The organism is Pseudodesulfovibrio nedwellii (assembly GCF_027923765.1).
Lineage (GTDB): Bacteria > Desulfobacterota > Desulfovibrionia > Desulfovibrionales > Desulfovibrionaceae > Pseudodesulfovibrio > Pseudodesulfovibrio nedwellii.
On the sequence record NZ_AP026709.1, the window covers coordinates 3,430,045 to 3,487,715 of the forward strand.

The window sequence follows — 57,671 nt, forward strand, 5'->3', positions numbered from 1 at the left end:
TAGTCTACTGTTACGCCTTCAGTCGCAAGGAGGGCCTTGTATTGCACGGTCAGTGCGTTTTTGGGCTCGGTCAGAATGCGGTAGAATTCTTCCTTGTGCAGGGAGGATAATTCTTCGCGCAGAGGGAAGCGGCCTTGCAATTCAGGGATGAGATCTGATGGTTTGGCAAAATGGAATGCGCCTGCTGCGATGAACAGGATGTGATCGGTCTTGATCATGCCATACTTGGTATTGACCACACTGCCTTCCACGATAGGGAGCAGGTCACGCTGTACGCCTTCTCGGGAGACATCGGCTGACCCGCCGCCGGTCTGGTCGTGGCGGGATGCTATCTTGTCCATTTCATCCACGAACAGGATGCCGGATTGTTCGACGCGCTCTCGGGCAAGTTCATTGACTGCATCCGGGTCGATGAGTTTATCGGCCTCTTCGTCGATAAGTGTCTGATATGCGTCCTTGATCTTCATCTTGCGTGTCTTACGCTTGCCGGGGAACATGTTGGAGAAGGCATTTTGCAGATTGTTGCCCATGTCTTCCATGCCGGGGATGGCCATGATCTCCACCTGTGCGCCGGACTGGACTGTCACTTCCATTTCCACTTCGCGCTCGTCGAGTTGCCCCTGACGAAACATCTGGCGGAATTTGTCACGGGTGCCGTCGTCTTTTTTGGGCGGCTCAACCGGCTCTATTGCATTGTCCTGATTCCCCGCGAAAAAGCCCATAGGCTCTTGCTGCTTAGGGCCCTGGCCGGGCAAGAGCAGATCAAGGAGACGTTCTTCAGCGTTCTTTTCTGCTTTGATGCGTACCTTTTCGGTTTCTTCTTTGCGGACCATGGCCACGCCGATTTCCATAAGGTCACGGATCATGGATTCCACATCGCGTCCTACGTAGCCGACCTCGGTGAATTTGGTGGCTTCGACCTTGAAGAACGGGCAGTTGGTCAACCGCGCCAGACGGCGGGCAATTTCTGTCTTGCCGACGCCGGTGGGTCCCATGAGAATGATGTTCTTGGGGGCAATTTCGTCCCGAAGTTCCGGTTCGATCTGTTGCCTGCGCCACCTGTTACGCATGGCGATAGCCACCATCCGCTTGGCGTCGTTTTGGCCGATAATATATCTGTCGAGTTCAGAGACAATTTCTCTCGGTGTCAGATTACTCATTTACTTATCCTGTGATTCCAGAGTGATGTGGTTGTTCGTGTACACGCAAATATCAGCTGCGATTTCCATGGCCTTGCGGGCGATGACCTCAGCTGGCAGGTCGGTGTTTTGTTGCAGGGCCCGGGCTGCTGCCAGGGCATAGGACCCGCCGGAGCCGATGGCAGCAACTCCGTCGTCAGGCTCGATGACGTCTCCGGTACCGGAGATGATCAGAATGTGTTCGCCGTCAGCGGCTAACAACATGGCTTCGAGTTTACGTAAATACTTATCAGTACGCCAATCTTTGGCCAGCTCCACAGCTGCCCTGAGCAGGTTGCCGGAGTAAGTCTCCAGCTTGGTCTCGAATCGTTCGGACAGGGTGAAGGCATCGGCGGTAGCTCCTGCGAATCCGATGGTGACTTTGTCCTTGAAGATGCGCCGCACCTTGCGGGCGGTATGTTTCATGGCAATGGCCTGTCCCAGGGTGACCTGACCGTCACCGGCAACAGCAGTACCGTTGTCGTCTTTGACCGCAATGATGGTTGTTCCTCTGAGTTCCACTTTTTGCTCCTTGTGTGAGGCGTTACAGCACTTCTTCGGCGATGGCGATCCATGTATCATAGGCCGCGTCGTCGTGCAGGACCATGCTTATTTCTCTGACCATGTTTGCTTCCAGTCCTTGTTTCAGGGTTGATAATGCAATACGTGCAGCGTCTTCGACTGGATAGCCGTATGCGCCGCAGGAGATGGCAGGGAATGCGATGGTTCCAATAGCATGTGCTTGGGCGAGCTTCAGACTGTGTGCATATGCACTGCCGAGCTTCGCAGGTTCGTCGTTTTTGCCGTCGCGCCAAATAGGTCCGACGGTGTGAATGATAGAGTGTGATGGCAGGCCGAAACCGGGGGTGATGACCGCCATGCCTGTTGGCAGTGTGCCGTTTTTTTTGATGATGTTCTGACAGGCTGTTTGAAGTTCAACAATCCCTGCGGTTTGATGGATGGCCCCGTCCACACCACCGCCTCCGGCCAACCGGGTATTGGCGGCATTGACGATGGCATCGAAGGCAAGAGTGGTTATGTCACCTTGACGAATAACAAGTCGCCCGGTGGAAATGTTCCAGGTCTGCATGATAGTTCGAAAGATAAGACCGCAAGCGGCAAAGGCAAGGCCATCCATGCGGATTGTCTGGTGATGATTTCGATCTGTTGGATTTTGTCACATCGAATCACTTTCGGCCTATCAAAAGGCATGGTACAGATAACATTATGTCTCACCGTGAAAAAATACTGATTGTTGACGATCAACCAGAGAATATCGACATAATGGTTGAGGCTTTGCAATCGACGTATGACCTGATGGCGGCTACAAACGGAGAATCCGCTTTGGAGCGCGCACGAGGGGAAGCTCCCCCGGATCTTGTCCTGTTGGATGTGATGATGCCCGGCATGGATGGGTATGAGGTTTGTCGTCAGTTGAAAGATGGTCGAACAACACGCGATATTCCCGTGATTTTTGTTACGGCACTGGATGACCCGGACAAGGAAGCCAAGGGGCTTGATCTTGGGGCTGTTGATTATATTACCAAGCCAATAAGTCCGCCTGTCGTCATGGCGCGTGTCCGGGCGCATTTGCAATTGATTCATGCAAGACGAGTCCTGATGCGCCAGAATGATGTTCTTGAACAGCGAGTCAAGGAACGAACCGCCGAAGTGGTTCGTTCGCAGGTGGAGCGGGTAGCGGGACTGAATAATTTTGCCAATGCCATGGCTCATCAGATACGTAATCCGGTCATGGCCCTTGGCGGCATGTCCGGACTACTGCTCAAGAAGGTTCCAACGAATAGTCCTTTGTCAGAATATGCTGTCGCGGTTCGAGAGAATAGTTTGCGGTTGGAACATCTAGTTGGTGTTATCAGTGATTATGTTTCCCTGACGGCAGGAAAGCCTGAGGCCTTCCCGGTACGAACTCTCGTGGAAGATGCCATAAAGCGAGCCCGTGAAATTGCGACTGATCTTGGGAAGGAATTGGACTGCACGGCAGAGCTGGCAGACAGTGATGTTGTGGTGGATGCGGAGTTGGCTGTGCTGGCTTTGGTTGAAATTATGCAGAATGCGATTGAATTTTGTGAGCGCAACACGATTGTTCTGTCAATTCTGGGCGGTCCGGATGTCTTTCCCCATGAGGTGACAGCCTCGGAACGGTTTTATGCGGCAGACAGGTGGTATGGAGTCCGTATTACCGACAATGGTCCGGGTATCCCCGATGAAAATTTGGCGTTTGCCACCGATCCTTTTTTTACGACAAAGGCATCTGGTGTGGGCCTTGGGTTGACACGTGCGAATCGTATTCTGCACGACGAATTGGGCGGTGAGCTCTTTGTAGAGTCGCCGCCGGATAAGGGCGTGTCAGTGACCGTGAGTTTTTTGTTAGGATTTGAGTTGGACTAGTCGCTTTCTGCTTCGTTTTTTATCTCTGCAATGGCTTCTGCATAGGCTTGGAATACGTCATCGCGGTTGATCAATCCGATAATTTCGCTGGTGTTGGTCTTGGCTACCACTGGAATCTGCCCGTAGTCGGTGTTCACAAATCGAAGCAGGGCCTGATAGAGATCGTAATCCGGTCGGACGTAGACAGGGCGCGACATGAGATCTCGGACAACCACCAGATCATGCAGTTCCTCTTCAAACATCCAGTTGCGGACGTTATGGATGGAGATCATGCCACAATATTCTCCGCCATCTGCTCGGCGTACCGGAAAATACAGTTGGTCCGAGTTGGCGATAATGTCCGTCATCGCCTTGAGCGTGGTGCCTTCTTCCAGAACGATCACGTCACCAGGATCATAGAAATCCGAGACATGCATTTGTTCCAATACATTGATGGTAGCGTCTTCGGCATGGGCTGGTGAGTCGAATTTATTTTCCACCTGATGCTCATAGAGCGAGTAATTGCGACCAAGTACAATGCATAAAGCTGACGCAAGCATAAGCGGAGCAAGCAGGCCGTAACCTTGAGTTAACTCCGTGACCATGATGAGCGGTCCGATAGGTGCGTTGGCCACTCCTGCGAAGAATGCGGCCATACCCACGAGGATGTAGGCTCCGGGTTGGGTGACGATGTCGGGGAAATAGTGATGACCGACCTTGCCCACAAGGCCGCCTGACATGCCGCCTACGAACAAGGCTGGTGCGAACATGCCGCCTGACATGCCGGAGCCGATGGTGATGGATGTGGCAACGGTCTTACCGATGATGATGTAGCACATGCCGAGCGCTGGAATTTGACCGAGAATGGCAAGCTCCAACCAACCATATCCACCGGACAGGATGCCACCTGTGACCAGTCCGTCAGTCGCTGTGTAAGGATAGGCTATGCCAAGCAGGCCCATGGCGAGACCGCCGATTCCCATGGACCAGATAATGCCAATTTTTTCTCGAAGTGGAAAAAATATATGATATTTGATGACGTGGAATGTTTTGATATACATCCAGCCAACTGCGGCGCAGACAAAAGCGAGCAGGGCATAAAAAATGAGTTCTCGCGGGTCATGAAAAGAAAAACGCGGGATGCCGAAAATTGGTTCTGTGCCGTAGAAAAATGTGAAAATCGAATAGGAGACAACGGAACTCATGACCGAAGGCAGGATGGCTTCGGCCTCAAAGTCTTCGCGGTAAATGACTTCCACTGCTGTGAGTGCGCCGCCAAGAGGAGCGCGGAAAATAGCACCCAGACCACCTGCCGCACCTGAAAGCAGGAGCAGCCGACGTTCTTTGGCTGAAAGATTGAAAATTTTGGCAAGCCATGCGCCTACGCCTGCGCCCATTTGCGTGATGGGGCCTTCTCGGCCTGCAGAACCACCTGAAGCAATGGTCAGGACGGAGCACAGCCCTTTGATGATGGCTACACGTGCCTTGATGATCCCGCCATGATTATGAAAAGCGTTGATGGTGGCATCCGTGCCATCTGTTCCGCCGTCCATGGTTTCCGGGATGAATCGTTGCACTAACCAGCCGGTGAGAAGGGCGGTTCCGGTGGTAAAAACAGGAATAACCCAGGGGCGAAATTCACCGGTATGACCGTGGAAGATGCCTTCACCGGCAGGTTCCACAGCAGCGATACCTGCCAGATTATTTTGAATGATGAATTTGCCGAGTTCTACGAGCCAGAAAAAGCCCACAGCCACCAAGCCGGACATGACGCCGACCAAAACGCCGATGGTCAACCACCTGAATGAGGTGACCATACGGTAGGATTTGACGAAATCGGTCCAGTAATTGATTATTCTGGTTATTACTTGCAGAGACATGGGTTATCCGTTGGTAAGGCCCAAGTCGGGTCGGGTCAGTTTGATGGCCGCTTCAGGTTGGGACAGGAGCTGGCGACCCAGGTCTATGTCTTTGGCTATGCGGTCTTTGAGTTCGTCTATCCCATTGAATTTCTTTTCGTCACGGATGCGCTGTACAAAATGTACGCGGATATCTGCACCATAAATATCGCCGGAAAAATCAAGGATATGTGCTTCTACAGACAGGGCATCATTACCGAAAGTCGGATTTTTTCCGATATTCGCGACGCCCATGTGGACGACGTTGTCCACTTCCACCCAGATGGCGTAGACACCGGGTTTGGGAAAAAGTTCATCGACCAGTTTGAGATTCGCAGTGGGGAAGCCGAGCAGCTTGCCGCCTCTGTTCATGCCATGCACAACTTCGCCTTTGATCTGATAGAAACGGCCAAGCAATGGTCGTGCAGGCCAGACAGTTCCGGCTTGGACCAGATCGCGAATGCGGGTTGAACTGACCACGGCATTGTCGATGGAGACAGGGTCGAGGCGATCCACGGAAAATCCGTGTTTTTCGCCGAGTTTCGTCAGGATTTCAAAATTACCAGCTCTGGCTTTGCCTAGATGGTAGTCATACCCGATAATCATTTCCTTCATGCCCAGTCCGTTCACAAGGTATTTTTTGACGAATTCCTCGGGAGAGAGCTTGGCCATTTCCATGGAAAATTCCAGGAGCAGGCAGACTTGTGGGCCATGCTGGGAGATGAGATCAAGCTTTTGTTCTGTCAGCGTGATAAAGGGGGGAGTTTTGTCATCCCGCAGAACCCGTAGTGGATGGGGGTCAAATGTAACGACCACACTGACGAGGCCTTGAGACTTAGCACGTAAACATGCCAACTCGATGAGTTTTTGGTGGCCTTTATGAACGCCGTCGAAATTTCCGATAGTCACGCATGACTCGCCGACGACGTCCTGAAGTTCCTCTATGGTCCTTGCGACGATCATAATATTCAATGTCCCTGTTTGAAAAAAAAGCAACCTACGCCAAAAAGGCCCGGTTCACAAGGCTTTGCTACTTCTTGAGCTTGGCCCGTTCCTTGATGAGTGCATCCAGTTTTTTTATTTCTTCCTGCTGCGCGTCGGTCTTGGCGAGTGCCTTGGCTTTTTGTGCATGCAAGGTGGCTTTGCGTAAATTCATGGAATAAACCCCTGCGTAGGCAAGGTGCAGATTTCCGCCGAAGGTGTCCCCGGATTCACCCAGAATCATTCCGAGATGATGATGAACTTCCCAGTCCTCGGGAACCAATTTTTCGACTTTTTGCATATTTGCAATAGCTTGCCGATATTGTTTGGCCTCGCTTTGGAGTCGTGCGAGATAGAATAATCCAATGGCATCCCTTGAGTTTTGGATGGTCGCTTTTTGCAGCAGGGTGAATGCTTTTTCGGCGCGGCCTGTTTTGAAATAGAAAATGCCTGCTTCCCGAGATATGAGCGGATCGTTACCGTCCTGTTCAAGCGCTATTTCATACGCCTTTTCGGCTTCGTCCATTTTTTTGAGACGAGTAAGAGCTATTCCGCGTCCGGCATGTTCCATAGGAGTGAGGCCGTTGGCCTTTTTGTCATCCCAATAGGCCAAGGCCGTGTTGGCCGGTGACATTTTGGCGCGTACCAGAACCTGCACCCTGTGCAACCGTGTGTTGTCGTCGGTACGTTGAGAGAATTCCTTGGGCATTCGGGCAATGCGGTCATTAAGATAGGTGATACGATCCGCGGTTCCGGGGTGAGTGGAAAGGTAGGCTGGCATTTGAGAACCAGAGTCGAACCATTTGTTTTTTCGCATGATTTCGAACATCTGAGGCATGCCTTGAGGATTGTATCCTGCTTTGACCAACGCATTGAGTCCTACGTGGTCAGCTTCATTTTCATCATCACGCGAATAATTGAGCATGGCCTGGGTGGCAGCGCCGGAGCTACCGAGGGCAAGAGCTGTCCCTACGGCTGCTCCGTCACCACTACCGGAGGCAATGCCGAGCAGCAGTCCGGTCAGAACTCCTACCGTGGAGAGCAGTCCGATTTTTTTCTGTTTTTCGATGCGCTGGACTACATGGCGTTGGGAAACGTGTGCAAGTTCGTGTGAGATAACGCCAGCCAGTTGGCATTCGGATGTAACTTCCTGAATCAACCCTGTGAAAATATAGATGAAACCACCGGGGATAGCGAAGGCGTTCATAAGAGGGTTGGCGATAACTGCGCTTTTGATTTTGAAGGGCATAGGTCGCTTTCCGTCTTCAATACGTTTAACGACATCGGTGACGAAATCCGTGATATATGTGTCGCCAACCATGCCCATCTGGCTGCGGATGACCTGATCGAATTCACGCCCCATTTTGTTCTCATCGCGTAGGGTTAATTTGTCGCCCAACAACGAGTTGGCGTGGGCTTCGCTCAGAGGAGTGAAAGTCAAAAGCAAAGCCGCAAAAAAAGCGGGCAATGTAGCGATCAGGCTTCGTATCATATTCCTTCCATTGGTTGCGTCTGACACATTGTAATCATTTGAAGGGCCAACGCAACCATGTGCAACGGGAGCGAATAAAAAAGGCGCGGCCACTGATGGTCGCGCCTTTGTAATGTCAGTGCCTGCGTTTTATCTGGCCATTGAATCCAGAAAGTCGCGGTTGTTCTTGGTGTTTTTCATCTTGCCGCGCAGGAATTCCATGGAATCGATGGAGTTCATGGGGGAGAGAAGCTTTCTGAGAATCCAGACGCGGTTAAGCACATCGTCTTCCAGCAGCAATTCTTCTTTGCGGGTGCCGGAACGGTTGATATCGATGGCTGGGTACACGCGTTTGTCGGAGAGATGACGATCGAGGTACAGCTCCATGTTGCCGGTACCCTTGAATTCTTCAAAGATGACTTCGTCCATACGGGAACCGGTGTCGATGAGTGCGGTGGATATGATGGTCAGGGAACCACCTTCTTCAATATTGCGGGCTGCACCGAAGAAACGCTTGGGACGTTGCAGGGCATTGGCGTCAATACCACCAGAAAGGACACGACCGCTTGAGGGGGTCACGGCGTTGTACGCGCGGCCAAGGCGGGTGATGGAATCCAAAAGGATGACCACGTCGCGTTTGCGCTCGACCAGACGTTTGGCTTTTTCAATTACCATGTCCGCTACCTGAACGTGGCGCTGCGGCGGTTCGTCAAAAGTGGAGCTGACGACTTCGGCTTTGACCGTGCGTTGCATGTCCGTCACTTCCTCGGGCCGCTCGTCAATGAGCAGGACAATGAGGTCCACTTCGGGGTGGTTAGCGTTGATGGAGTTGGCAATGGTCTGGAGCATGATGGTCTTACCGGTGCGGGGCGGGGCCACTATGACGCCGCGTTGCCCTTTGCCGATAGGAGCCAACAGGTCGATAATCCGTGCAGAATAATTTTTATCCCCGTTTTCAAGCTTGAACTGTTCTTCGGGATAGAGGGGAGTCAGGTTGTCAAAGAGAACGAGGTTTTTGGAGTGTTTTGGGTCTTCGAATCCGATTTCGGAAACGCGAAGCAGGGCGAAGTACCGTTCTCCTTCCTTGGGAGGCCGAATTTGGCCGGAAACTACGTCACCTTTGCGGAGACCAAACCTGCGGATTTGAGAGGGGGAGACGTAAATGTCGTCCGGTCCAGCCATGTAGCTGTACATGGGAGAACGTAGAAATCCGAAACCATCAGGCAGAATTTCAAGGACGCCTTCTCCAAAAATTTGTCCATCGCGAGAAGCACACTCCTGCAACAGGGAGAAGATTAACTCCTGCTTGCGCATGGTACTTGGATTCTCGACACCGAACTCCATGGACAGTTCGGTTAGATCTTGCATGGATTTGAGCTTGAGCTCGGTTAGGTTCAGGCTACCGCCGTTTCCATTACCGTTGCCGTTACCGTCGTTTCTTTTGTCGGATTTGGGCGCGGCTTTTCTGCCTCGGGGACTTCTTTTGGGAGCGGGAGCCTTGCCTTTGCCATCATTGCCAGGTTTTGTGTTGGCCATAATCGAAAAATTGGTGTTGAGGTTGAATGAATATTAAAAAATCTATTAACTATACTAAACTGTATTGTATGAAAAAAAAGAGAAGGGGATTGGTCGAATGCTGTATATGAACCGCTGAGTGAATCGGTTCATATGGTAATACTATAAAGCATACCTCACGTTGAAGTTGCGCTAACAGCTTTCGGAGTCTTTAAAGGAACTTTTAATGATAGTGGGAAAATAGCTACGTCGCGAAGCGACATCTGAATTAGGACGTACATGAAACGGTTGGCCTTGACAAGCCCCGTTAGTCGTCTTTCTCCTGTGCGGCGATGACATCAGCGAACATTTCGTTGATATCTTCCTTAATATTTTCCTGATCCCGGCCCAACGAGTAGGCCAGTTCCATAGACACCAGTCCCATAGCTTGTTCCAGCAGGCGACGTTCTCCAAAAGAGAGTTCTTTGTCACGGCCAATCAGAAACAGCTCTTTGAGGACATACGCAACATCCGCAAGGTCACCACTCTTTAATTTTTCAGAGTATTCGCGGTAGCGACGGTTCCAGTTTTGCCCCGTGTATCCGGTAAAACCAGTTCGGTCATTGAGGGATTCGAAAATTTCTTGCCCCAGACGCTTGCAGCATACGGATCTGAGTCCAACATTTTCGGCATTAGCCACGGGAACCATGAGGGTCACGTTGTTGCTCAGGATGCGGACTATGTAAAAATCGGCTTTAACGCCGCCGATCTCCTGAGATTCTATACGCTCGACGCGACCGACTCCCTGAGATGGGTACACAACCAATTCATTAACCTTGAACACTGGGACCTAAGCTCCTTGAAAAATGCTTTATTACACACGACAGAAGGACATCATATCGAAAATCCGTGGAGGAGTCCACGGTTACTGTATTTACTCTTCCTTCAGGGAAAAAGAGTTTATATGCTGGGTCGCAAATCCCATACCGCGCCGATAGAATATGTCTAATCCTTTGGCTGCATGGGTGATTATCCCTGGAATATGTTCGACATTTTCTTTTTCGAATGGTTCCAGAACCCAGTCACTGATCGGTTTGAATCGATCCTCCGGGCGCCCTACACCGAGTCGAAGACGGAAAAAATCGGAAGAACCGAGTCTTTCCTGAACCGATTCCAATCCGTTGTGACCGTTGTTGCCGCCACCCTTTTTGAACTTCATCCGTCCAACGGGAAGATCCAGTTCATCGTGAACCACGAGGATTTTTTCAGGGGAGAGGCCGTGTCGGCCGCAGATTTTGGAAACGGCTTTGCCGCTGAGGTTCATGAAAGTCATTGGTTTGGCAAGCAGCCGGTATGCTCCGGCAAATTTTGCATGCCACAATTCATAATCACCAGATTCATCGATTTGTTCCAGACGCATAGCTTTGCGGTCTGCTCCAAGTCGCAAAAGATGGTCTACGAGCATGAACCCGATGTTGTGTCGGGTTTTCTCGTACTGTGAGCCGGGGTTGCCCAAACCGATGATTGCGCTTTTGTAATCCATGATCCGGTTGTGTCTGAAATTTATATGGTCGGTGACAGACTGGAGTCTATCAGCCTCTTTGAGCGGAGGCAAAAATAATCCCGGAGCGTGAAATCACGCTCCGGGAAGTCTGTGTATTGTAAAGGGTGAGATTATTCGGATTCGTCCTCACCGACGACTTCAGTGACGATGGCTTCGTCTTCGTCGCCACCGATCTCTTCTTCTTCCTCACGTGCAGGCTGGACTGCAACAACGGCGTAGTTCTCATCAAATACCGGGGTGACGCCTTCGGGGAATTCCACGTTTTCGATGTGGATGGAATCCATGATATCCAATTCGGTGATATCGATAACAATGGAGCTGGGAATTTCAAGAGGCTTACAGATGACTTCGATGGAGTCACGGTAGAGTTCCATAACACCACCGAGCTTGACGCCCTTGGAATCTCCAGTGATCTCGAAGTGGACGGAAACCTTGATTTCGCTGTCCAAATCTACACCAAAGAAATCTACGTGCTCGGGTACACCTTTAACTGGCTCGTTGCGGACGCGCCACAACAGAGAAGGAATGGTTTCAGTCTTGCCTTCTTTTTCCAGAACCAGGTCAAAGACCTGTGCGCTACCCAGAGCGGAATATGCTTTCTGCAAGGGGACCATCGCTACTTTGACGGGGATGTTTGCGCCCTTGGCATCATAGTAGATGCCGGGGACCATACCAGTGGTACGGAGGCGGCGGTTCGGGCCCTTGCCCATTTCTGTGCGTTCCTGAACGTTAAGTTTCAGCAGGTCAGCCATGATGTTTCTCCTGTTACGCCCTGGCCGTTCACTATGAACGGACGCTCGCGCTTCAATTGGTTTACGGGATGATTCCCTTATACGAAGAGTACGGACACGGATGATTCCGTGTGTACATTATTAATGGCTTTTGCCAACAGGGAAGCCACAGAGCGCTGCTTGATCTTGCTGCAGGTCTGAGCTTCTTCGTTGAGCGGGATGGTGTCGGTGACAACCACCTCGGAAAATGCGGAGTCTTCCAGTCGCTTGATGGCCGGACCGGACAGAACCGGGTGTGTGGCACAAGCCAACACGTCCTTGGCACCGTTTTCCATGATGACATTCGCAGCGGCACACATGGTACCTGCGGTATCGATCATGTCGTCGATGACCACGGCGACCTTGTCTTTTACATCACCGATGATGTGCATGGCCTTGGCCTGGTTCGGGGCGTCGCGGCGTTTGTCCACGATAGCCAGAGATGCACCGAGGCGTTTGGCGTAAGCACGGGCACGTTCTACGCCACCGGCATCGGGAGAAATAATGACGAAATCTTCATCATTGCGTTCGCGCAGGTGTTCAAGCAGGGCAGGAGCGGCAAACAGGTTGTCTACCGGACAGTTGAAGAAGCCCTGAATCTGACCAGCGTGCAAATCAATGGTTACCAGACGCTGCATGCCTGCCGTGGAGAGCAGGTCGGCAACCATCTTGGCGGAAATCGGTGCGCGGGGCACGACCTTGCGATCCTGACGAGCGTATCCGAAATACGGTACCACTGCTGTGACGCGAGATGCGCTGGCACGCTTGAGTGCGTCCAGCATAAGACAGAGTTCCATAAGGTGAAAGTTGACAGGGGAACAGGTGGGTTGGACTACGAAGACATCGTCGCCGCGAACGTTCTCACCGATTTCGATGCGGATTTCTCCGTCGGAGAAACGCTCACGCAGAACCGGGGAAGCTTTTGTCCCCAGATGTTCGCAGATAGCGTCGGCCAGTTTCGGACTTGCGGACCCACTGATGATTTTCAGTTCACCGTGCATGATGACAATTACCTCATGGTTATAAAAAAAAGTGGCTGGGGCGGGAGGACTCGAACCCCCGAATACCAGGACCAAAACCTGGTGTCTTACCACTTGACGACGCCCCAACGAAATTTGCCGATAAGCGGTCGATTGCTTCGTTGCTGCGCGAAATTCCGATCCTTGCGTATGAGAATACGCGGCGGCCTTGAATTTCGCTTGCGCCTCGCACTCGACCATTTCTCGGCAAATTCCGTCCCAATTTATCGGGAGGTTGCCGTGGGCGTCTGCGGAGCAGACTGCCGTCGTCGATGAGACGCATTCGCTGTGTGAGCGATACGACCTTTATCTTTGATGGAAAATCTATCGACAATCCATCGTGAAAATTTCAATTCCGTCTTTTTCGAGAGCTTTTGCAGCAATCATTGCTGTGTCTCTGTTTTGGTAAAGGCCAAACAAAGAAGCTCCAGACCCGCTCATCGCGGCTGTTTCTGCCCCTGAGGTCATGATTTTTTCCTTTATTTCCTGTAGTCTTGGATGTTTTTCGAAGACAACAGGTTCAAAGTCGTTTGTCATTTCTCTGGGCGAAACGGGAGATGGAGTCTTAGTATCAGATTCTCGGGTTGTCAAGGATTGGTGAACCTTTGTTGCGTTGTTTTTTTTATCCCAAGCCGAGAATGCCCATGGAGTGGAAACTTCAATGTCGGGGCAAGCTATTAGGAGCGTCATTCCTGATAAAGTTACGGACGCTGGTTCGAGCTTGTCCCCGATGCCTGTGGCCCAGGCCGGACCATCCATGAGAAAGAAAGGAACGTCTGCCCCCAGCGATGCAGCCAGCGAGAGCATGGCTTCTTGTGAAAGCCCTTTGTCTCCTGCTTCGGTGTTGAGCCATGTGAGCATGGCTGCGGCATCGGAGCTGCCGCCACCAAGTCCGCCGCCCATGGGGATATTTTTTGTCAGTGTGACGAAAATACCGGGATGAAACCCAGTAGCTTCGCCGAACCGTTTCCATGCCGTATACATGAGATTTGAAGTCGTCTCGAGTTCCGGTTTTTCCGGGCAGCGAATGTAAAAATGTTCGTCATGGCCAGGTTCGATCTTGATAAGATCACACGGTGTATCCACAGGAAAGAACAGAGTACGCAGTTCGTGATAACCGTCTTCACGCAGCCCAATGATTTCCAGATGCAGGTTGATTTTGGCCGAAGCTACGAGTGTGGCAGGATTCAATAGTCTATTCCTCATAGAAGAAGGGGGCTCCATGTGGAGCCCCCTTTGATTTTACTTGTCGAGCGGCAGTGCCACGAAACTGTTCTGGCCCTGTCGTTTGATGAGGAGCATGACCGCGCCACGCTTCTTGTCGCGTTTAATGACGCTTTTTAGCTCTGCCACGGTGTTTACATCTTTCTGGTTGGCCTGAATGATGACGTCGCCTTGGCGGATACCTTCCTCTCCGGCTGCAGTGTTGCGGTCAACCGTGACCACAACCAGTCCCTGAGTTTTGTCCAGACCGAGAGCCTGTGCTTCTTGGTCGGTGACGGACTTCAGCTGCATGCCAAGAACTTCGGCAGTCTTAGTCGGTCCCTGACCTTTGGGGGTCATGGCGGCCAGAGATTTGTCATTGCGTTGGCCTAGGGTAACGTTTTTGGTCACCTTTTTGCCTTTACTCCATAGACCGAGTCGAGCCTTGTCTCCCGGTGCCAGGCCTGCGATTTGTTTGAGCAGATCATTATTGTCTTCGACTTTTTTGCCGTTGACTTCAAGGATGACATCGCCTTGCTTGACTCCACCCTTGTCGGCCGGAGAACCTTTGCCCACAGAGGCAATCAATGCACCAGTCGGTTCGGACAGGCCGAGAGCCTTGGCTTGGGTTTCACCCACGCGCTGGATGGTTACGCCAAGCCAGCCGCGTTGCACTATCTTGCCTTGCTGGAGCTGGCGGATGATTTTCTCAGCCTGGGTGCTTGGGATGGCAAAGCCAATGTTGTCGGCAGCAGCGTTGATGGCTGTGTTGATGCCGATTACTTCACCGCGCATGTTGAGCAACGGACCACCGGAGTTACCGGGGTTGATGGATGCATCGGTCTGAAGGAAGTTGTCGAACGGTCCGGCCCCGATGATACGGTGTTTTGCTGAAATAATGCCAGCTGTGACGGTATTATCCAAGCCGAAGGGGTTGCCGATGGCCAGAACCCATTCGCCGACCTGAATGGCGTCGGAATTGCCAAGAGGTAAGGTGGACAGTGTTTTGTCAGCCTTGATCTTGATGACAGCCAGATCGGTCTCGCGGTCTGCGCCGACAACTTTGGCTTCATATATTTTTTTATTGTCCTGAAAACGGACGGTCACTTTGTCTGCGCCTTCGATGACGTGATTGTTGGTCACGATCAGGCCGTCGCTGGTGATGACGAAGCCGGAACCCTGCCCCAACTGTTTGCGGGGTTGCCCCTGTTGTTGGCCGAAGAACTGGTCGAATCGGTCGAAAAATTCGTGGAACGGGTGTCCTTCCGGGACCTGTTGACGGAATTGCTGTCCGTGTCCGGGCGCGGCAGTTTTTTCTGTTGAAATGAAAACAACAGCCTTACCTGCCTTGGCGGCCAGCTCCGTGAACACGGGTAGTCCGTTGGCTTGTGCAATGAGCGGCACAGCCATGATAAAGGCAAAAGCGAGAGTGAGTGTTTTGAATTTGCGAATCATAAAGCCTCCGAAAAAATAATGCGAAAAACAGGATGGCGGTATTTAGCCGCTTTTTGGAACTATAGGCCTTTTTTATCAGTTGTAAACAGTGTGAATGAATTTGCACGCAACAAAATGTGCATTGCACAGTCTTGAAGACGAAACACTTGCCTTTTTATCAGCGGTCGGATAGGAGAAATTCCCCGTGCCCCCATAGCTCAGGTGGATAGAGCACAGGATTCCTAATCCTGGTGCCGCGTGTTCGAATCGCGCTGGGGGCACCATGTGGAAATAGAGCCCGTTCTCCTTGGAGAGCGGGCTTTTTTCTGTTTAATGATTGCGTGTACGCCGCAGTTGTTGCAATTATCTATATAATCCTGTTATTTTATTATGAATAGTAAATAGATGATGAGTGGGGAGTTTGCGGAAGTTGTTTTTGCCGAAGACGTTTGAATCGGAATGGAGTGGATAGTCGTATGAGAAACAGAGATTGGTTTTTGGGGAAAAAAAGTGTGCCAGCTTTATGCATGGCGGTAGCCGTGTTCCTGATGGTCGGTTGTTCCTCTTCTTCCAAGGGGGAAGCCATTGATCTTATGCCTGCTCCCGCCATTTATTCCGAGTTTGTCAATCCCTTTGAAAAGGACGTGCTTCCTCCTAGTACTATTTATTATGCCACCAACCGTGCGCCTGCTGTCGAAGGAGAGCTTGCTTATAGCTCGCTTCGAGGGGGCGTTCTTCGGTTTGGTGCCGCCAGTATCAAGATGGGAGAGGGGGATTTTAGTTGGGAGGAAGCCAAACGTATTTCTTTGCTCAAAAATCGAACGGACAAATATCCTCTCAAAGTGGAAAGCGTCAATGAATATGGTGTACTTGGTTCAAGTTTGAACGGATTTGTTGCAAAGGATTTTAATGAGGTCGGAGTGGAAACGACCGGTAAGGAATTTGCTCGGCATATCGATGAAAAATTGAGTCGGTCAAAACGGAAAGATGTTTTTGTGTATGTCCATGGATACAAAGTTGACTTTAATAATCCTATTTTGGTTACGGCTGAATTGTGGCATTTCCTTGGATACGATGGTGCTTTCATTGCCTATTCATGGCCGTCCACGCCGAGAACGTTGGCATATTTGTCAGATCTTGAGACTGCGGAGCTTTCATCATATCAGTTCCGGGCATTTTTGGAATTCCTTGCAAAAAAGACGGACGCTGAGCGAATTCATATCGTTGGTTACAGTGCTGGGACTCGGATTGTGGATAAGGCGCTTTTCCAGCTGACCCTTGCCAACAGGCACGTTTCAAAGGAAGGTTTGAAGGAGTTAAAGCTCGGCCATGTGATGCTTATCGGCAGTGATATGGATGGCGCTATTTTTGCGGCGAATATTCGGGAAGGTATGCTCGATATCGTCGAAGATCTTTCTGTTTATGTGTCAGATTCTGACAGTGCTGTGGCTGTGGCGGAATGGCTTTTTGATTGGGGAAGGCTTGGTCAAGTCTCGCGTGAGATGTCTGTGCCGGTGAAGAGTTTTCTTGAGGCCAATCCCAAGCTCCGCGTTATTGATGTGACAGGGGCAGCGGATGCAGATGCCGGAAATGGGCATGGATATTTCCGTGATAGTCCCTGGGTCAGTAGTGATATACTCATGACCTTGATGTACGACCTGCCACCTGAAGAAAGAGGATTGGCCAAAGATGTCGATATGCCCATATGGGAATTCCCGGAGGATTATCAACAGCGGCTTTTGGAAAAACTGCAAGTTAAATTAAAGCCCCAGTAAGAGCAGCCCTTGTGGGCGGAGGGCTTTTGTGGCGTAGCTTCGATACATTTTAGGCTTCCACTCATTACTTGATTTCTTGATCCTTGAGCGATAGTGCATCGCCACGACGTTATCTTGTATTGGAGCCATATAATGACACAGAATTCCTTTTCCGATCTTTCTTTTTCTCTTGATATGCCCAAATGGGCCGTTTCAACCCTTGAATCATTACCAACGCATATGCCGACGCCGGAAGAGCGCATGGCGGCTGTTATCGAGTTTTCGCGACAGAATTTCCTGAGGAATACTGGTGGGCCTTTTGCTGCTGGAGTGTTTGAACGGGATTCCGGGCGGTTGGTCGTTATCGGCGTGAACCGCGTTATGCCGTACAATTGTTCGTCGGCGCATGCCGAGATCATGGCCTTGTCATTGGCTCAGAAGATGCTCGGGACCTATGACCTTGGCGCTGAGGGGCTTCCAGCCCATGAGTTGGTAGTCAACTGGCGGCCTTGTGCAATGTGTTTCGGAGCAGTGATATGGTCCGGGGTGCGTTCGTTGGTTATTGCAGGGTCCGGGCCGGAGTTGGAAGAAATTACCGGGTTTGACGAAGGGCCGGTCAGTGAGAATTGGCGGGTTGAATTGGATCGACGCGGTATTTCCCTGACTAATGATGTCCTGCGGGATGAAGCTATTGCCGCCTATCGTGAATTCGCGGCTTCACAGAACACCGTTTATAATGCGCGGCAGGGGAATTAATGACGTCTACTTCTCGTGCCGTCATTTTACGGCACGAGAAGTAGACGGTTAAAGAATTGTTATTCGCTTTTCAATGAAGCAATCAAAGCCTTGAGCTGCACCGACTGTGCGGCAAGGTCCATGATGGCTTCCGTCGCCTGTCCCATGCCTTCAGCTGTTTCAGTGGAGATGCTGTTTATTTCATCAGCAGCCCGATTTATTTCCTCACTTGCGGCGGATTGTTCTTCACTTGCTGTTGCGATGGAGCGCACACGATCAGAACTGTCGTTCACTAGCTCGACGATATCCTGCAATTCTTGACCAGCTTTTTTGGCCAATCCGGTAGTCATCGATACGACCTCGTTGGTGTCGTTCATGTGGTTAATGTTACTTTCGGTGAGTTTTTGAATCGAGCCGATGGTACTTTCAACTTCCTTTGTGGCGGACATGGTTTTTTCAGCCAGTTTCCTGACTTCATCTGCCACGACCGAGAATCCTCTCCCGGCTTCTCCTGCACGGGCAGCCTCAATGGCGGCATTCAGAGCCAGCAGGTTTGTTTGGTCTGCAATATCATTGATGACATTGATTATTTCACCAATGCCAAGGGCGCGTTCTCCCAAAGAATGCAGGCTCTCCCGCATGGCCTTAGTCCTGTCTGACACGGTGCCTATGGCTGTGATGACTTCTTCAACAACAGTCAGGCCGGATTCTGCCACGGTTTTGGCGTTGTCAGTCTTTTCGGCTGCAGTGGAAGCATTTGAAGCGACTTCAAATACCGTTGCGTTCATTTCTTCCATTGCTGCTGCGGTTTCGAGCGTCCTTAGCTTTTGAGTCTCGGCACCCTGTGCGACCTGTTGTACCTGAGCGGCAAGCTGCTCACTGGCTATGGAAAGATGGTGCGATGAGTCTTCTAATGTAACCGCTGCCTCATGGCGGGCAGTAATTCCGGCCTGCTCTGCGTGAGTTTGCGCTTCTTCAGCTGTTCTTTTTGCTTGCATGGCCTGTTGTTCATGCTCTTTTGCCGTCTCGATTTGTTTGACAAGATTTTTGTTTAGTTCTTCAATTTCCTGCATACCCTTGTTTATTTCGGCATGGAGAAACATTTTTTCATCTTTGGCGTTTTTCCATGACGCCCAGAGAATGGGGATGAGAAGAAGAAGGAGTGCGAACCCTTTGCCGATGGACATGAGTGCGCGGGAGAACAACATGTCGTGGATGTCGTTCATTCTGATATCGGCTCCGGTGACATATCGGGTGCCATCCGGGGCCGTGAATGGAACCAGTATGCAATGAAAGTTTCCATCGCTGTTTTCATAATCTTTAAATACCGTCTTGTTGGAAGAAAATATGTTTTTTAGCGTCGCACTTGCATCCACACAGGGGGCCATGAATTTAATGTAGTCTCTCGCTGCAATGTCGTCGCGAGAAGCATTGGAGCTGGTATAAAACACGTCGCCGTTTTTCTTGATCATCGAGTAGAGGTTGACGATGTTCGTGTCTTTTATGGCGTCATTCAAATCTGAAAGTATGCTGGTGTATGTTTGCACATCAGATTGTTTTGCAGCAATACCAACATGGTAGTCCTTTCCGATGATTGCAGGGATGACATGTGCGGCATTTTTGAGTTGTTCATCTGTTGCATGCAGCACCTGATTCTTGGTGGAAAGGTATTCGTATCCAGAGAAAAGGAAAACGCCGAGTATATAAACGGCAAAAGCAATAGTCAGTCTAAGTACATTCTTTTTCATGAGAGGTTCTATCTTTTTTTTGTGGTGAATATATTGTCGCAGAATGGACGATGACTGACAGTCATCGTCTATTGTTTGGCACACGTAACCGATTGACTTCATAGTGAAAGTTGCAGTTTGGAAACGTCGAAGCCTGCGTCATCAGTGTGGAAAGTCAGGGAGAAAGATCGTGGACTATCGAGTGCATGTACATCCAGCTATTCATTGAGTATCTTTTTCGAGACAATTCTGATGAAATAGTCTGTAAATACAAAGTCTTGTACCAATACTTATATGCATTATATTGAGTCCACATGATGTGAAATCGATCCATAGGCCATCACTAGGGAGTCGTCAACATCAATGCATCCCTTCAAGTGTGAAGAAAGATCATCTGTTGGATGTGTGTATGGGAGCATGGAACAGAAAAAGTTTTTCCAAAGAGACAAGACGCATTGGTTTTTCAACATTGCTTGGAGAATGATAATTGATGACAGGGGATTAATTTTTGGCGTAGCTTTTTGACGACCAATTCTTTTTTTTACGAAGTCATGGTGGAGGAGGCGAATGAACCTCGTTATTGTGCTCGCATCGATGGTTCTTCAGTTTGCGGCTGGGTTTCTAGCCTTGCGACTTATCATTGATACTGATCGCAGTTGGGCCTGGATCCTTCTGGCTGCGGGGATTTTTGCTATGGCGTTTCGCCGTGTTCATACTTTGTACGCGATGTATTCAAAGGGCGTTGACCCCTCGCTGCTCTATGAAGGCCTTGGATTGGCTGTCTCCATTCTTCTTTTTTTTGGTGTTTTTATGGTTGCCCCGATGATACGGGATATGCGCAAAGCGACGGCTCGTTTGGCGCGAAGTGAAGAACGGTACAGGACTGTTGCCGAATTTACACACGACTGGGAGTATTGGCTCGCACCTAACGATACGTATCAGTATGTTTCTCCGGCCTGTGAAAGAATCACCGGGTACGGCCCGGATGAGTTCTTCCTTGATCCTGAATTATTTGAACGATTGATCCATCCCGATGATCGTGAAGTGGTGTTGAGTCAGATTTCTTCGGTTGAAAAGATGCACCAGCGCATGCGGTTTGATTGTCGGATAATCGCCAGGGATGGACGTATTCATTGGGTCGCGTACAACAGCATGCCTGTGTATTCTCCAGATGGGCTTTATCTTGGCGTTCGTGCGTCGGTGAGAGAAATTGAACATCGCAAACGGTTGGAGGTCGAACTACGTGAAAGCCGTGCTTTATATCAGGGATTGATCCAAGATTCCCGGTCCATGATATTTCGGCTTGATCCTTCGGGGCTGGTGACATTTGTAAACAATCAAGTCCTCGGCTGTTGGGGATGTGTCGAGTCTGATTTCCTTGGAAAGTCGATTAAGGATATCCTTTTGGGCGATGGTGCTGGTTCTGATGGAGCTTACCAAATGGATGATTTTTTGACTTCTGGCGGACGGTTTGAACTGGAAACGACAGTGAAAATGTTCTGCGGAAGTACCATCTGGTGTCAGTGGGGTGGCAGTGTACTTCGGGATATTGAAGGCGGGATTAGTGGTTTTGTTCTTGTTGGGCTCGATGTTTCCAATCGTAAGGCTTTGGATAAGTTGAAGGAGAATGTGACACGGGTTGTTCGACATGATCTCAAGTCTCCGCTTTCCGGTATTATCGGCATCCCGCGCCTGCTTCGGAAGGACAACAATATCACTCCACGACAGGCTGATTTGCTTAAAGCTGTTGAAGATGCTGGAAGCCTTATGCTCGAACTTCTCAATCAATCCATTAACTTATATAAGCTGGAAACTGGGACTTATCGATTCAATATTGAGGAATTTGATCTTGTTGAATTGCTCGGTATTATTGTGAAATCCATTCAGGTCAGTCAGGAACGACCAGCAAGTGTTGTGGTGACGATGGACGGAAATTCTGTGGGGAATGAAGGGCAATTCTTGATTTGTGCTGAGCAGCCGCTTGTTTTTTCACTTTTTAGCAATCTGTTGCGAAACGCTTTTGAAGCCAGCGAGAAAGAGCCGATCAGCGTGGATTTGCGAAATGATGGCGGGTGTGTGGTTCGTATTCATAACGCCGGGGTGGTTCCTGAATCCATACGAGCGTCTTTTTTTGAGAAGTACGTCACCGAAGGAAAGCCCGGTGGCACGGGACTGGGAACCTTTAGTGCGAAGCTTATCGCACAGTCCCATGGAGGTGATATTACAATGGATTCGTCAGCAGGAAGCGGGACGATCGTTACAGTCTGGCTCCCCCTGAAAACGGAGTGCTTTTCCTGTTAATCCTTTATTCCTCGATCAGCCCTTAAAAAATATCGAGTCATATCAGCCCGACTATTGTGGAATCATGGCCACCGTGGAGATCAAAATCAGGGGCGAGAGTCTAAAAGGGGCATCGCCGTTTAAGCCTGTGAAGGGATGACTTTTACGCAGTACATTTGGTTTTTGTCCCTGGAACCGGCGGAATTGAAAAGGAGAAGCAACTGCCTTTTCCAAAAGTCGATTCAACCCAAATCGCCCCGCCGTAGTGCTCCACGATTTCTTTACAAATGGTAAGGCCAAGTCCGGTTCCTCTATCTGCTATGCGAATGGTGTCACCCAAGGGCGATTTGTGGAATTTTTCGAACAGGTGAGGCAATTCTTCGTCGGGGATTCCTGGTCCTGTGTCAATGATAGACAGGATCAAGCTCTCGCCGTTGTCCCGCAGGGAAACAGTTACGGTTCCATGTGGAGTGAATTTGTAAGCGTTATTGAGCAGATTGATAAGCACCTGATGCATTTTATCGGGGTCGGCGTGAATGAGACGTGAGGTCGACGGTAAATCGGTTTTGAGTTGCACCCCGGTTTTGGCGGCAAAGCTGCCAGAGGCCGTAGTGGTCGCTTTGGTGATGATATCGCAGGGATTAAGAAGGGAGTCGTGCCAGGCCGCTTTGCCTGATTCAATACGATTGATATCCAGGAAATCATTGATAAGGCGTGTGAGGCGTTCGCCTTCTGTGTCGATAATTCCGAGATTATCCCGAATGCGTTCGCCCTTTCCTTTAAGTTGCTTGTTCTCCGTGAGAGGGTGGAAATATCGCGTGAAATCACGGGCGCAGAGTTTGGCAAACCCACGTATGGATGTCAGCGGTGTGCGGAGTTCATGAGAAACTGAAGAAACAAGAGCTGACTTGATTTCATCCAATTTGCGAAGTCGTTTGTTGGCATTTTCGAGTTCAGCAGTCTGTGTCTTGAGTTCTGCGGTTCGTTGATCGACTTTTGATTCCAACTTTTCGTTGAGTCGGGTCAGGGACTCTTCGTTGGCTTTGCGTTCAATGGCCATGGCCACCTGCTCGGAAACGGCTATCATGAAAGTGACGTCTGTTTTTGAGTATTGCAGGGGGTTGGAATAATCCTGTACGACCATGACGCCCATGACCTTGCCGTTCAGTCTGAGTGGAACACCGAGCCATGCTGCAGGGGGGGTACCGATGATGCCAATTTTTTTGGTCATGGCAATATCGTTTGGACGAGCCGAGGAAAAACGGAAAGGGTTGCCTGTCCTATATACATTGATGGACAGGCTGTTTTGGTTTGGATCGCTGATGCCACTGATGTCGATATAGTCATCTTTTTCATCGCGAAAATAAACGAATCGCATCGTGTCTGTTATTTCATCGACCTGTGCAATGAAGAAATTTTTGGCGTGAATCACATCAGCAATAATGGCGTGAATGGCACAGTAGAGTTCGGAAAGGTCGCGAGTGATGGTTATGGCCGCAGAAATGGCATAGAGAGCTTTTGTCGTGCTTTCATTGAATCGACGCGTAGTGATGTCCTGAAGAAATCCCTCGTAATACTCAATGTCTCCATTATCGTTATAAATTGCACGGGCATTTTCGGATATCCATATTCTGGATCCGTCTTTGCGTTTGATGTGCTGCTCGTAGTTTTGCAGCGTGCCGTTTTTAGCGAGTTCTTGTAGAAAAACTTGCCGATCATTTGGGTTGACCCACATCTGTTGACAGATGTTGTTGATGGTATTGATCATTTCCGTAGGACTGTCGTATCCCATATAGCGGGCCATGGCAGTGTTGACCGTCAGGAATTGTCCGTCCAGAGTGCATTGGTAGATGCCATCTGTCGCATTTTCGAAAATGGTTCTGTAGCGTTCCTCGCTGTCGCGTAGGGCGTTTTCAGCCTGTTTGCGTTTGGTGATGTCGGTATGCGTTCCCGAAAGACGATACACTGTGCCGTTTTCATCTTTGGTGCTGCCGCCTCGACCGAGTATCCAACGGATCGAGCCATCCTTGTGGAACATGCGAAATTCTACTTGAAATTGATCAATCTTGCCGTCGACGCATTCCCTGTTGGCGGCTATGCACCGTTTCGCATCATTGGGATGGACTGCGTTTTCCCATGAACTGATCTGGTTAGGGAATTCTTCATCGGTATATCCGAGAATTTCCTTGTATCGTGGAGAATAATATACGGAATTGGTTGTCAAATCCCAATCCCAAAGACCGTCGTTGGCTCCCCATGTCATGAGTTCGTATCGCTCTTCGCTTTTGCGTAAAGCTTGCAGAGCCTCTTTTCTTTCCGTGACATCAATGAGAGAGCAGACCCGATCATTGGTATCTGGAATAACGCCTACAAAAACGTGAACCTGTTTATGAATTCCGTTGCGGGCAAGGAAAATGAATTCATAATTGTCGGGAGCCGAGTTGGTTTTGAGCGTACGGGTGGCATGGTAGGCTTGCATTCGTTCCAGTTCTTCGGGGGGAACAAAATCCGACCAACACATCTTTCCTTCAATCTCTTGGGTTGAGTAACCGGAAAGTCTTTCATATTGTGAGTTGCAACTGCGGATAACGCTATTGGTGTCGATGATGGTCATGGCCGTACCCGTGTTTTCGAACAGCGTACGGTAGTAAGTTTCACTTTTGAGAAGAGCCCTTTCAACGAGCTTCATGTCAGAGATGTCGACGATAATGCCGCGTATGCCTGCCGTACGGTTGTTTTCGACTATCCGTTGGGAATAGACCTTGATGGGAAAGGTGGATTTGTCTTTGCGAAGAGCAATGTATTCTTCGCCCTGAATGATTTCACCCTTGAGGATAGAAGCGACGCTGTTTTGGGCTTGGCTGACTGAATCCGGGTGAATGATGTCTGCCAAGTGAAGGCCGTCTATGACGTCCTTTGGGGAGTATCCGTAGCTTTTGAGGGCATATTCGTTGGTGTACCGTAAGTTCCCCGCGGTATCGAGTTCAAAGACGAATTGAGGTAGGCCTTCAACTATATTGCGGTATTTTTCATTATCTGTGCCCGCCACAGCAAAGCGGAGCTTGTTCAGCTCCGCTATAAGCTCCGCTTTTGACTTTTCGTGATCTTCTCTCATTGCTTCCTCGTATGTTTTGTCTAGCAAAAACAAAGGAAGTTCGGCAATGATAAAGAACCCGGAAAGGCTGCGAGTTCCGTTCGAAAACGGTTTGTTTAATCTTTTTTCTTGCCCCGAGTCATGTAAGGTCGTTTACCGGGACGTTGTCCACCTTTCTTGTGGAAGTCACGACGGTAGGATGGTTTCTTTTTGAATTCGCCTTGTGTGATGAGCGGTTTGCCATCTCTGCTGTTGACCTTGTTCATGACCTTGTCGGCTTCATGATTGGGGACAGTGAACGTGGTTTTGTTGCCTTGCACGCGAACATGCTGAATGGACCAAGGTTTGATATGAGCGGACTGGGCAACAAATTCAACGAATTCTTTTGGACCCATGCCGTGAGCGCGACCTAGTGCGCAGACGAGATCAACTCGTCCGGACTGACCACGAGAACCTGAACCAGGGCCGGCAAGATCGATTTCGCGATAGCTTGAGGCGATCAGTTCGTCTCCGAAGGTGTTTTTGAGCAGGGCGGCCACGACTTCGGCGGCATCTTTTTCAGCCATCAGTTCGCGGGCCATGTCCAAGTAGTTGCTATGGCCTTCAGCTTCCATGATTGCGTTCAGTTCGGAAACCACGCGGCTCTTCTTGGAATATATTACATCTTCGATGCGCGGCAATTTTTCTTTTTTGATCTCAATGCCGGAGCTTTTGGAGATGAACATGAGGCGACGGAATTCATTAGGCGCGATCAGAGTGATGGCAACGCCTTGTTTCCCTGCTCGGCCTGTACGTCCGGTGCGGTGTACATATGTCTGTGGGTCCTGAGGCAGGGCAAAGTTGACCACGTGTGTCAGGTCCGGCACGTCAATACCACGTGCTGCAACATCTGTTGCCACAAGGATGGTTGCCTTTTTCTTACGGAAACTCGCCAGAATTTTTTCACGCTGGCCCTGCGAAAGATCACCATGGATCGGTTCGGAAGGATACCCACGCTGGGTCAGTCGGGCAGCTACCCGATCTGCATCAGCACGTGTGCGTGTGAAGACCAGACCGTAGAAGTCCGGCTGGGCGTCGATAACTCTGCAAAGAGCCTCAAAACGGTCTGAGTCGGCCATCTCATGGAAAATCTGTCGAGTGAGCGGAATGTCGCTTTTTTCAGGCTTCACGGAGACGACTTCGAAGTCGCCCATGAATTCCTTGGCAATGCGCATAACCTCTCGAGGCATGGTGGCCGAAAAGAGCAGGGTCCGACGATCTTCGTTGGCGGAAGCGAGAATTTCGCGGACATCTTCCACGAAGCCCATGTTGCACATCTCATCCGCTTCATCAAGAATGAAGAAATCGAGATTGTCGATATGCAGGGTGCGGCGCTTAAGATGATCCATGATGCGACCAGGTGTGCCAACAACAACGTCAACGCCTTGTTTCAAGGCTTTCAGTTGCATGTGAATAGCCTGTCCACCGTAAACGGGCAGAACCCGGATGCGTTTTTGTCCTTTGAGTGAATTGATTTCCTCAGCCACCTGAATAGCGAGTTCGCGGGTGGGGGTCAGGATGAGCGACTGGACGTGGCGTACCTTTTCCTGGGCGGCTTCAATAACGGGAAGGCCGAAAGCGGCGGTCTTGCCGGTTCCGGTCTGGGCCTGGCCCACGATATCCACAGAGCCGTCGAGCAGCATGGGGATGGTCAGGGCCTGAATGGGGGTGGGGTTCGTAAACCCTTTAGATTCCAGAGCGGTCAGCGTGGCAGCCGACAGCCCCAGTTCCTTGAAACTGGACATAAAAATTCCTTTTAAAAAAATATCGTGTAACCCAACACTGGGACAATAGCATAGATAACCGCAAACGCACAGACGCGCGATGCGCATTCTTTATGGTTTGAGGAAGGAGAGAAAAGGTGAAGGGTTTGGGGGAAGAGGAGAAAGCGGAACCCATCTTTTGAGTTCTCCCTCTTTCCTCTTCCCCCAACCGCCGAAACCGACTTACCGAGGGCGGAAGGTGATTCTGCCGCGGGTGAGGTCGTACGGGGAAAGTTCCACGGTGACAGTGTCGCCAGGCATAACGCGGATGCGGAATTTGCGCATTTTTCCAGAAATATGTGCCAGCACGGTGTGACCGTTTTCAAGTTCAACGCGGAACATAGCGTTGGGCAAGGCTTCTTCAACGGTGCCTTGAACGACGATTCCTTCTTCTTTAGCCATCTATTGCTTCCTCTTGTTTTTTGGAGACGGGAAAAGCCCGCCCTTTTTTGGACAGGGCGGGCTTGTTGTGTCGTAAATTGATGAGAGTGTCAACGTCTACCAACGCGGACGTTCGGGGCGTGGGCGAGCCTCGTTGACTTTGATATTGCGCCCGCCCATGTCGGAGCCGTCCAGACTTTCGATAGCTTCCAGAGCGCCATTGTCTTCCATTTCCACGAAACCAAAGCCGCGGGGGCGACCGGTTTCACGGTCATTGATCAATTTGACGGAGACAACTTCACCGTATGTTTCAAAAGCTGCGCGTACATCCTCTTCCGTGGAACTCCAGGGCAGATTGCCCACATAAATATTCTTAGCCATTGTGTACCCAACTCCAAAAAAATATAAAGAATAATGAATAGAGCGATCGTTCGCCCGGTGAAATAAGCGAGAGGAAATTAAAGCGCGCGAGCCCTTCACAACCAATAATCATTTCACCCATTGTCAGTGAAATCCGTTGATATACCGGACGCATCCCCATGAACGCCACTGACCCCTATGGTAAATTGACTTACGCTTTGAGGTAGTAGTCGTCAAGAAAAAAAGGCAACAAAGTATAGAATGTCTTAGATTTATATTTAGAGTATGAATTTCATATCGTTGAAAATTTTGTCTGCATCATAGAGCCCTGGATATTTTGCTGCAATGGAATCCATTGTCGAATAATAATTGTCCCATCCAGCGGCTTCGGCAACCTTCTTTTTATCCACGAAAATTTTGAAGGTGGTACCTCTTGGGCATTTTGTCAGATTGATTTCAAGTACACCATTGGGTGTCATTTCGGTCCAGAAGGCGGACCATGCAGTCCGATCTCCTTCCGTTTTTTTGTATTTTTCGAAATAGGCCTCGAAAATGTGTTCGATATCCGCTCGTTCCATGGTGTACCTCCCGTTTTCAGTCCGTAGTGAAGTCGTCCAGTGTGAACCATGTCCCTGCGATGTGGCTCGAATGGAGCGGCTCATATTCTGCCTTGGTTCCGCCACCGTGATGGTAAGCGCAGAAAAAAGTTCCGTCTTTGAGCCTTGTCCAGCCGGAATATCCGAAATCCGGTGCTGCTGCGTGTCGATCATTGCGCAATTCAAGGACATGGTCGCGTACCCAGTGGTCAGGCAGTCCGTTTTCAGCCTTCCAGTGCCAAGTATATTTTCTTTCGTACGCAGGTTCCATGATATTTAGGTTCACACGTCGCCATATGCAGTCCACACCGTTGTCCTCAAAAGGATAGGGAGCACCGAACATGATGGGCCGCGTTTCAGCGTGGTCCGGGTCAACGGAAATAGCCGCTGCTTTTGTGTCGTTGACGTGCAGGGTCACGACCCCATCGGCGTAATGAAAGCGGATACGGTTGAATTGTCCCGTTGGAAGAGGGGTGGAAAAAGATTCTTTCGCGTCCGGGGTTATGTTTCCTGGTGTGAGCCGCCACCATGTTCCAAAGCGAATGCCGCATCCATTAGTGTCAGCCGTGTCGACTCTGACTTCGGCTTCCAGTGTTGCAGTGGCCGTGCGTGGATCAGTCATGGGACGGAGTGCATAGCGAACAACGGACTCGCTGCCCGGTGTGTTGTGGATACGCATGCCGTCCTGCGTGAATGTTGGGTTGTTTAGATCTGCTGCAAGTCCGTGGACCCTGAAGCCGGACATTAGTTCATTCACGGTACCGCTCCATGCTGAGGTTCCCCAGTCCGGTCCTACATTTCGGTAGGTGACGAGGAGTCGTCCATCAGGAAGCAGTCCCATGGTCGGTCGATGTCCCATCAGTGGAGTGTCTACCGGGGCGGACCATGACGCGCCGTTATCCGTACTGATTGAACAGTACATCGGTTCGAATACGAAACTGTTTTCTCGCATGAGAGCGAGGATACACCCATTTGGCAATCTGGTCATGGATGCTTCACATAGGACCAGATTACGATGCTCGGCAAGGATGGAATGTGTGGCCCAATTCAGGCCGTGATCTTTAGAGCGGAAGATCATCTGTTGTGTGGGAGGCTGACGAATGGCGGGATGCTCTTCGCTGCCGAGATGACGATGGCCGGTGGTTAGTAAAACATTATTGTCGAGGCTCATGATTCGGTCATGCATGTCGTGAGTCAGACCGGTTGTCGGGAATGGGATCCATGAACGCCCGTTGTTGAGGCTGCGATGAAAAATGCGGGAGCTGTCCGAAATAATCAGTTCGTTGTCTGATGCCATGTAGAGGCGAGGACAATGGCTTGTTGGCGAATCCAGATAAATCGGTTCAGACCATGTTTTCCCGTTGTCCCGACTTGTTTTAACGACAAGGACGCGACTGGTGGGCCTGACATGTTTGTCTGCTTCGTTGTATGCAACTACCAACGATTCTTTGCCAGTGCGGATCACATCAGGAAAGGCAATATATCGGCCCGGCCTGCGGTCGATGACCACATGGCGGGTGGGATCGTCGGACAGACTGGGCATGTTTTGTAGTCTGCCTTATTCTTCGCCGCGTTCGTCCTGTACGCGCTTTGTCTTGGCAAAACTGCGCGGCAGTTCTCCCGGATTTAAAATACGGACATCACTACGCACCAGAATGTGTTTGCGAATTTCAGTGGATAACTTTTGGGCGAGGTGTTCATTGTCCGAGACATTCGCTTCGGGTGTCCGTTCTACATCCACGGCCATATGGTCCAGTCCGTCGCGACGGGTCAGGGAAATCTTGTATTCTGCGGAAAGGTCGTTGAATTCTTCCAGCACTGAACCAATTTGGCCGGGGTAGATATTTACGCCACGGAAGATGAACATGTCGTCGGAGCGCCCCATGATCTTGTCGATACGCGGCATGGTTACACCGCAGGCACAATCGCCGGCAATTTTTCTGGTCAGGTCGTGGGTACGGTATCGGATGAGCGGAGAGGCTTCCTTTTGCAGGGAGGTCACGACCATTTCACCGACTTCGCCGGGGGCTACCGGCTCTAGGGTCTCCGGGTCCAATATCTCCATGATGTAGCGGTCTGCCCAATAGTGGATGCCGTCATGGGCCTGACATTCCAGACCGGTTCCTGGACCGTAGAGTTCGGTCATGCCGATGATGTCGAAGCTGTCTTCCAGTCCGAGGGCTTCTTCGAACTGACGGCGCATTTTGGGAGTATGAGTTTCAGAGCCGAATATCGCTTTTTTCAGGGCTATTTGTTCGAAGATCCCTTGTTTCTGGACTTCTTCGCCCATGAGAAGGGCCATTGATGCCGTAGAGCAAAGGCAAGTGGATTTTAGATCAGTGAGCATCTGGAGTTGAATTTCCAGCAGACCGGGACCAACAGGCAGTGCCATGGCACCAAAACGTTCGCAACCGAGCTGGAAGCCTGCTCCGGCGGTCCACAAACCATATCCTACACAAATCTGGATACGATCTTCGATGGTCAGTCCGGCCAGTTCGTAGCATCGGGCAAACATATCCCGCCAGATATCGAGGTCTTTTTGGGTATAGGCAAGAATCTTTCGTTTGCCTGTGGTTCCGCTGGAGCCGTGGATACGGACAACATCTGATTCTGGTACGGAGAGCAAGGGCATGGGATAGCCGTTTTTCAGATCGTCCGCCGTGGTGAACGGAAGTTTTTGGAGGTCATCCAAAGATGTAATGTCACCGGGTTTCATCCCGACGTCATTCAATCGAGCCTGATAAAATGGGCTATTGGCGTAAGCGTGGGCCGTGGTCCATTTTAGTCCTTCAAGTTGGATGTCGGCGATCTGTTCTTCTGTCAGATGTGGAATAAAACGATGGTCCATGCGCGGCTCCCTTAATGCGTTCTGTCTGCCATCCTCTTGTGTCGGGTTGTGAAATCCGATAGTTCATAGGATGTTGCTCTCGCGGTATTCATGCAGTAAAAACGGCAACTCTTCAAGTGCCGAGGGGCATTATGGACGCTATTCCCACATGGATTTTTTATCTGGCTGCCGGAGTCATCGGTCTGGAACTCGGTAGCCTGACCACCATATTCATTCAACGGTGGATCGATGAGGTACCCATTCTCAAGCCGGGCGGATCCCGTTGTCCTTCGTGTGAACATAAACTCGGGATGCTTGATACCATTCCACTTTTGAGTTTTATTGTGCTCAAAGGACGGTGTCGCCATTGCGACGAGTTCATTGGCGGCCAGTACATGCTGGTCGAGCTTTCCTGCATGGCGTGGGCTTTGGCCTCGGCTTACCGTTTCGGTCTGTCCCCGGAGTGGGGTGTATACTTGATTCTTGGTGTCATGCTTATTGCCGGAAGTTTTATCGATTTTGAAACGTTCCTTTTACCTGATCGTATTACACTGGGTGGAACCTGCATAGTTTTCGTAGCCAGTTTTTTTCTTGAGAACGGCGTGGGATGGCAAAGTACTTTTCTTGGGGCAGTGGCCGGTGCCGGTGCCTTTTGGGTTTTGCAACAGGGGTATCGACTGTTGCGCAAAGAGGAAGGACTGGGCACAGGCGACGTCAAACTCATGGCTATGATCGGCGGAATGACCGGATTGGCGGGATTACCTCTGACCATTTTTGTTGGTTCGGTGTCCGGTATGATTGGCAGTCTTTATTATACGATTCGTCCCGGCACGGATGGCATACGCGGGAAGGTGCCATACGGTCCGTTTCTTAGCCTCGGGTGTATGGTGTATCTTTTGTATGGCAAAGAAATCATGGCTTGGTGGAATGTATGATCAGACATGCTGCGTTGTACCTTGTTATGATTATGAGTTGTCTATTCTGTTTTCAACCTGCTTGTGCTGCAGAGACTTTTTTGCTTGATCAATGGGACTGGACCAGTGGCGGCGAGGTATCAGAGGATAGTTGGCTTAAAATGTCCGCGGCCTCAACTCCAGTCAAGAAACCTGAATATTTTCCTATAGACGACCCGTATGAGGAAGATCACAAACCCGTGGAGCCGTCCACTCGGCTGTTGCCCATATGGGGGGATGAAGCTCGGGCCAAGGGGTATGAACTTCCTCTGCCTTTCGGGTTGAGTATTACCAGTCTGGTACAGCGGCAGGAACCGAAGATTGAAAATCTCAAGTTTGGATTCGGTGATCCCACAGCGAGACCGGGGATTGATCTTGAGGGGTCCGAAGTGATCAGCGCGACCATGCTGGGCAGAGCCGATGTCTGGTTATTCCCTTTTCTCAATGTGTATGGTTTCGCCGGAGTTATCGCAGGGCATGCGGATATCCGTGTGAACGTGGCCGGGTTTACACTTGGGGGTACTGTCATTGATGATTTTCAGTTGGATATTGACAGCGACTACACGGGGTATACCGGTGGGCTCGGTTTGACTCTTGCCGGTGGCTACAAACAATATTTTGGGTCACTAGATATGAATATGGCTAGAACCGAGCTTGATTTTCTCCATGGAGAAATCGAAACATATACCGTCACTCCGAGGATTGGTATTCTTGTGGATTCTGAACGGTACGGAAAGGGAAGTTTCTGGGCTGGTGTCATGTATCTTGATTTGGAAGAACGATTACACGGTTCTATTGAAACCAATATTCTTCCTGGTCCTGGATCCCGTAAGCTTAATTATGATCTTATTTTTACCACCGAGAATCCATATTCAGCCCTGATGGGCGGCATGTGGGAATTTTCCAAGAGAATGCAGGCGTTGGTTGAGGTGAGCTATGGTGGGCGGACTAGTTTGACCGGGCAATTCTCGTATCGTTTTTAGGTTTGGGACGTAAGAAAGCCGCCCGAGGATGACAGGCGGTTTCCTTTGCAGTCACCGAAAAGTGGCCGTGGGCGGGGTTAACGCCCCCGATCCGGGTTGGAGACGACCAGTATTGGTGCTACTATTTGTTTTTTTGTGGCGACAGGGCGAGAACGTTTGCTCTTGGGTTTTTTCTTAGGCGGTGGGGCAATAGTTTTATCGGGTGAAGGCGTGAGGCCTGCCACCATGATGTGCGGTTCCGGTCCTGCGTTTTCCTGATGATAAAGATAAGAGACAACCCGGTCGATGCCATCCACGCTGAGAGCGTGTGACATGATCCGATCACGTTCCTCTTTTCCCTTGATGACTCCGAGCAGAATCATGTCTCCATGGACAATTTCGACTTCAATGGGTGTACTTGTTACTTCGAAATCGGCCATGAGTTGTGTTTGAAGGTCCGCATACTTGGCCTGCTCATGGAAATATTCGTTTTCTTCCATGTCCTTGCGGAGATAAAGACAACTGATGATAGCCCGCTTCCCTTTCACGTTGTCAGCGCATTCATAGATATACCTGAGTTGTTCTTGGGAATCGTATTCCCCGACAAGGTAAAGCTTCCCGAAATAACTGTATGTGGTGATTTGTCCGGCCCTGACTTCTTTGCTTTTGTACAGTTCCGCTTGAGCGTGGCCTGCTATGATGGCATCCATCATCTGCTGTTCAGTTGTTCGTTCATCCACGGCAGTGGCATACATGGACTGGCTGCCACCCACGAGTGATGAGACGTATGCTGGTGCACCGGGGATGAGCCCGATGCCAAACGGCACCGCGGCACACCCCGGTGAAAGGAAGATTACGAGTATGAGAATTGCTTTTTTCACGATGAGTCTTTGCGCCTTTTCCCGTGGGTATGAACTGGTTCCACCTGCTTCCAACGAAGCAAGAATCTTGCCATAGGGGAACCCTTTTGAATAAAAGGCCAAAAGACTTAGAGTCTCAAAGGTTTTGCAATAATTGTCTTTTTGTTGATTAAAACAAGTACTCCATAAAAAATAGACTTCATCTACTCACGGGAGCGGGCGAAGTCTATTTTTTATGGAGTACTTGTAGAAACTCTAATATTTCCCGAGTCCGAGTTGCGGCCAGTATCCGTTGTACCCTTTACAGATGATCAGGGTAAATTTTCTGGCTGGCTGACCATTGAAGCTCGACTCGTAGAAAATGGGTTCACTCACGGAGTCGAACATTTTTTCAAGCTCTGCGATACGGCCTTTTTGAAAGCGTTTGCGCACCATAATTCCGTCCCACCCGAGCTGGCCGTTGGCTTCCGGGTTGGGCCAGAGGTCATACTGATTCATGCGTCGGTTATCAGTCCATGGGCAGTAGGTGATGGGTTGGCCCGGAATATAGAAGGCGAGTTCCGAGGTAAAACCGTAGTTGTCGCTCATGGCAAAGACTTTGGCGGGGTCGTTAAATTCTGTTTGGGTCAGTTGTTCGATTTTTGTGCCGAGATCTTCCCATCCTTTGAGTCGGTGGGTGGGGTTCAAATTGTCTGGGACCGGCAGAATTGGTGCAACGTAGATCAAGCCCGTTACAGCGATTGCGGTTGTGACAAGTATAAATTTGCCGCGCATTTTGCGATTGGGAGCGTGCCACCATGCGTGTAGCCCCATGCCACCGAGCAGGGCGCCAGCCATGAAAGCCACCGCAGTCCAGTTGGCTTCTACTTTTGAGAAAAGCGCTTTGAAAGTAATAATCGCCCAGAGTGGCCAGAAAAACAGGACCGATTGGAGGTCGCGTCTGTATTTTGCATCGAACGCGCCGACTGGGCCGACAAAGGATTTACCCAATGCTTTTTTACTGCCCATCAGGATGAAGATGAACCACCAAGGAGCGAGCAGGCCAATCTGTGCGCCGAGCATTTCAAGAAATGGCATGAAGCGAACGGAAAATTCTCTGCCAACGCCTGTGGAGAGTTTGGCCACATGTTTATAGGCCACCCAGTCGTTGTGCATATTCCATAATATGATGGGAGCAAGGCCGACAATCGTACCGATGAGAGAGGCCAGGAAAAAGCGTCTCCAAAAGCGGGATGGCATTTGGCCGCGCAGTTGCAAAATCAGGGCGTAGATAATGCCTAGGCCTAGAAAGCTGAGCATCATATATTTAGCCAGAATGCCTATGGCTACACAGAATCCCAGGATGAAGAAAGGCCAGTTGGATGGCGTGGAGTCCGGGGTGTTTCGTGTGGCTGCCGCCAGAGCAAAGAAGGCGACCGTCCAGCAGAAAATCAAAGGGTTGTCTGTTGTGGCAAGGATACCCAATCCGTTCAGAAGCGGCATGGTCACGGCAACCAACAGGACAAATATGGCCATGGAATATTCCCGCCATATTCTGGACACACCTATGTATAGGGCGGCTTGAATACCTGTCATGCCGATGATTGAGCCGAACCTGACACCCAGTTCTGTATTGCCGAACACCTCGGTCCAAGCGGCGATCATCCATGCGATGAGCGGTCCCTTGGAATAATAGGATAACTGTGGGCGACGAATCCAATCCCAGTACTGAGCCTCATCTTGTACCAGATTGAGCTGGCCGGAATCGACGAACCAGTAGCGGACGGCAAAGGACAGGGCAATGATCACAAGTGCGATCAGGTCCCGTGTGGGAGAATATGTATTTTTAGGCGAAGTCATGATGAGGACAGGTATATTATATATACCCGCCTTGGCAAGAAGGAAGCAGAGGAGCCTCCCCGTGCACCCCTATCTCCCTTCCTAAACTTTTTGGGTGCGCTTAGCGCAAGGGACCTTTGTGTAGGGGATAGTTTTTATTATGAATTACACCATCAAATTGCGAATATTCCGCCAAAGGCGGCACTAAAAAGTTCTGGAAGGGGAGTCCAGAGGGGAAACCTCTTTCAAGAGGTTTCCCCTCTGGCCGCCGGAGGCATTCTTAATTCTTTATTTCCACGGCTCCATGAATTCATCACTCGACTTGCCGGATTCGACGTGAGTGATGAGTGCGGAACCGAAAACGGCGGCATCCATCAACCCGTCGAACTCGTCGAGCTGATCGGGATGCTTGATGCCGAAACCGAGGGCGATGGGGATGTCGAAGACTTCCTTGGCCTCGGCCAGTTTTTCTTTGATACGAGTGGGTAGGGCTTTACGTTGGCCTGTGGTGCCGAGTACGGACACGAAATAACAGAATCCGGACGCATTTTTGGCGTACAGCTTCATGCGTTCCTTGCTCGTGTTCAGTCCGACAAGGGGGACCAGCGCTACGCCGTGTGGCTCAATGGCATCCTTGACGAACTGGGATTCTTCATGGGGTATGTCTGCGATGATCAGCCCGGATACGCCTGCGGCCTCACAATCTTCGCCGAATTTATCCAGTCCGTATTGGTAGACAGGATTCAGGTAGCCCATGAGCAGTAGGGCGGCATTGAACTGGCCCTTGCGTGCCTTGAGTTCCGCGAGAATCCACTCGAGGTTGATGCCGTCTTCCAGACATTTCAGCGAGGCCTTTTCCACGACGGGGCCATCGGCCACGGGATCGGAAAAGGGCATACCTATCTCAATGACAGAGGCGCCGGCCTTGTCCAGTTCTTCCATTTCCTTCCAGAATTGTTCCCGATTGGGAAATCCTGCCGGGAGGAATGGAATGAGACTGACCTTGCCTTGCGCGGTGGCCTCTTCAATTTTTATTTGCATTGGATTCATGAATATCTCCAAATTCTATTCTCACAGTAATGATTCACTCCAACTTTTTGTTACTAACGCGAAGCGCGCCAAAAAGTTTTGGAGATTCCTAAGAACCTTTTTCAAAAGGTTCTTAGGCCGCCGGAGGCATCCTAAAGGATCTGGTCGAGGATGCCGAGGTCCTTGTCACCGCGTCCTGACAGGCAAACGAGTACGGATTTCCCATGCAGTTTGTCTTTGTTTTCAATGGCGTAGGCCACGGCGTGAGAAGATTCCAACGCCGGGATAATGCCTTCGCGGCGTGATAATACTTTGAACGCGTTCAAGGCTTGCTTATCATTGATTGTCACGTACTCGGCGCGACCGATGTCCTGCAAATGGGCATGCTCGGGACCGACTCCGGGATAATCTAGACCGGGAGCTACTGAATGGGACGGGAGAATCTGTCCTTCATCCGTTTGTAACAGCTTGGTTTTCATGCCGTGCAATACGCCATCCGTTCCGAGATTGAGCGGTGCGGAATTGTCGCAGCCCGGTTCTCCGGTGCCCGCAGCCTCCACGCCGACGAGCTTGACGGATTCGTCAGGCACGAAATGATGGAACATGCCGATGGCGTTAGACCCACCGCCCACACAAGCAGTGACTATGTCCGGCAGATTGCCGTCATTGCGATCCATATACTGCTGACGGGCTTCTTTGGAGATGATTTGTTGGAATTCACGCACCAAATCAGGGAAGGGGTGCGGTCCGGCAGCCGTGCCGAAACAGTAATGGGTGTTTTCCTGATCGGCCAACCAGCGTCGTAAAGCCTCGTTGATGGCGTCCTTGAGTGTCTTTGTGCCGGATTCGACAGGGATGATTTCCGCCCCCATGAGTCGCATCCTGTTGACATTAGGAGCCTGACGTACCACGTCGGCGGCGCCCATGTAGATGACGGCCTTCATGTCGAGCATGGCAGCGGCGACAGTTGTTGCTACACCGTGCATACCTGCGCCTGTTTCGGCCAGCAGTACTTCCTTGCCCATCATTTTGGCGAGGAGTCCCTGCCCAAGCGTGTTGTTGATTTTGTGTGCGCCTGAATGGTTCAGGTCTTCACGTTTGAGCCATAGGTCCAGACCAAGGTCCTTGGACATGTGTTGGCAGTATGTCATGGCCGAAGGACGGCCCACGTTTTCCTTGAGCATTTGAATAAAGCGCGTCTGAAATTTCTCCGAGGGGAGAATGGTTTTCATGGCTTCTTCAAGCTCGATAAGCGGCGGCATGAGCAGTTCTGGAATGAACTGTCCGCCAAAATCGCCGAAATAACCCTTTTTCATTATTCTTCCTCCGCGAGAATCCTGAAGACTTCCCGCAGCTTTGATGCATCCTTGACACCTGGTTCGAGTTCCACCCCTGAATTGATGTCCAATCCTGGAGGATTTATGGCCAGAGCTTTCTTGGTGTTGTGTGGCCCAAGGCCGCCAGCAAGAAACCAAGGTGTAAGTATTTCGATATCTTGTAATGTGGCAAAATCAATGGTCGTCCCCGTTCCACCCTGACCTTTGGTCCCTGCATCCAGCAGGAAATGACCACAGGCTTCAGAGTAGTTTTCCATGTCTCGGAGTAATGCTGAAGCAGAGGAATAGGTGTTTGGCCAGAAAACTCGAATGACCCTATCGGGTCCGATTTTCCAGCATGCATCCATATCCTGTCCACCATGGAGTTGGGCTGCGTGCAGTCCGCACCGATCCATGGTCTCAATGATTTCTTCAGCGGTCTGGTCGACAAAAATGCCAACTTTGGTGACCTTGCCAGTTTTGACCGAGGCCACGAAGTCGGGATCGGCCAACCGAGGACTTTTGGGGTGAAAGATGAATCCAAGCAGATCAACGCCGAGATCGACGCACAGCTTAACATCTTCCATGCGGGTCATGCCGCACACTTTGACCAGAGGTCGTGCCACTACTTTGCTCCTGTCAACTCGGCCAGTTTTTCGCCGGGGTTGTCCGCTTCCATCAGGCAGGTTCCGACCAGCACGGCGTCGAAACCGAGGCCGGCCATTTCTTCTACCTGTGCACGTTTGGATATGCCGCTGGCACAAATCCAAAGTTCGCCTTCCTGCTTTTGTTTGATGAAGTTGCGGCTTTGATCCAGTGACGTCTCAAGGGTGTCGAGATTTCGGTTGTTGACCTGAATAATGTCGGCTCCGGCTGCACGGGCCATGTCAAGGTCTGCTTGGTCGAAGATTTCAACTACCGGGCTTAGGCCGGGCATGCGGGCCAGCTCCACCATCTGTGCAAGGTGTGTCACGTCGTCACACATACGGGCGACCAGCAGCACGGCGGCTGCCGGGCTGGATGCGGTCATGGCGACCTGAAGCGGGTCGAGGATGAAATCCTTGCGCAACAAAGGAATACCGGGTTGGCTCATCATGAACAAAAAGTCCGGGGTGCCGCCAAAGTATTGGTGCTCCGTGAGAACGGAGATGGCAGCCGCTCCATTGTTGGCATATATATCTGCAAAATCCAGCGGGTTTGCGTTTTCGCGCAGAACACCTTTGCTCGGGCTGGCAGGTTTGAATTCGGCAATGACAGCTCCGGGGCCTTTGGTTTTGATGGCGTCAACGAATGACGGGCGATCGCCACGGTAAACGGCAGGCAAATGTCCTTCCATGAAGCTTTTACGGAGGGAATCGATTTCAAGTTGCTTTGCTTCTCTGAATTTATTCAACATATGGAATTCCTTTCTTCAGTCCTGTGTATACTGTGTCTCGGGCCAGTTCAGCGCATTCGGCCATGGGTCCCTTGTCCAAAAGATGCAGGCACCCTGCCAGATTCAGGGCCACCATGTCCATCATGGCGCGGGGGCCATCTCCAGCGAGAATCTCCTTGAGTTTGACCACGGCATCTTCTTTGCTGGTCACAACAACTTCTTTGGGATCATGCGCTTTAAAGCCGAGTTGCTGAGGGTTGACCGTGGTTTTTTCCATCACGCCGTCATGGATGATGTACCCCCGGTTAACGCCCCATGTGGTTAGTTCATCGAATCCTCCTGCTCCGGAGAAAAGGAGTGCGCGGTTAACGCCGGTCAGAAGTAGGGTTTCGCCCATGAGTTCCAGTCGTTCCGGGTCGCCTACGCCCAAGAGTTGGTGGGATGGACGGGCCGGGTTGAGCAACGGTCCCATGAAGTTGAACAGGGTACGGATACCGAGTTGCTGGCGAACGGGCATGACGTGTTTGAAGGCCGGGTGGTAAGCTGGCGCGAACAGAAAGGCGAAGTTGTGTTTCTTTAAACCTTCAGCGGCTTTTTCTGGGGCCATGTCCAACGGGATGCCGAGGGCTTCCAGAGCATCGGCTGATCCGCATGAAGAAGACAAGGCGCGGTTGCCGTGTTTGGCAACGGTGTATCCCATGTCCGCGAGAAACAGGGAGACTGCCGTGGAGTTGTTGAAGCTGCATTGGCCGTCACCACCTGTGCCGCAGGTGTCGATGACCGGTTCCTTTCGGGTGCCGTCAAAGCCGGGGATCTTGATGGCGTGGGCTACTCCGGCACGGACTCCGGCGGCCAGATCCGTGGAGTCTTCACCCTTGACGCGTAGCCCCATGAGGAAGGCTCCGGTTTGGGATTCGGTCATTTTCCCGTCCATGAGTTCGGTGAACATAAAGTCCGCCTGCATGTCGGTGAGTGGCTTTCGCTGTGCAATGATTTCAAGTATTTCAGGTATGGTCATATCATTATCCTTGTATATTCAGAAAGTTCTGGAGTAATTTCGGGCCGTCCGGTGTGAGGATGGATTCCGGGTGGAACTGGACGCCATGCCATGGCCGGTCCTTGTACTGGATACCCATGATTTCGCCCTGTCGGGTTCGGGCCGTGACATCGAGTGTGTCTGCCGCTTTCTCAGCCGGAACAATGAGCGAGTGGTATCTGCACACCTCGAAGGGTGAGTCGAGACCGGCAAAAATGCCTTGCCCACCGTGGATTACCTGCGAGGTCTTGCCGTGCATGATACGTTCGGCGCGTTCTACAGGTGCTCCGGCAAAGTGCCCAAGGGTCTGATGCCCCAGACATACGCCGAATACCGGAATCGCTTTAGGCAGTCGGCTGAGGAATTCCAGACAAAAACCGGCATTTTCCGGGTTGCTTGGTCCGGGTGAAAGACAAACTCGTTCAAGCGTGCCGCTTTGTGCTAGATCCAGTACTGTTTCACGGTCGTTGCGGATGACCACGGGGTCGGCTCCAAGTTGTTGGAAGGCCTGTACCAGATTGAAGGTGAAGGAATCGAAATTATCTATCAGCAAAAACATCGGTTCCCCCCTTGCCTGTGATGACTTCCAGAATAACTCGTGCCTTGTTGTGACATTCGTTCCACTCGGATTCAGCGTCCGAGTCGTACACGATGCCAGCTCCGGCCTGCCAGTGGCAGATGCCGTTTCGAATCCACATGGACCGGATGGTAATGCCCGTGTCGAGGGAGATAACGCCGTCGTCCAGCCCCATCCAGCCTATGCAGCCGCCATAAGGGCCGCGTTCCTGTGGTTCCAGATCGGCGATAATTTCCATGGCCCGAATTTTCGGTGCGCCGGATAATGTTCCCGCCGGGAAGGTGGATTGAAGAACATCCACGCCATCCAGTCCGTCTTTTAGCTCGCCTTCCACATAGGAAGTGAGGTGCATGACATGGGAGAAGCGTTCAACGTTCATGAATTTTTCGACGGTGACTGTGCCGGGTTTGGAAATACGACCCAGATCGTTTCGCCCGAGGTCGACCAGCATGACATGCTCGGCCCGTTCTTTGGGGTCGGCCAACAGTTCTTTTTCCAGACGCATATCTTCTTTCTCGGTTTCGCCTCTCCAGCGAGTTCCGGCGATGGGACGTACTTCCAGATGTCCGGCCGAGCTTCTGACCATCATTTCCGGGGATGATCCGAGCAGGGTGGTGCCACAGGTTTTGCCCATGGACGAGCAGTCCGGGAATTTCATGTAGAACATGAATGGTGAAGGGTTGGCCTGTCTGAGGCGGCGATAAATCTTGAAAGGTTCATCCGGCAAAGGCACGGTGAATCGGGTGGACAACACCACTTGAATGCATTCGCCTTCGGCAATGAGTTCCTTGCACCGCTCTACGCCGCGCATGTATTCTTCCTTACCGGGATGGACCGTGGGTGTCCCGACCTCGGGAGCAGTCAGGTCCGCGCCCCATTGAATGGGGGCAGGCATGGGGGTCGCGCCTTTATCAAGGCTGAGATAGCAGCAGGAGTGGCGCAGGTGATCGAAAAGGACCATTTGTCCGGGCAGGACTAAACACGCCTCGGCATCGGCTGGTTTGCAGCATTCGGTCAGCTTGCGTTCGAACATGCCAGCTACGCCATATCCGAAGTAGCCGTACAGACCGCGAGTCAGACCGGGGAGGCCGTCACGCGCGTTGCCACCGGTGGTTTCCTGCGTGATTGAGAGTAGTTTCACGGCCTTTTTAATGCCGGTGAGATACTCCATACCTTCCAGCTCTTTGAGCTGGGCGAGTCTATCGTCTGAAACTTCTACCACCAGCTTGCCATCCACAGGGTGGAGCATGAGTCGATAGTCCCAGGCGATCAAACTGTATCGACCAAGGCGACCATCCACCTCTGCCGATTCCAGCAAAATGCCGGGTTGGTCTCCCACCAGTCCCATATAGAGGGATATGGTGGTCTGGACGTCAGCCGGGAGCCACTTCCCGTGCTGCGTCAGTGAAATCTTTTCCATTATTTTTCCTTGTAGGTTCAGTCTCGTTAGTTGAGCGGGCGAGGTATAACCTCCCACCCTTTTACCTTTTTTCGGTTTTCATATGACTTTCACGTCCCTTTCATTGTGTGCTCCTTATAAAAAAGGCCGTACCCTTTCTGGGGGTGCGGCCTTGGTTCACGTTTGATTCCAAGTAACGGCATGAGCCGCACCATTTATGAAGTTTCGTTACGCCACCACCACTGTGCCCGATCTGCGAGCAGATCGAGATCACCGCCTGCGGCCAGGCTGAGGTAGGACATGAATTTGCGGTTGACTTCCTGAAGAAATGGATTCGATTCAGAGATGATCTCGAAGAGTTCCGTATCCTGTGTGAGCATTTTACGGGCAGAGTCCAATCTGCGTTTGAACGAGGGGGTGATGAAGTTATCAATACCTTCCACATCTCTGGCTGCAGCTAAAAAAGCCACGGTGGACGTGAAATTCAATCCCTGAACAAAGGCCATGGATCGGTCGTGATCTTCAGCTGTTGTCGAGAAACAGTCGTAGCCACATGCCTGCATGAGGCTGGTGACTTTGTTTGCGGCATCTGTATCGGTCTCGCGTCCCGGCGCGACAGCAATCTTGGGTGTAAAATCTTCCGGGATGACTGGTCCGAAAAGCGGATGCGTACCGACCACTGGACCGTCATAACTTTCTGTCATTGCTTTCATGGGGAGCATTTTGACTGAGCCAACATCGCACAGGATCGTGGTGCCGTTCAGGTACGGCACCACCTGGTCCAAGACGGATTTCATGGCCGTTACCGGCACACTGAGCAGCAACATGTCGCAGTCGGTGAGAGCCTCGCGGAGTGTATCCTCGGTGTATGGAAGGTCCAAAGCAATGACAGTGCGTCCGAGATCGGCAAAGGCTTTGAAAAAAAGCCCGCCCATCTGACCGCTTGCGCCCGCGATGGCGATTGTATGTATATCTGCCTCAGTCATTGCCTTATCCGATGATTTTTTCCCATTCGTCCCAGAAGCCGGGGAATGATTTGTTGACACAGGTCGGATTGTCGAGAGTGACGTCGATACCCGCCAATTGAAACAGGGACATGGACATAGCCATGCGATGGTCGCCGTATGTCGTGAAATCTATTGCATGTCCGTTGGGCAGCCTGCCGGGGCGGATGATGAGTGTGTCTTCAACGATTTCGGTTTCGGCCTGAGTGCGGGATACTTCCAGAGCACAGGCTTCCAGTCTGTCGGTTTCTTTGATGCGCAGATGGGCCACATTGGTGATGGTGGTCGGTGAGGTGGCGAATGCTGCGGCGGCGGAAACTGTCGGGACCAGATCCGGGCAACGGCCCATGTCCACGGTTATACCATGCAAGGTGCTCGGTTCAATGAGGATGCCGTCAAAGGTGACTTTGATCGATGCGCCCATCTGGCTGAGAATATCCATGATGGCCCGGTCGCCTTGAAGCGAATCAGCTGCCAGTCCCTTGATGAGTACGGGGCGTCTGCCAACAGCTCCGGCGGCCAGAAAGTAACTGGCGTTGGACCAGTCGCCTTCCACTCGATAATGTGTCGGATCATAGCCGGTCGGTTTGACAATGAACCGAATTTTGCCAGGGCTGACGACCTTGATGGAGCGCCACGGTACGGCTTCCCATTTCTTGCCGTTTTTGATTTCGACTTCGAACCCTGCCTTGAAATCTTCCATGATGCGTAAGGTCAGAGCCACATACGGCCAGGAAACAGCTTTTTTTCCCGTGACCGTGATTGTGGTTTCATGGTCAGTCAAAGGCGCACCTAGGAGCAGACCGGAGAGGTATTGGCTGCTTTCTTCCAGGGTGATTTCCACCTTTTTCGAGGTGTAGCCTTTGCTGGTCATGATAAAGGGGAGGAATTCCTCTTTTTCAGCAAATTCGAATGTGGAGCCGAGTTTTTGCAAGGCTGTCACCAGTTCGGCCATGGGCCGTTCATGCATGCGCTGGGCGCCGTGTACTTTGAAGGAACCGTATCCGGCAGCGGCCACGGCGGTCATCAGACGGCAGGTGGTCCCGGATTCGTGCATGAATAATTCGTGCGGTTCTTCATCCTTGTGCTTGCCGTCAGCATTGCCGCCCTTGGGTCCGGACTCCATGCCTGTAACGATGAGTTTCCCGTCCTTTTCATCGATTTTTGCTCCGCAGGCGGTCAGACAACCGCGTGTGCGGGTGATGTCGTCTGAATCGAGGATAGATGATACTTCGGAGACGCCGTTGGCCAATGCTGCCGCGATGAGTGTGCGGTGGGAAAGCGACTTGCTGGCCGGTGCATTGATGATAATCGGTTCCTTGGTCATGATCGATTCTCCTGAGTGGGGTAGGTGCCGAGGACTCGCAGCGTATGGCACTGCTGACGAATGTCCTCAAGGACGTCTTGGTAACGGTCGCCGCCCAAATCACATTCGAGGTCGGTGAAGAAAACATATTTCCATTTTTCACCTCGGAATGGACGGGATTCAAGCTTCGTCATATTGATGCCTTGATGGCCCAGAGTGGTCAACACGCGGGCCAGTGCACCCGGTTTGTCGGGCAAAGTGAAAAGTATGGTTGTCTTGTCGCGTCGGTCTTCTTGTGAAGGAGCTGCGCCGATGATGAGGAATCGTGTCCAGTTGTCGGGCAGGTCCTCAATTGATTGGGACAGCACGTTCATGGCGTGCATGTCAGCCAGCTTGATATGACCGATAACGGCAGCAGCTTTTTTGCCTGCTACTACTTCGGCAGCCTCAGCTGTTGATTCCATGGGGATGGTCGGTACATCCGGCAGATGGGTGCGCAACCAATCACGGCATTGGCCCAATGGTTGAGGGTGGGAGTATATGACCTCCACATCCTTAAGGGATTCGGCTTTGGACATGATCGAGTGGCTGATGCGACTGAAAACCTCGGCCTGAATGTAGACCTTGTATTTCATGAACAAGTCCACGACCTGCCCCACGGTGCCTTCAATCGTGTTTTCCATTGGTATAACGCCGAGTTCGGCTCCTTCCTCGGCCACGGCCCGGAATATTTCTTCAAAATTTCCCTTGGGAGTCAGGGATGCGGCACTGCCCATGTGTTCGATGGCAGCAAAATAGGAGAAGGTCCCTTCAGGGCCAAGATAGACCACACGCTCGGGGCGTTGCAGATGGCGCGAGGAGCTCATGATCTCGCGGTAGATGGTGCGCAGGTGTTTGTCCGGCAACGGGCCGGGACTGGAACCCGCGATCTTGTTCATGACTTCCTGCTCGCGGAAGGGTTTGTAGATGGCTTCGCCCTTGGACGCTTTGTATCGGCCTACACCGAGGCTCAGATTTGCCCGTTGATTGAGCAGGTCCACGATTCGACGATCCACGGAGTCGATGGACTCGCGCAGTTCGCCGAGATCGGGAATATCGTTGTGGTCTTTATCTGCCATGACGTTCTCCGAAGCCTAAGCTTCCTTGATTTCTTCTTTGATGCGCATGCCGAAGTGTCGACCAGCTTCATCGGTTTTGACCATGATTTTATCACCAACCTTGAGGGTCACGACGGACACTGGTTCACCTTTGTCCGAGACAACGCGGATGGTTTCGGCGTTTTGCAGGAAAATTTGACCTTCGGTGGTGGCTTCTTTGGTTTTGATTGCGGCCTTAATGAGCAACATGGGCCGAACTTCCACTTTGACGCGGCCTACGGTGGCTATACTGGTGTCACCATTTGCACCCACGATGAGCACGTCGTCGCCAGCACCTAACTCATCCAGATAGGTCGTTTTGTCACCGGGCATTTGGGCATAGGCGTGAACTGCTCCCGCATTGATACGGAAGGGGCGTGCAGCCACATACGGATTGGATTCGGTCTCTGCATGGACAAGGAAGGAGAAGGCGGAGGAGTTGCCGATGAGCATGCCTTGGCCTTTTTTCAGGACGGAAATGGTGTCGACACAAACGCGGTGTCCCAACCCGGTGGATTCGATCTCGGTAACTTCGGCGGTTTGGAGGTCCATGGTTCCCTGCGAGAGTTTGAGTTCGGAGACGATCTGCTTGAGGTCGGATGCGCCTTCGGGCAATACGACCACGGTGTCACAACCGCGTTCCAGAATTCCTGCGGCCAACACAGCCCGGTCCAGCGATTCACATTCAAGAGCAAGAGAATCCACCTGCGCAAGGATGTTTTCTACTGGAATGATTTCCCATCCCTTTTTGAGTACGACATCCTTGCCGTCACGAATGCCTTTGATGGCAATGTCTTCATCGGCTTTCTTGGTCAACTCGACCACGGGCATATCGTCTGGAGTGATGACCGTGACTCGACCGAGAGATTTGACTGCCTTGGCCTGATCTTTCTCGACCATCACAGCGTCTACACCGGACTCAAGAGCCAGAGTGACGAGGTTCTTGTCAAAGGGGATGGACTTGAAGATGACTTTTTTCATTGTATGGTACCGTTATCCATTGAGGTGATTGAGAGCGGTTTCCACAGATTCGTCAGCGTGGACCACCATGTTGAGCGCTTCGACCAGACGGGTCGGATTTTCATGTTGGAATACGTTGCGGCCCACGGACAATCCTGCGCCACCGGCTTCCAGAGAATCATGTACCATCTGAAGAAATGCTTCTGTGCTGTCAAGTTTGGGACCACCAGCTATGACAACAGGAATACAACAGGAATCGCACACATGGGCAAAGGTGTCTATGTTGCCAGTGTACGGGACTTTCACAACGTCCGCACCGAGTTCTGTGCCAACACGGGCGCAATGGGCCACGACTTTTGCGTCGTATTCGTCAGAAATTTTGGAACCGCGAGCGTAGACCATGGCCAGCAACGGGATGCCCCATCTGGCTGCGTCAGAAGAAATTTTGCCGAAGTCGTTGAGCATGGCAGCCTCGGTTTCGTCGCCGAGGTTACAATGGATGGAAACGGCGTCTGCGCCGAGACGGACGGCATCTTCCACACTTGCGACCAGTGTTTTGGCATTGGGGAAGGGAGACAAGGAAGTGGAAGCTGACAGATGGACGATCAGCCCGATGTCCTTGCCCTGGGCTCGGTGTCCACAACGAACCAGTCCTTTGTGCTCGATGACTGCGTTGGCACCGCCGTCAACAACTTTGCCGACGGCCTCGCGCATATCGACCAGCCCATCGATAGGGCCGACGGTTACGCCGTGATCCATGGGAACTACGATAGTTCGGCCGGTATTCCGATTGAAGATTCTTTCCAGTCTGATGGCTTTACCTATGTGCATTTTATTCTCCTTGAGGTTGTCCCTTCACTGAGTGAGCATCCAACCGACGAGCCACAAAAAACAAGGGCCGCCGGCTTTCGCCCGCGGCCCTTGAAGAGGTTTTGTTCAGTTTGTATCCACCAGTTGGCTACAATGCACCTCTCCCAAGACCACGAGCGTGGCAATACCAATACCAGAAGGTAAAGTTGGAAAAGGATACGTTGGAGACGGTTGTGGAGTTCATGGCTTTATTAGCTACACAGCCCCGGTCGATCTGTCAACAAAAAAAGTTACAGCGATTTCAGTGTGATACTATATATAGTAATATACTGTGTGACCGACGGTCACTTCTTTAGCGTGTTTTGGCCCTGAAATATGACATTTCTTATGAGGGTGAGTTTTGAGGAAATGGCTTCTTTTTGATTAAAATCGTGTTTGTCGTTCTCAAATATTTTTTTGTAACGTTTGTTAGCATGAATTCTCCAAATGCGCTGGGGGCGCTTTTCGTTATTTGACATTTTTTGTGAAAATATATGGAATAAAAATGAATAAAATCACAAAAAAGTAAAAAATATAGATTTTAAAAAATACAAAAAACTGTGTTTTTACATAAATCGCAATGGTAAACCATTTTGGCACGACTCTTGATATAGGAGGGACAGGTTAGAAACGCATTTTATTCAAAGAGGAGTTCCCTATGTTTTTAAGAAAGTCCCCGAACCATGTTTTCAGGAGGCTCGTTACAGGCGCAGTAGTCTTGACGGCAGCTCTTGCCCCTACCTTTGCCTATGCAGAAGAGGTGGAATATTTGACGCAGTCCAACGCCAATATTTTGTGGACGTTGATCGCAGCATGTTTGGTCATGCTCATGCAGGCCGGTTTTGGCTGCGTTGAGGCCGGTTTCACTCGCGCTAAATCCGCAGGCAATATCATGATGAAGAACTTTCTGGATTTTTCCGTCGGTTCGGTCATTTTTTTCCTGTTTGGCTTTGCGTTGATGTTTGGTCTGGATGCAGGTGGGTTCATCGGTACTTCCGGCTACGGTCTGACTGGTGTTGGTGAGAGCGACATGATGTGGACGTACACTTTCTGGTTCTTTCAGTCCGTGTTTGCCGCTACTGCCGCGACCATCGTTTCCGGTGGTATGGCCGAGCGCACCAAGTTCTCCAGTTACATTATAGTCTCCATCGTGGTTACCGGCGTGATTTATCCCATTTCAGGCCATTGGGCATGGGGGTCGTTGTGGCTGGGTGATGACGGAGCCGGTTGGTTGGAAGGTCTCGGTTTCTGTGATTTCGCCGGGTCCTCTGTTGTCCATTCTGTTGGTGGCTGGATTGCTTTAGCCGGTGCCATGGTGCTTGGTCCCCGTATCGGCAAGTATACTGAAGATGGCAAAGCCAAGGCTATTCCCGGTCACAACATTCCGCTTGCTGGTTTGGGTGTGTTCATCCTTTGGTTCGGTTGGTTCGGTTTCAATCCCGGTTCTACGACGACAGCCGACAATACTATTGGTTTGATTGCCATGAATACTTCTTTGGCAGCCGCAGCAGGTGTTCTTGGTGCCATGGTTGTTTCCTGGTTTCGTTATGGCAAGCCTGACATTTCCATGACCTTCAACGGTGCTCTCGCAGGTTTGGTCGGCATCACTGCCGGATGTGCCACGGTTACTCCGAGTTCTTCCATGGTTATCGGTTTGGTCGCAGGCGTGTTGGTTGTCTTGTCTATTGAATTTATCGATAAGGTTCTCAAGATTGATGATCCGGTCGGTGCTTCTTCTGTCCATGGCGTGTGTGGCGCCTGGGGTACTATCGCTTGTGGTCTGTTTAATGCTGATGGCGGGTTGTTTTTTGGTGGCGGTGCATCGCAGCTTGGAGTTCAGCTTCTTGGTGTCGGTACGTTCTTTGTCTGGGCATTCGGTGGAGGTTTTATTCTCATGACTGCAGTTAAAGCTCTTTTCGGTCTTCGTGCTGAAAAAGATGAAGAACTCAAGGGATTGGATATCGCCGAACACGGTTCTGAGTCCTACAATGGATTTCAGCTCTTTTCCAACGAATAAGTTGAATCCGTTTACAAGAAGCAATGAATCAGACGTATTTATTAGGAGAATAAGAAAATGAAGCTCATTATAGCATATATCAGGCCCGAAAAGCTCAATGACGTGAAGCAGGCTTTGTACGCCAAGGAGATTTACTCCCTGTCCGTGTCCAATATTCTTGGTTCCGGTCGTCAGAAAGGGTTTACTGAAACCTATCGTGGTGTGCAGATGGAAGTTAATTTGCTCAAGAAGGTTCGTCTTGAAATCGGTGTGAACAATGATTTCGAACCGTTGGCTATTGAAGCTATTCAGTCTGCCGGTCAGACTGGTACCGAAGGAGATGGTGTGATCTTTGTTCAGGAGCTTGCCAAGGCCATGCGTATTCGGACCGCTGAGGACGGTATTCTTTAGAAGCCGGTCAATTAATATGGACTGCCGGGGCAACAAGATTTGTTGTTCCGGTGAGTTCTTCCCATTTAATTTTTAAAAAGATCAATACGACATACCTCCACCCCCTGACCTTCGGCCTTGTCCGAGGCATGATTTTGACTCATCATGCCTCGGACTGGCCGAAAATATTATAAGAATTGCAATTCGGAACGGATAGTCAACTAACAAGATTTGACATTTAGTAAATGTTCCCGCATACTTAATAAATGTATAAATGCGTATTTTTCGGATGTTCGTTATTGATTCTTATGCTCTGTGCTCTTCCTGCCAAAGCAGAGGAAGTGGTTTTGGCATATGATGAATATCCGCCATTGAATTATACCGAGAATGGGAAAGCCTGTGGTGAGGTTATAGACCTCATCCGTGAAGCTGGACAGCGGTTAGGCGTGGGAACGATTTTTATTAAACGACCATTTGTTAGAGCCATTCAGGAAGTTGAATTTCGTGGTATCGATGGCATTCTGGGCGTCGTAAAGACCAAAGAACGACAAAAATATTTGTATTATCCTTCAACCGGACATACTCAGGATGGACCTACACTTTTTGCGCATACGCAAAGTGGCGTGAAAGTGGATTCTTTGGAAGACACACACGGTCTCACTGTCGGTGTGATTCGAGGCTATCAATACGGTGACAGAGTGCTTGAGTCTTTGACTGGAGAAATACGGCCTGTCAAAGACGGTGGTACTCTGTACAAAATGATTGCTGAGCGCCGTTTTGATGTAGGTTTGGGATACAGTTTGTCAGGTGAGTATTATTTGAAGAAAATACCGGGTGGCGATCAGGTCAAACCCGTATTGATGCTGCCGGCACTTTCGTTGTATCTGGCTTTTTCAAAAAAACTTGGTTCCCGTGGTTTGGAACTTGCCGAGAGTTTTTCCGAAGAAATTGATCGTATCAAGAAAGAACGCACGCTGATGCAGTAGAACGTAAATTTAAAGCCCCGCCATCATGACATGATGGCGGGGCTTTTTTTGTCTTATTTTGTGCGCTTGAGTTTAGCTCGGGCGGAGAGGAAGACTCCCAGAGCGCTGAATGCTGTCAGGGTTATGAATGAAATGTTCATGGCTTCAACAAAGGCGTTTGCATTGCCGGTATGTAGGGTCGTCGGACCGACTATGGTTGCTAGAACTGCGCTGATGAAAACAAGGCTGATGGTCATGCCGGTTGTTCGCATCCCCGCCACCATGGCGGAAGCAATACCGTAGTTTTCCTTTTCCACGGCTCCCATAATGACAGCCGTGTTGGCCGTTGCGAATATGGCACTACCCGTACCGCATAGCCCCAGTACTGAAATGATGAGCCACAATGATCCATTATCACCGATGAAAATGGCACCAGCCAGTCCGGCCGTGGCAAAGAGCATGCCGACGGTTGCAATATGGTGTGCAGCCCATCGCTGGCAAAGTTTGCCGCTGATCGGTGAAAAAAGTGTCTGCATGAGCGGCTGAGCCATGAGTATCATTCCGGCTTCGCTGGGTGTCATGCCTTGCGCGATCTGAAGATAGAGAGAAATCAGAAAAGTGATGCCAAATGTTGCAGCATAGCTGATGAACTGCACAGTGTTGCCCAGTGCAAAGGACTGGTTCGTGCTGAATAAGGTCATGTCCAGTAGCGGGGCTTTTGCGCGTTTTTCCCAGAGGGCAAATGCAGCGAGTGAGACCACTCCGCCAGCGAGCATTGCCTTGCCTGTGAGCAAATGAAAGTGGGAACCGCCTTGCGAGAGCATGACCATGCCTATGGCAATGAGGATGGCACCACCCCAGTCAAAAGGCGGGCATTTCTTGTGTTCCGGTTTGACCGGAAGAACACAGAGTGTCAGCGCAAGGCAGACAGCGCATGGCACTGCTCCTATATAGAAGATGGCCCGCCATCCCATGGTGGTGGCAATGATGCCGCCGAGCCATGGCCCTGCGGATAGTCCTACGTAAACTCCAGTCGACGCAATTCCCAGTGCCATGGATCTGCGTGGTCCCGTAAAGAGGTCCGCGAGAATGGCCAACCCGGTGGTGACCATCATTGCGCCGCCACACCCCTGGAACACACGGAGTATGATGAAATGTTCGATGGAGCCTGACAAGGGTAGAATCAGGCTGACTGTTGTGAACAAGGCCATGCCGGTTGCAAAGATAAATCCTCGTCCTGTCATATCAGCCAATCGAGTAACAGGGAAAAGGAGCATGGCAACAGCTGCTATGTAGCCTGATTCAACAAGGCCGAGTTGTGCGGCTGTTGCACCGAATTCCTTGCCCAGTGACGGAATTGCCACGGCAACGGATGAGAGCATAAATACCAGTGAAAACTGGGTGACTGTGATGGCCCAAAGGGCCGCAGTGCGTTCTTTTTCCGAAATCATTTATTTTTTCACTTCCTTGAATTCATTTTGGACATTTGCGTAGATGCGATCGAGCATGGATTTTGCGAGCGCTTTTTCGTCTTTGGAGAATCCTTTGAGCATGACCTGATTATGTCGGTCGAGCAGAGGGATGAGTGTGGCGTACAGTTGTTTGGCTTTATTCGTGGGATACACAAATTTTTGACGGCGATTCTTCGGGTTTTCTTCTCGCCATACAAGATTGGAAGCCTCCATGTTTTTCAACATTCTGGCTGTGGCCGCAGGGCAAACTCGTATGCTTGCCGAAAGCTGGTCTTGTGTTTGGCCTTCATTTTCTACAGTGGTCATAATGTATGGAATTTGTCCCGAACAGATCCCGTGTTTATTAAGCCAAGAGTCGAGTAAACACCCGTTGAGCCTGAATAGTCGGCTTATTTTGTATCCAAGACTTGTTGTGCGCCGTCCTGTATTATCCTGCATGAAAGCTCTTTTGTTGACATGTTAACAGTGTTGAAAGGAGGTCTTTAAAAAAGATTTGTTGATGTGTCAACTATCTTTGTGAGTGATATTTTATTTCACAAAAAAAATGATGAAGGAGTGGGAGTAGGAAAGTAAAAGATGTGAGAGTATGAGGGCTGATTTTATGTGTAAAATATACGCACTAAAAAATGCGACATTCTTCAGTATATTGATTGAAGTCTTCGAGGAAATCTTGATGTTTTTTTAAGAAATCCTTGGTGAAATAGACTCCAAGAGGTGCATCCATGAGGTGTATTCGTAGTATCTTGTCTTCAGCATGTTGTTTTCTGACAATTTCATCCATGGACCCATTATTAGCAAGAATTGCATCAATTCGATTTTCAAGGAGGACATTGATCAGGTTGGGATAATCCTTGGCTTTGTACGAAATGGTGTATCCGTTGTTTTCCATCCAGCGTTCGGCATTGGTCCCCCGAAAACACGCACATTTTGCTTCTGTTGGAAATGTTGGGGCAGTCGGATCGTGAGGATAATCTTTTCTGACATACCAGAAAAGTTTGTGGTCGTTGAAGGGGGCTGATTGGGTAGCAAATACATCGCGTTCTGACGTTCTGGATGCGGGGAAAAAACCATCAACTTCACCATGGAGTGCCATAGATTGTGCTCTGGCCCATGGAACAACATGCAGGGAGAGTTCAATTCCCATTTTTCTCAGAGTGCATTGTATGATGTGAATGCAGCTTCCACTGGGATTTTGATTTGTGTTGCAAATAACATACGGAGAAAGTTCAAGTGTAGCCAGTGAGATACGACGAGGTTGTCCTGCGGTTGCTGGCGTGGAAATGATTAAAAAAAAAATAGTAAGATAAATATCCGATGCTGCATATTGCCCTCTTATGGGGGAGTTTGGCACAGTTTGATGGTTTTGTGAATAGTAATCAAAGCCATACTTTGCAGCAAAGTCATTAAAATAGAAAAAAGACGAAAAAGCCCGGTTCGGCAAAAGCCAAACCGGGCAGTTTTTTTGTCTTTAGTGCAGCTAAATCTTGGCTGCAGTGCGCAGATCGTCTACGGCATCAGTCTGTTCCCAAGTGAACTCGGGGAGTTCGCGACCGAAGTGACCGTAGTTGGTCGACTTCTGGAAGATCGGACGACGAAGGTTCAAGCGTTCCAGAATGTAGTAGGGGCGCATGTCAAAGACTTCGGTGACAGCTTTGGTCAATTGTTCGTCAGAGACCTGGCCGGTGCCGCGAGAGGAAACAACCACGGAAACCGGGTTCGCGACGCCGATGGCGTATGCAATCTGGACTTCGCACTGGGCGGCGAGACCTGATGCAACAACATTTTTGGCAACGTAACGGGCCATGTATGCGCCGGAACGGTCAACTTTGGACGGGTCCTTGCCGGAGAATGCGCCACCGCCGTGACCACCAGCTCCACCATAGGTGTCGTTGATGATTTTACGACCAGTCAGACCGCAGTCGCCAACCGGTCCGCCGATAACGAAGCGTCCGGTGGGGTTGATGTATGTTTTGAGATTTTCGTCGATCAATTCTTCAGGCAGGGTTTTCATGATGACTTCTTTATGAATGGCAGCCTGAAGGTCAGCCAGTTCGATGCCTTCGGCATGCTGGGAAGAAACGACCACGTTGTCGATACGTACGGGCTTGCCGTTGTCGAATTCGACGCAGACCTGAGTCTTTCCGTCAGGACGCAGATAATCGATGATACCCTGCTTGCGTACGTCGGTCAGCCGTTTGGACAGCTGGTGAGCGTAGTAGATGGGAGTGGGCATCAGGGTCGGGGTCTCGTTGGTGGCATAACCAAACATCATGCCCTGGTCGCCCGCGCCCTGTTCTTCGGGCTTCTGGCGATCAACACCCTGTGCGATGTCCGGGGACTGTTTGTCCACGGAAGAAATGACAGCGCAGGTCTGCCAGTCAAAACCCATGTTGTCGGCAGAGTTGTATCCGATATCTTTGATGGTGTTACGGACGATCTCTGGGAAATCGGCGTAAGCAGTGGTGGAAATCTCACCAGCAATGAAGGCCATGCCGGTCGTGACCAGCGTTTCACAGGCTACGCGTGCCATGGCATCCTGGCCGATGATGGCGTCAAGAATGGCGTCGGAAATCTGGTCAGCCACTTTATCGGGATGGCCTTCGGTCACGGATTCGGAAGTGAACAGGTACTTGCCTTCAATTTGCATCAGAGTCCTCCTTTAAGGATACTGCTGTAATAAGCGTCTAGAAATCTGGGTTGAGATCGCACTCAAGGATTTCGTCGATGCCATTGTTTTCATCAGCTACGATAACACGCGGTTTGCGGGTTTTGGCTTCATTCTCATCCAGCCACATGTAGGTGGCGATGATGACACGTTGGCCGACTTTCCCTTTGTGGGCGGCTGCTCCGTTGAGACATATCTCGCCGGGGCCACCGGGAATGGCATACGTGGTCAGCCTTTCGCCGTTGTCCAGATTGTAAACGTCGATCTGTTCATAAGGAAGGATACCGACCGTCTTCATCAGGATGGGATCGATGGACAGGCTGCCTCTGTATTCCAGATTTGCGCAAGTAATTGCGACGCCGTGAATCTTGGCGCTCAAAAAGCATCGTTGAGCCAATGGATTATACCTCTATCAAAATGTTGTCTAAGAGCCGGGCTTTGCCGACGTGGATTGCCACAGCAGCGAGTACCGACGATGAAATAGTCGAGACCGGTTCAATTGAATCCGGAGTAACCAATTCTATATAATCCACAATGCCCATGGGCAGGGTGGATGAATATTCTTTTTCAAGCCATTGTTTGGCAGCAGCGGAATCGCGCTCACCATTTTTAACTTTATCGGCCAGCTTGAGCAGGTCTTGGCGGATGGCTGGGGCTGCTGCCCGTTCTTCATCTGTCATATAGGCATTGCGTGAACTGAGGGCCAAGCCATCGGCTTCGCGGACAATAGGATGACCGATGATTTCTATCGGCATATTCAGGTCGCGGACCATACGTTTGAGAATGGCGAGTTGTTGCCAGTCCTTTTGTCCAAACACCGCTTTGGTTGGCTGGACAAGGTTAAACAACTTGGTCACGACCGTACACACACCTTGAAAATGAATGGGGCGGGACGCTCCGCACAGGTGCTTGCCGAGCGTCGGCACGGTCACCCATGTGGCATGGTCTGGTGCGTACATGGCATCCGGGGCTGGTGCGAAAAGCAGATCAGCGCCGTGCGTTTCGGCCTTGGTGCAATCCCCGTCAAAATCGTGGGGGTAATTGCCAAGGTCTTCGTTCTCGCCGAACTGGGTCGGATTGACGAACAGAGTGACAACGAGTTTGTCGCACTGAGCGCGGGCCATGTCTATGAGCGACGTGTGGCCGTTATGGAAATAGCCCATGGTCGGCACCAAGCCAACGGTCAGGCCTTGGTTGCGCCATGCCATGCATTGGCTCTGTAGTTCTATAGGATCAGTGAGTATTTTCATTGTATCTCTCAATTTATGATGAACATCTGACAGATTTGGAGGGGGGAGTCAAACAAAATGTTTATATCAAGATGTATTGATATAGTTAAATGCCGTGTAGAGTTTTAAGGGGAGGGATGTGTCTGAGAATGAGAGAGTTGCCATAATTGTCGACATGCTGATATGTTGAGCATTGTGGAATGTCCCATTGTAAATTGGTCAAGGTGAAATATGCGGAAGTTTTCTTGTTGCTTTTTGATGATTTTAATCGTCCTGCCCCTCTTGGGGTGTCAGTCTCAGCCGGATGAAGCTGCTGTAAAACCGAATTTTCTGGTCATTGTCGCTGATGATATGGGATGGACCGACCTTGGGTGTTTCGGAAGCGAGATACAGACACCGAATTTGGATACTTTGGCTAAAGAGGGTGTCAGCTTTACTGATTTTCATGTCTCCATGAGTTGCTCTCCGACGCGGTCCATGCTTTTGACCGGGACTGACAATCATATTGCCGGACTGGGAACCATGGCTGAATTATTGACCGAAGAACTGGCTGGAGTTCCGGGGTATGAAGGGCATTTGAATGATCGGGTGGTGACAGTGGCAGAAGTACTTCGCGAAGAGGGGTATCATACTTATATGGCTGGCAAATGGCATCTTGGGCACGATGCCGGACATTATCCTTTTGATAGAGGATTTGGACGGTCCATAAGCATGCTGTATGGCGGGGCCAGCTATTGGAGTGATATGTCTGGGGTGTTGGCTCGTGTTCAGGAAGTGGCTAAATATGTTCTTGATGGAGAAGAGTTGAAGAGTCTGCCGCGAGATTTTTATGCCACGCGAAGTTATACTGATTATTTGATGGATTTCATTCGTGAGAACCGGGACGACGGCAAACCCTTTTTGGCTTATCTGGCTTTTACTGCGCCTCATGACCCTTTGCATGTGCCTGAGCCATGGCGCAGTAAGTATAAGGGACAATATGATGAAGGATATGCCGCTTTGAAGTCGGGGCGTTCCCAGGGGGCGAGACAGGCGGGTATTTTGTCTTCGCGCATTGAGCCAGCTTCTTTACATCCGATGGCTGCAGCTTGGGGTTCCCTGACGCCAGAGCAGAAGACTTACGAGTCCAGAGCTATGGAGGTCTATGCCGGCATGGTTGATAATATGGATTATAATGTCGGTAGGATCATTCGATTTCTCAAGGATATTAATGAGTACGACAACACTATCATTATTTTCATGAGCGATAATGGTTCCAACCCTCTGACCAATGCGGATTATAGTCCTGGTGAGGCCGGACGGGAATTTCTCGCTAAATTTGACAATAGTCTCGATAGCCTTGGCAGCCCGAAATCTCACTATGCCTATGGTGTGGGGTGGGGATCGGCTTGTTCCGGGCCACTTGATTTTTTCAAGAT

51 protein-coding genes and 2 tRNA genes (2 of these 53 only partly in view) are annotated in these 57,671 nt (G+C 50.7%); 11 read left to right on the top strand and 42 right to left on the bottom strand.

The genetic code is table 11. From position 1 onward, the window contains the following. The 3 genes in view from hslU to SYK_RS16005 are tightly spaced (at most 22 nt apart) and all read right to left on the bottom strand, a layout consistent with a single transcriptional unit that may run on beyond the window. On the bottom strand, window positions 1-1,160 hold the 5' portion of the coding sequence (hslU, locus tag SYK_RS15995; protein ID WP_281761274.1) for an ATP-dependent protease ATPase subunit HslU. Its footprint begins 229 nt before the window's first position; only the first 1,160 of its 1,389 coding nucleotides appear in the window; the start codon lies at window positions 1,158-1,160; its stop codon lies beyond the left edge, outside the window. Further along, on the bottom strand, window positions 1,161-1,700 hold the full coding sequence (hslV, locus tag SYK_RS16000; protein WP_281761275.1) for an ATP-dependent protease subunit HslV: 540 nt from the start codon (window positions 1,698-1,700) through the stop codon (window positions 1,161-1,163). Between the two features lie 22 nt (window positions 1,701-1,722). Continuing rightward, window positions 1,723-2,316: a macro domain-containing protein gene (locus tag SYK_RS16005; RefSeq protein WP_281761276.1), complete on the bottom strand. Its 594-nt coding sequence runs from the start codon at window positions 2,314-2,316 to the stop codon at window positions 1,723-1,725. 89 nt (window positions 2,317-2,405) lie between these two features. Here SYK_RS16005 and SYK_RS16010 point away from each other — a divergent pair, with 89 nt between their 5' ends. Next, window positions 2,406-3,587, top strand: coding sequence for an ATP-binding response regulator (locus SYK_RS16010; RefSeq protein WP_281761277.1), 1,182 nt, complete (start codon window positions 2,406-2,408; stop codon window positions 3,585-3,587). Here the strand turns inward: SYK_RS16010 and SYK_RS16015 are convergent. The 11 genes from SYK_RS16015 to SYK_RS16065 all read right to left on the bottom strand — a co-directional run bounded on the left by SYK_RS16015 (window position 3,584) and on the right by SYK_RS16065 (window position 15,421). Beyond that, complete coding sequence (locus SYK_RS16015; protein WP_281761278.1) at window positions 3,584-5,446, bottom strand: chloride channel protein; 1,863 nt, start codon at window positions 5,444-5,446, stop codon at window positions 3,584-3,586. The genes SYK_RS16010 and SYK_RS16015 overlap by 4 nt on opposite strands. Before the next feature lie 3 nt (window positions 5,447-5,449). After that, window positions 5,450-6,427: a bifunctional riboflavin kinase/FAD synthetase gene (locus SYK_RS16020; protein ID WP_281761279.1), complete on the bottom strand. Its 978-nt coding sequence runs from the start codon at window positions 6,425-6,427 to the stop codon at window positions 5,450-5,452. A 67-nt stretch (window positions 6,428-6,494) separates the two neighbouring features. Then, window positions 6,495-7,937, bottom strand: coding sequence for a M48 family metallopeptidase (locus SYK_RS16025; protein ID WP_281761280.1), 1,443 nt, complete (start codon window positions 7,935-7,937; stop codon window positions 6,495-6,497). Between the two features lie 129 nt (window positions 7,938-8,066). Next, on the bottom strand, window positions 8,067-9,314 hold the full coding sequence (gene rho, locus SYK_RS16030; protein ID WP_281763282.1) for a transcription termination factor Rho: 1,248 nt from the start codon (window positions 9,312-9,314) through the stop codon (window positions 8,067-8,069). Window positions 9,315-9,738: 424 nt separating this feature from the next. Beyond that, a complete protein-coding gene (locus SYK_RS16035) occupies window positions 9,739-10,254 on the bottom strand; it encodes a CarD family transcriptional regulator (RefSeq protein ID WP_281761281.1) in 516 nt (171 codons plus the stop codon). Window positions 10,255-10,344: 90 nt separating this feature from the next. Then, window positions 10,345-10,953, bottom strand: coding sequence for an aminoacyl-tRNA hydrolase (gene pth / locus SYK_RS16040; RefSeq protein WP_281763283.1), 609 nt, complete (start codon window positions 10,951-10,953; stop codon window positions 10,345-10,347). Between the two features lie 131 nt (window positions 10,954-11,084). Beyond that, window positions 11,085-11,726, bottom strand: coding sequence for a 50S ribosomal protein L25 (locus tag SYK_RS16045; RefSeq protein ID WP_281761282.1), 642 nt, complete (start codon window positions 11,724-11,726; stop codon window positions 11,085-11,087). A gap of 77 nt (window positions 11,727-11,803) precedes the next feature. After that, window positions 11,804-12,745, bottom strand: a complete 942-nt coding sequence (locus SYK_RS16050) for a ribose-phosphate diphosphokinase (RefSeq protein WP_281761283.1) — start codon at window positions 12,743-12,745, stop codon at window positions 11,804-11,806. Between the two features lie 32 nt (window positions 12,746-12,777). After that, a tRNA-Gln gene (locus SYK_RS16055) sits at window positions 12,778-12,852 on the bottom strand. A gap of 235 nt (window positions 12,853-13,087) precedes the next feature. Then, a complete protein-coding gene (ispE, locus tag SYK_RS16060) occupies window positions 13,088-13,969 on the bottom strand; it encodes a 4-(cytidine 5'-diphospho)-2-C-methyl-D-erythritol kinase (RefSeq protein WP_281761284.1) in 882 nt (293 codons plus the stop codon). Between the two features lie 36 nt (window positions 13,970-14,005). Further along, window positions 14,006-15,421, bottom strand: coding sequence for a Do family serine endopeptidase (locus SYK_RS16065; RefSeq protein WP_281761285.1), 1,416 nt, complete (start codon window positions 15,419-15,421; stop codon window positions 14,006-14,008). Window positions 15,422-15,607: 186 nt separating this feature from the next. Between SYK_RS16065 and SYK_RS16070 the strand changes: the two genes are divergently transcribed. From SYK_RS16070 to SYK_RS16080, 3 genes are all read left to right on the top strand, one after another. Continuing rightward, window positions 15,608-15,684: transfer RNA gene (locus SYK_RS16070), tRNA-Arg, on the top strand. Between the two features lie 192 nt (window positions 15,685-15,876). Beyond that, window positions 15,877-17,175: an alpha/beta hydrolase gene (locus SYK_RS16075; RefSeq protein ID WP_281761286.1), complete on the top strand. Its 1,299-nt coding sequence runs from the start codon at window positions 15,877-15,879 to the stop codon at window positions 17,173-17,175. A gap of 132 nt (window positions 17,176-17,307) precedes the next feature. Further along, window positions 17,308-17,910, top strand: a complete 603-nt coding sequence (locus SYK_RS16080; RefSeq protein WP_281761287.1) for a nucleoside deaminase — start codon at window positions 17,308-17,310, stop codon at window positions 17,908-17,910. Between the two features lie 59 nt (window positions 17,911-17,969). Here SYK_RS16080 and SYK_RS16085 read toward each other — a convergent pair whose 3' ends face one another. Continuing rightward, window positions 17,970-19,637, bottom strand: coding sequence for a methyl-accepting chemotaxis protein (locus tag SYK_RS16085; RefSeq protein ID WP_281761288.1), 1,668 nt, complete (start codon window positions 19,635-19,637; stop codon window positions 17,970-17,972). Window positions 19,638-20,183: 546 nt separating this feature from the next. Here SYK_RS16085 and SYK_RS16090 point away from each other — a divergent pair. Then, window positions 20,184-21,917: a PAS domain S-box protein gene (locus SYK_RS16090; RefSeq protein WP_281761289.1), complete on the top strand. Its 1,734-nt coding sequence runs from the start codon at window positions 20,184-20,186 to the stop codon at window positions 21,915-21,917. Between the two features lie 142 nt (window positions 21,918-22,059). On the opposite strand, the gene SYK_RS16095 is transcribed toward SYK_RS16090, so the two are convergent. From SYK_RS16095 to SYK_RS16125, 7 genes are all read right to left on the bottom strand, one after another. Beyond that, entirely contained in the window at window positions 22,060-25,011 is a 2,952-nt protein-coding gene (locus tag SYK_RS16095; protein ID WP_281761290.1) for a sensor histidine kinase, read from the bottom strand. 95 nt (window positions 25,012-25,106) lie between these two features. After that, entirely contained in the window at window positions 25,107-26,774 is a 1,668-nt protein-coding gene (locus SYK_RS16100) for a DEAD/DEAH box helicase (protein WP_281761291.1), read from the bottom strand. Window positions 26,775-26,975: 201 nt separating this feature from the next. Continuing rightward, window positions 26,976-27,194, bottom strand: a complete 219-nt coding sequence (gene infA, locus SYK_RS16105) for a translation initiation factor IF-1 (protein ID WP_163810014.1) — start codon at window positions 27,192-27,194, stop codon at window positions 26,976-26,978. 96 nt (window positions 27,195-27,290) lie between these two features. Beyond that, on the bottom strand, window positions 27,291-27,554 hold the full coding sequence (gene rbp, locus SYK_RS16110) for an RNA-binding regulator (protein WP_281761292.1): 264 nt from the start codon (window positions 27,552-27,554) through the stop codon (window positions 27,291-27,293). A gap of 257 nt (window positions 27,555-27,811) precedes the next feature. Further along, window positions 27,812-28,111, bottom strand: a complete 300-nt coding sequence (locus SYK_RS16115) for a hypothetical protein (protein WP_281761293.1) — start codon at window positions 28,109-28,111, stop codon at window positions 27,812-27,814. Window positions 28,112-28,127: 16 nt separating this feature from the next. Continuing rightward, window positions 28,128-29,672 carry a sialidase family protein gene (locus SYK_RS16120; protein WP_281761294.1) on the bottom strand — a complete coding sequence of 515 codons (1,545 nt, stop codon included), beginning with the start codon at window positions 29,670-29,672 and terminating at the stop codon, window positions 28,128-28,130. Between the two features lie 15 nt (window positions 29,673-29,687). Then, the gene (locus SYK_RS16125) at window positions 29,688-30,977 is read right to left on the bottom strand and encodes a phenylacetate--CoA ligase family protein (protein ID WP_281761295.1); all 1,290 of its coding nucleotides are present in this window, start codon (window positions 30,975-30,977) and stop codon (window positions 29,688-29,690) included. A 131-nt stretch (window positions 30,978-31,108) separates the two neighbouring features. On the opposite strand from SYK_RS16125, the gene SYK_RS16130 reads away from it, so the two are divergent. Beyond that, window positions 31,109-31,891, top strand: a complete 783-nt coding sequence (locus SYK_RS16130; protein ID WP_281761296.1) for a prepilin peptidase — start codon at window positions 31,109-31,111, stop codon at window positions 31,889-31,891. Then, complete coding sequence (locus tag SYK_RS16135; protein WP_281761297.1) at window positions 31,888-32,892, top strand: hypothetical protein; 1,005 nt, start codon at window positions 31,888-31,890, stop codon at window positions 32,890-32,892. Before SYK_RS16130 ends, SYK_RS16135 begins: the two co-directional genes overlap by 4 nt. A gap of 77 nt (window positions 32,893-32,969) precedes the next feature. Here the strand turns inward: SYK_RS16135 and SYK_RS16140 are convergent, their stop codons facing one another. The 14 genes from SYK_RS16140 to SYK_RS16205 form a co-directional block, all read right to left on the bottom strand. After that, window positions 32,970-33,854, bottom strand: coding sequence for a BON domain-containing protein (locus tag SYK_RS16140; RefSeq protein ID WP_281761298.1), 885 nt, complete (start codon window positions 33,852-33,854; stop codon window positions 32,970-32,972). 132 nt (window positions 33,855-33,986) lie between these two features. After that, complete coding sequence (locus tag SYK_RS16145; protein ID WP_281761299.1) at window positions 33,987-35,570, bottom strand: ArnT family glycosyltransferase; 1,584 nt, start codon at window positions 35,568-35,570, stop codon at window positions 33,987-33,989. A 267-nt stretch (window positions 35,571-35,837) separates the two neighbouring features. Continuing rightward, window positions 35,838-36,599 (bottom strand): tryptophan synthase subunit alpha, encoded by a 762-nt coding sequence (trpA, locus tag SYK_RS16150; RefSeq protein WP_281761300.1) that lies wholly within the window; start codon window positions 36,597-36,599, stop codon window positions 35,838-35,840. Window positions 36,600-36,730: 131 nt separating this feature from the next. Further along, the gene (gene trpB, locus SYK_RS16155) at window positions 36,731-37,894 is read right to left on the bottom strand and encodes a tryptophan synthase subunit beta (protein ID WP_281761301.1); all 1,164 of its coding nucleotides are present in this window, start codon (window positions 37,892-37,894) and stop codon (window positions 36,731-36,733) included. Then, complete coding sequence (locus SYK_RS16160) at window positions 37,894-38,520, bottom strand: phosphoribosylanthranilate isomerase (RefSeq protein ID WP_281761302.1); 627 nt, start codon at window positions 38,518-38,520, stop codon at window positions 37,894-37,896. The genes trpB and SYK_RS16160 overlap by 1 nt, the downstream gene beginning before the upstream one ends. After that, a complete protein-coding gene (locus SYK_RS16165) occupies window positions 38,520-39,290 on the bottom strand; it encodes an indole-3-glycerol phosphate synthase TrpC (RefSeq protein WP_281761303.1) in 771 nt (256 codons plus the stop codon). The genes SYK_RS16160 and SYK_RS16165 overlap by 1 nt, the downstream gene beginning before the upstream one ends. After that, complete coding sequence (gene trpD / locus SYK_RS16170; RefSeq protein ID WP_281761304.1) at window positions 39,280-40,287, bottom strand: anthranilate phosphoribosyltransferase; 1,008 nt, start codon at window positions 40,285-40,287, stop codon at window positions 39,280-39,282. Before trpD ends, SYK_RS16165 begins: the two co-directional genes overlap by 11 nt. 4 nt (window positions 40,288-40,291) lie before the next feature. Continuing rightward, window positions 40,292-40,864: an anthranilate synthase component II gene (locus SYK_RS16175; protein WP_281761305.1), complete on the bottom strand. Its 573-nt coding sequence runs from the start codon at window positions 40,862-40,864 to the stop codon at window positions 40,292-40,294. Then, on the bottom strand, window positions 40,845-42,302 hold the full coding sequence (locus tag SYK_RS16180) for an anthranilate synthase component I family protein (RefSeq protein WP_281761306.1): 1,458 nt from the start codon (window positions 42,300-42,302) through the stop codon (window positions 40,845-40,847). The genes SYK_RS16175 and SYK_RS16180 overlap by 20 nt, the downstream gene beginning before the upstream one ends. A gap of 194 nt (window positions 42,303-42,496) precedes the next feature. Then, on the bottom strand, window positions 42,497-43,267 hold the full coding sequence (locus SYK_RS16185) for a prephenate dehydrogenase/arogenate dehydrogenase family protein (RefSeq protein ID WP_281761307.1): 771 nt from the start codon (window positions 43,265-43,267) through the stop codon (window positions 42,497-42,499). A 4-nt stretch (window positions 43,268-43,271) separates the two neighbouring features. Continuing rightward, window positions 43,272-44,612 (bottom strand): 3-phosphoshikimate 1-carboxyvinyltransferase, encoded by a 1,341-nt coding sequence (gene aroA / locus SYK_RS16190; RefSeq protein ID WP_281761308.1) that lies wholly within the window; start codon window positions 44,610-44,612, stop codon window positions 43,272-43,274. After that, window positions 44,609-45,709: a prephenate dehydratase gene (gene pheA / locus SYK_RS16195; RefSeq protein WP_281761309.1), complete on the bottom strand. Its 1,101-nt coding sequence runs from the start codon at window positions 45,707-45,709 to the stop codon at window positions 44,609-44,611. The genes aroA and pheA overlap by 4 nt, the downstream gene beginning before the upstream one ends. Before the next feature lie 15 nt (window positions 45,710-45,724). Then, window positions 45,725-46,708, bottom strand: coding sequence for a 3-dehydroquinate synthase II family protein (locus SYK_RS16200; protein ID WP_281761310.1), 984 nt, complete (start codon window positions 46,706-46,708; stop codon window positions 45,725-45,727). Between the two features lie 12 nt (window positions 46,709-46,720). Further along, complete coding sequence (locus SYK_RS16205; RefSeq protein ID WP_281761311.1) at window positions 46,721-47,518, bottom strand: 2-amino-3,7-dideoxy-D-threo-hept-6-ulosonate synthase; 798 nt, start codon at window positions 47,516-47,518, stop codon at window positions 46,721-46,723. 676 nt (window positions 47,519-48,194) lie between these two features. Here SYK_RS16205 and SYK_RS16210 point away from each other — a divergent pair. From SYK_RS16210 to SYK_RS16220, 3 genes are all read left to right on the top strand, one after another. Further along, window positions 48,195-49,553, top strand: a complete 1,359-nt coding sequence (locus tag SYK_RS16210; protein ID WP_281761312.1) for an ammonium transporter — start codon at window positions 48,195-48,197, stop codon at window positions 49,551-49,553. A 57-nt stretch (window positions 49,554-49,610) separates the two neighbouring features. Further along, window positions 49,611-49,943, top strand: a complete 333-nt coding sequence (locus tag SYK_RS16215; protein ID WP_281761313.1) for a P-II family nitrogen regulator — start codon at window positions 49,611-49,613, stop codon at window positions 49,941-49,943. Between the two features lie 245 nt (window positions 49,944-50,188). After that, the gene (locus tag SYK_RS16220; protein ID WP_281761314.1) at window positions 50,189-50,908 is read left to right on the top strand and encodes a substrate-binding periplasmic protein; all 720 of its coding nucleotides are present in this window, start codon (window positions 50,189-50,191) and stop codon (window positions 50,906-50,908) included. A gap of 53 nt (window positions 50,909-50,961) precedes the next feature. On the opposite strand, the gene SYK_RS16225 is transcribed toward SYK_RS16220, so the two are convergent. From SYK_RS16225 to panC, 6 genes are all read right to left on the bottom strand, one after another. Next, window positions 50,962-52,338, bottom strand: coding sequence for an MFS transporter (locus SYK_RS16225; RefSeq protein WP_281761315.1), 1,377 nt, complete (start codon window positions 52,336-52,338; stop codon window positions 50,962-50,964). Beyond that, complete coding sequence (locus SYK_RS16230) at window positions 52,339-52,665, bottom strand: MarR family winged helix-turn-helix transcriptional regulator (protein ID WP_281761316.1); 327 nt, start codon at window positions 52,663-52,665, stop codon at window positions 52,339-52,341. It lies immediately after the preceding gene. A gap of 313 nt (window positions 52,666-52,978) precedes the next feature. After that, entirely contained in the window at window positions 52,979-53,710 is a 732-nt protein-coding gene (locus SYK_RS16235) for a substrate-binding periplasmic protein (RefSeq protein WP_281761317.1), read from the bottom strand. A gap of 126 nt (window positions 53,711-53,836) precedes the next feature. Further along, entirely contained in the window at window positions 53,837-55,006 is a 1,170-nt protein-coding gene (gene metK, locus SYK_RS16240; protein WP_431194116.1) for a methionine adenosyltransferase, read from the bottom strand. 37 nt (window positions 55,007-55,043) lie between these two features. Beyond that, the gene (gene panD / locus SYK_RS16245; RefSeq protein ID WP_281761318.1) at window positions 55,044-55,421 is read right to left on the bottom strand and encodes an aspartate 1-decarboxylase; all 378 of its coding nucleotides are present in this window, start codon (window positions 55,419-55,421) and stop codon (window positions 55,044-55,046) included. A gap of 4 nt (window positions 55,422-55,425) precedes the next feature. Then, the gene (gene panC, locus SYK_RS16250; RefSeq protein WP_281761319.1) at window positions 55,426-56,274 is read right to left on the bottom strand and encodes a pantoate--beta-alanine ligase; all 849 of its coding nucleotides are present in this window, start codon (window positions 56,272-56,274) and stop codon (window positions 55,426-55,428) included. 237 nt (window positions 56,275-56,511) lie between these two features. On the opposite strand from panC, the gene SYK_RS16255 reads away from it, so the two are divergent. Then, window positions 56,512-57,671: the 5' portion of an arylsulfatase gene (locus SYK_RS16255; protein ID WP_281761320.1), read on the top strand. 481 nt of this gene lie beyond the right edge of the window; the window shows 1,160 of its 1,641 coding nt (coding positions 1-1,160); its start codon is at window positions 56,512-56,514; the stop codon falls past the right edge of the window.

What these genes read in the sequence shown, in the direction of transcription:
- SYK_RS16135 (WP_281761297.1), top strand. Translation starts at nt 31,888, where the DNA reads ATGATCAGACATGCTGCGTTGTACCTTGTTATGATTATGAGTTGTCTA.
- SYK_RS16020 (WP_281761279.1), bottom strand. Translation starts at nt 6,427, where the DNA reads ATGATCGTCGCAAGGACCATAGAGGAACTTCAGGACGTCGTCGGCGAG.
- rbp (WP_281761292.1), bottom strand. Translation starts at nt 27,554, where the DNA reads ATGGCTAAGAATATTTATGTGGGCAATCTGCCCTGGAGTTCCACGGAA.
- SYK_RS16175 (WP_281761305.1), bottom strand. Translation starts at nt 40,864, where the DNA reads ATGTTTTTGCTGATAGATAATTTCGATTCCTTCACCTTCAATCTGGTA.
- SYK_RS16165 (WP_281761303.1), bottom strand. Translation starts at nt 39,290, where the DNA reads ATGTTGAATAAATTCAGAGAAGCAAAGCAACTTGAAATCGATTCCCTC.
- SYK_RS16090 (WP_281761289.1), top strand. Translation starts at nt 20,184, where the DNA reads ATGAACCTCGTTATTGTGCTCGCATCGATGGTTCTTCAGTTTGCGGCT.
- pth (WP_281763283.1), bottom strand. Translation starts at nt 10,953, where the DNA reads ATGGATTACAAAAGCGCAATCATCGGTTTGGGCAACCCCGGCTCACAG.
- SYK_RS16210 (WP_281761312.1), top strand. Translation starts at nt 48,195, where the DNA reads ATGTTTTTAAGAAAGTCCCCGAACCATGTTTTCAGGAGGCTCGTTACA.
- SYK_RS16130 (WP_281761296.1), top strand. Translation starts at nt 31,109, where the DNA reads ATGGACGCTATTCCCACATGGATTTTTTATCTGGCTGCCGGAGTCATC.
- SYK_RS16095 (WP_281761290.1), bottom strand. Translation starts at nt 25,011, where the DNA reads ATGAGAGAAGATCACGAAAAGTCAAAAGCGGAGCTTATAGCGGAGCTG.
- SYK_RS16045 (WP_281761282.1), bottom strand. Translation starts at nt 11,726, where the DNA reads ATGGCTGACCTGCTGAAACTTAACGTTCAGGAACGCACAGAAATGGGC.
- SYK_RS16225 (WP_281761315.1), bottom strand. Translation starts at nt 52,338, where the DNA reads ATGATTTCGGAAAAAGAACGCACTGCGGCCCTTTGGGCCATCACAGTC.
- SYK_RS16205 (WP_281761311.1), bottom strand. Translation starts at nt 47,518, where the DNA reads ATGCACATAGGTAAAGCCATCAGACTGGAAAGAATCTTCAATCGGAAT.
- SYK_RS16100 (WP_281761291.1), bottom strand. Translation starts at nt 26,774, where the DNA reads ATGTCCAGTTTCAAGGAACTGGGGCTGTCGGCTGCCACGCTGACCGCT.
- SYK_RS16085 (WP_281761288.1), bottom strand. Translation starts at nt 19,637, where the DNA reads ATGAAAAAGAATGTACTTAGACTGACTATTGCTTTTGCCGTTTATATA.
- infA (WP_163810014.1), bottom strand. Translation starts at nt 27,194, where the DNA reads ATGGCTAAAGAAGAAGGAATCGTCGTTCAAGGCACCGTTGAAGAAGCC.
- SYK_RS16185 (WP_281761307.1), bottom strand. Translation starts at nt 43,267, where the DNA reads ATGACTGAGGCAGATATACATACAATCGCCATCGCGGGCGCAAGCGGT.
- aroA (WP_281761308.1), bottom strand. Translation starts at nt 44,612, where the DNA reads ATGACCAAGGAACCGATTATCATCAATGCACCGGCCAGCAAGTCGCTT.
- SYK_RS16145 (WP_281761299.1), bottom strand. Translation starts at nt 35,570, where the DNA reads ATGACTTCGCCTAAAAATACATATTCTCCCACACGGGACCTGATCGCA.
- SYK_RS16075 (WP_281761286.1), top strand. Translation starts at nt 15,877, where the DNA reads ATGAGAAACAGAGATTGGTTTTTGGGGAAAAAAAGTGTGCCAGCTTTA.
- SYK_RS16065 (WP_281761285.1), bottom strand. Translation starts at nt 15,421, where the DNA reads ATGATTCGCAAATTCAAAACACTCACTCTCGCTTTTGCCTTTATCATG.
- SYK_RS16025 (WP_281761280.1), bottom strand. Translation starts at nt 7,937, where the DNA reads ATGATACGAAGCCTGATCGCTACATTGCCCGCTTTTTTTGCGGCTTTG.
- SYK_RS16180 (WP_281761306.1), bottom strand. Translation starts at nt 42,302, where the DNA reads ATGGAAAAGATTTCACTGACGCAGCACGGGAAGTGGCTCCCGGCTGAC.
- metK (WP_431194116.1), bottom strand. Translation starts at nt 55,006, where the DNA reads ATGCAAATTGAAGGCAAGTACCTGTTCACTTCCGAATCCGTGACCGAA.
- ispE (WP_281761284.1), bottom strand. Translation starts at nt 13,969, where the DNA reads ATGAGGAATAGACTATTGAATCCTGCCACACTCGTAGCTTCGGCCAAA.
- panC (WP_281761319.1), bottom strand. Translation starts at nt 56,274, where the DNA reads ATGAAAATACTCACTGATCCTATAGAACTACAGAGCCAATGCATGGCA.
- SYK_RS16125 (WP_281761295.1), bottom strand. Translation starts at nt 30,977, where the DNA reads ATGGACCATCGTTTTATTCCACATCTGACAGAAGAACAGATCGCCGAC.
- SYK_RS16120 (WP_281761294.1), bottom strand. Translation starts at nt 29,672, where the DNA reads ATGCCCAGTCTGTCCGACGATCCCACCCGCCATGTGGTCATCGACCGC.
- SYK_RS16220 (WP_281761314.1), top strand. Translation starts at nt 50,189, where the DNA reads ATGTATAAATGCGTATTTTTCGGATGTTCGTTATTGATTCTTATGCTC.
- SYK_RS16050 (WP_281761283.1), bottom strand. Translation starts at nt 12,745, where the DNA reads ATGCACGGTGAACTGAAAATCATCAGTGGGTCCGCAAGTCCGAAACTG.
- SYK_RS16200 (WP_281761310.1), bottom strand. Translation starts at nt 46,708, where the DNA reads ATGAAAAAAGTCATCTTCAAGTCCATCCCCTTTGACAAGAACCTCGTC.
- trpA (WP_281761300.1), bottom strand. Translation starts at nt 36,599, where the DNA reads ATGAATCCAATGCAAATAAAAATTGAAGAGGCCACCGCGCAAGGCAAG.
- SYK_RS16080 (WP_281761287.1), top strand. Translation starts at nt 17,308, where the DNA reads ATGACACAGAATTCCTTTTCCGATCTTTCTTTTTCTCTTGATATGCCC.
- SYK_RS16010 (WP_281761277.1), top strand. Translation starts at nt 2,406, where the DNA reads ATGTCTCACCGTGAAAAAATACTGATTGTTGACGATCAACCAGAGAAT.
- trpD (WP_281761304.1), bottom strand. Translation starts at nt 40,287, where the DNA reads ATGACCATACCTGAAATACTTGAAATCATTGCACAGCGAAAGCCACTC.
- SYK_RS16115 (WP_281761293.1), bottom strand. Translation starts at nt 28,111, where the DNA reads ATGGAACGAGCGGATATCGAACACATTTTCGAGGCCTATTTCGAAAAA.
- SYK_RS16230 (WP_281761316.1), bottom strand. Translation starts at nt 52,665, where the DNA reads ATGACCACTGTAGAAAATGAAGGCCAAACACAAGACCAGCTTTCGGCA.
- trpB (WP_281761301.1), bottom strand. Translation starts at nt 37,894, where the DNA reads ATGAAAAAGGGTTATTTCGGCGATTTTGGCGGACAGTTCATTCCAGAA.
- SYK_RS16215 (WP_281761313.1), top strand. Translation starts at nt 49,611, where the DNA reads ATGAAGCTCATTATAGCATATATCAGGCCCGAAAAGCTCAATGACGTG.
- SYK_RS16005 (WP_281761276.1), bottom strand. Translation starts at nt 2,316, where the DNA reads ATGGATGGCCTTGCCTTTGCCGCTTGCGGTCTTATCTTTCGAACTATC.
- SYK_RS16015 (WP_281761278.1), bottom strand. Translation starts at nt 5,446, where the DNA reads ATGTCTCTGCAAGTAATAACCAGAATAATCAATTACTGGACCGATTTC.
- pheA (WP_281761309.1), bottom strand. Translation starts at nt 45,709, where the DNA reads ATGGCAGATAAAGACCACAACGATATTCCCGATCTCGGCGAACTGCGC.